A 57671-nucleotide genomic window follows, 5' to 3' on the forward strand; every position below is an offset into this window, starting at 1 on the left:
GCCGAAGCGATACTGCCCGCACCCGCAACATACGCGCCCCCCGTCGGCAGCGCCTGCGCCGATGCCACCGACGTCATCCACGAGGTCAACGCCGTGAACCCGAGCAGGAATGCGCGCTTATGCAGCCTGGTCGGGGTCGTCTTCATGACAGGGTAAGCCTTCTTATAACGAGACAGAAAAGAAAAGAAAATTTCAGCCGCAAAACGCTCTAGCGGTTCTTCGGCAATCACTCCCAAAAACCGCGTTTTGAACACAGAAAAACAACAGTCACCAAGAAAGCCATCTCATTATTTTATTGCAAAAAAAATAATAAAAGATGGAGGATATTTACACTTCAAGATTTCTAAAAAAATAATAAACCATTAACAGTAAATTATACTATTTATTTCTCTTAAAAGTAATTTCATACTGACATGAAATTATTCAAATAGAATTGAATATTATCGCATTACTATACTTTCTCAAGTAAACATTCCTGGGTCCAGCATTCTGCATACTCTCCCGCCGATATCAAGGCAGGTGCCGCAACGTCACCAAAAATGCTACAAAATGCCCTCACAGAAGTTGAGACCAGTACAGTGACGATTATGGCTGAATGCTCACGAACACATGCCGCCGAGGATGACATTCGCACTGCCGCCCCCCTGTGCGACGCCCCGACCTACCGCGCCGATATCCTTGCCACGATGCCGAAATTCATGGATTGCCTGACTTTCAGCAACCAGGCCCTCCTGACCATTCACAAACAGATGCAACGCGAAGTCCGCTACGTCGCCGACATGCGGCGATGGGTCCTGACACATGGCGCGCTCATATTGCATTTCTCATACCAACTCGATCCGACGACCCCACCACTGACAGCAACCAATCTCTACCGCGAAGTAGAGGCAACAGGGATGGCTAGCCCAAATACAGTAACGAACTTCCTGAAAGAGATTGAAAATCTCGGATATATAGAACCACTACCTGACAGAAACCGCCGAAATCGTGCCTATCGCATGACAGAATTTTCCGAGCGAATGTTCTACATTTACCTCGACATCAATCTCGGCGGACTGGATCTGGTCGACGGCGCCAGAAGGGCCGACGCCACGCGGGCCGATCCGAAAATCCTGACCCACATGCATCCGATTTTCGCACGGTTGATGATGATCGACCACGCCGCCCCGCCTCCCCCCTCGCTCGCCCCTCTCATCAACACCACGATCGGCATCTCCATCCTCAATGAGATGACCAGTGGAGTCGGGTCGCTCAGTAACGCGCACGATGACCGGATTTACATATCCATGGACAGCGGTAGTGCCATGGCGCAACGCTACGGCACCTCGCGGGCCAACGTGGCCCGACTGCTCCTGAAGGTCCAGTCCGCGGGAAATTTCGGGAAAGACGAGAAAGGACAATGGATCTCAAGAACTCTACTGCATGATTACCATTGCTGGCAGGCCATCAAGTTCGCCCATACCTCCACCGCCTTCGCGCAGGCACAGAAAGAGCGCAGCCAGGCACGTCATCCATAACGGGCCGGAACAGGCCGGGTGGCCTCCATGACGCCCAGCCTGCCCCGCGCAGAAAACACACATGGATCACCACCGGCGCACCGGGGCAGGCCGCCCCTCAACCGCCCGCGCGATTCCGGCGCAGCACATCGATCGAAACATTCGCCGCGTCCAGGATATGCTGGCGGGTCAAAGGCCCGATCGCCGTCTCGTCACGGTGCCGACACGCTTCCAGCAACGCCAGATGCTCGGCATCCGTCACCGCCTTCCGTCCCGCGATTTCCAGATGCGCCCGGATATAGCGGTCCACCCGTCGATGCACGCCCTCGATCATTTCCAGCAGCCGGGGCCGCCCCGCTGCCTGATAGATCGCGCCATGAAACGCCCAGTTCAGCGCGCCTGACCGCGCCATCCCCTCCGGCTGCTCGCTAGTCCCGGCCACGAAGGCCTCATACGCATCCTCGATCCGCGCCAGGTCCATGCGGGTCATGCGCCGCACCGCCTGCACAGCCGCCATCTCCTCCAGCGCGGCGCGGATCTCGGAAAAATCGCTGATGTCCGCTTCCGACAGACCGGTCACCGTGGCACCCCGATTCTGCTGAAACAGCACCAGCCCCTCGACCTCCAACTGCTTCAGCGCCTCGCGCACCGGAATGGTGCTGACCCCGAATCCGCTGGCCAATTCCGATTGCGGCAGCGACTGCCCATCGGCAAGCACACCGTCCAGGATCGCCTCGCGCAACGCATTACCCACGCGCTCCGAGGCCAGGCCGCGCGTTTCCTGCGGCGCGCTCATGAAGATGCTCTCTGGCAGCATGGCTGTCCTCCCTGCTTCGCGACCCGATAGATCATATATTATCTTGCGAATCATATATGATATGATACGGGAACGGTATTCCTGACTTTCCTCCTCGTCCCGGAGGCTGACTTTGCAAGCAGCCTCTTATCATCGGCAAGCAGTCTCATGATATCCCAGCCCCCCCTTCTTTCCGTGTCCATACCTCCAACCGCCGCCCTGGGCGCCGCCCTGCCGCCCCGCGACGCGGCCCGCAAGCGCATCGCCGCCCATCTGCGCCGGCCCGAGGTCGAATGCGTGGGCGCCCTGATCGACAACGCGACCCTGTCGCCCGATCTGGCGGCCGAGGCTGGCACCACCGCGCGACGACTGGCCCGCGCACTGCGCGACGGCCGCCGCCCTGGCGGGGTCGAGGCACTGGTGCAGGAATTCTCGCTGTCCTCGCGGGAAGGCGTAGCCCTGATGTGCCTGGCCGAGGCCCTTCTGCGCATCCCCGACACCGCAACCCGCGACGCGCTGATCCGCGACCGCATCGGCACTGGCGACTGGCTGGCGCATGTCGGCCGGGGTCGCTCGCTGTTCGTCAACGCCGCCGCCTGGGGACTGGTCGTCACCGGCCACCTGGTCACACCCGAACGCCAGCACGGCTTGGCGGGCACGCTCACCCGCCTGGTCGCACGCGGCGGCGAACCGCTGATCCGCCGTGCAGTCGATGTCGCCATGCGCATGATGGGCGAACAGTTCGTCTGCGGCGAGACGATCGAATCCGCCCTGCGCACCAGCCAGGCCCGTCACGATCGCGGCTTCCGCTATTCCTTCGACATGCTGGGCGAAGCCGCGCTGACCGAGGCCGACGCCGCCCGCTACTGCCGCGACTACGAAACCGCCATCCACGCCATCGGCCGCGCGGCGCAGACCCAGGGCGGCCGCGACATCTACGATCGCAACGGCCTGTCGATCAAACTCTCGGCCATCCATCCCCGTTACGCGCGCGCCCAGCGCGAGCGCGTGATGGCCGAATTGCTCCCGGTGCTGGTCCGTCTCGCCCGCCTGGCGCGCGGCTACGATATCGGCCTGAACATCGACGCCGAAGAGAGCGAACGACTGGACCTGTCGCTGGACCTGCTCGAAGGCCTATGCCGCCACCCCGACCTCGCGGGTTGGAACGGCATCGGCTTCGTGGTGCAGGCCTACGGCAAGCGCGCACCCGCAGTGCTGGACTGGATCATCACCCTAGCGCGCGCCACCGGCCGCCGCATCATGGTCCGTCTGGTCAAGGGCGCTTACTGGGACAGCGAAATCAAGAAAGCCCAGCTCGACGGCCAGACCGATTTTCCCGTCTACACCCGCAAATCCCATACCGACATCAGCTATATTGCCTGCGCGCGCCTGCTGCTGGACGCGCCCGATGCGATCTTCCCTCAGTTCGCCACCCACAACGCCCGCACGGTCGCCACCATCCACACCCTGGCCGGCCCCGATTTCCAGCACGGGAAATATGAATTCCAGTGCCTGCACGGCATGGGCGAAGGGCTCTACGACCACGTCGTGGGTGCACAGCATCTCGACCGCCCCTGCCGCATCTACGCCCCCGTCGGCTCGCACGAGACGCTGCTGGCCTATCTGGTGCGCCGCCTGCTGGAAAACGGCGCCAATTCCTCCTTCGTCAACCAGATCGGCGACAGCACCATCCCGCTGGACACCCTGATCGCCGACCCGGTGCAGACAGCGCGCGACCTGGCCGCGCAGGGCGGCCTGCCGGTCGGAGCCCCTCACCCCGCCATCGCTCGTCCCCCGGCCCTGTTCGGCACCGGCCGACACAATTCCGCCGGCCTCGACCTTGCCGATGAACCGTCCCTGATCACCCTGGCCGACGAAATGGCCTCCGCCCCCCAACACTGGAAGGCCGCCCCCCTCCTGGCCGACGGCACCGGCACCGGCACCCCGCCACAACCGGTTCCCAACCCGGCCCGCCCTGACGACACCCCCGGCACAGTGCAGTTCGCCGACGCCGCCCAGGCAACCCACGCCGTCACCCTCGCGGCGGCGGCCCAGCCCGACTGGTCCGCCCGCCCCCCCCCCGCCACCCGGGCCGCGTGCCTGGAGGCCGCCGCCGACCTGCTGGAAGCCCACCATGCCGAACTGATCGCCCTGGTGGTGCGCGAAGCCGGCAAATCCTACCCCAACGCGGTCGGCGAAATCCGCGAGGCCGTGGACTTCCTCCGCTACTACGCGGCCACGATCCGGCAGCATTTCAACAACGCCACGCACACGCCCCTGGGCCCGGTCGTCTGCATCAGCCCCTGGAACTTCCCGCTGGCCATCTTCCTCGGCCAGATCTCGGCCGCGCTGGCGGCCGGCAACGTGGTGCTGGCCAAACCGGCGGAAGAAACCCCGCTGGTCGCCGCCCGCGCCGTCGCCCTGCTGCATCAGGCCGGCATTCCGGCCGGCGCGCTGCAACTCCTGCCCGGCGGCGGCGATGTCGGCGCGGCGCTGGTCGCGGACCCACGGATCACTGCCGTCCTGTTCACCGGCTCCACCGAGGTCGCGCGCCTGATCGCCCGCCAACTCGCCGGCCGCACCGGCGCCAACGGCCAGCCGGTGCCCCTGATCGCGGAAACCGGTGGCCAGAACGCAATGATCGTCGATTCCTCGGCCCTGGCCGAACAAGTCGTCACCGACGTCATCGCCTCCGCCTTCGACAGCGCCGGCCAGCGCTGCTCCGCCCTGCGCATCCTGTGCGTGCAGGACGATTGCGCCGAACCCATGCTGGCGATGCTGCGCGGAGCGATGCAGGAACTGCGCGTGGGCGACCCCGCCCTCCTGGCCACCGATATCGGCCCCGTCATCACCGAGGACGCCCGCGCCGGCATCGCCGCCCATATCGCGCGCATGCGCGCCGCCGGCTGCCGCGTCTGGTCTCCCGCCACGCCGCACGCAGTGCCCGGCGGCCATTTCCTGCCGCCCACACTGATCGAGATCGACGACATCGCCACCATCGGCCGCGAGGTCTTCGGCCCCGTCCTGCACGTCCTGCGCTGGCGGCGCGACAATCTCGACCGCCTGATCGACGCGATCAACGCCACCGGCTACGGCCTGACCTTCGGCCTGCACACCCGCATCGCCGAAACCGTGGCTCACGTCACCAGCCGCATCGCGGCCGGCAATCTCTACGTCAACCGCAACACGATCGGCGCCGTAGTCGGCGTTCAGCCCTTCGGCGGGCGTGGCCTGTCGGGTACAGGCCCCAAGGCCGGCGGTCCGCTGATCCTGCGGCGTCTGCTGGCATCATGCCCCGCCTTCACGCCTCCCGCGCCAGCCACCGCCGACCCGCAGGACAGCCGCCCCGGCCATCTCCCCCAGGCCGCCCGCGACTGGCAGGCCTTCTCAGCCGGCTCCGGCCATCCGGACGGCGTCACCGGCAAGCCCCTGCACGGACTGCGTATACCGATGCCCGGCCCGGTGGGTGAGACCAATCTCTGGTCGCTGGAGCCACGCGGCAGCTTACTATGCCTGACAGGTTCGGAAGCCGCCGCCCGCCGCGCCACCGGCATGGCGCTGGCTAGCGGCAATAGTGTGGTGCTGCTGGCCGGCCCCGCCACCGCCTGGACCGCCGACCTGCCCGCCGCCCTGCGCCCGCACATCCGCACGGTGCCCGACGTCACTTCCCTGATCGCACTGGCACATCCGGCATCGGCCATCATCCTCGCCGAACCCGGCGTTCCCGGCCTGGCAACGGTCCTGCAGGCTCTCGAAAACGGCCCGGTGGTGACGCTCCATACCCTCACGCCACAAGGCCCGCTGCCCGAATGGCTGCTGGAGGAGCGGCTGGTCAGCACCAACACAACTGCCGCCGGCGGCAACGCGTCGCTGATGACGCTGGATGCATCCTGAAGGGATGAATGCCCGCCCCGGGTCTCCGGGGCGGGCGGCATGACCCGCGCGGGATCAGAATTCCGCGCGCACGGTTCCGAAAAACTGGCGCGGAGCACCGATCAGCATCGACTGGTAATCGCCGCTGATGGGGTTGCCCTGCTCACCCACAGTCGCGATGTAGCTCTTGTTCAGCAGGTTGTAGACATTGAACTCCAGCGTGATGTGCTGAAGGATGCCATAGCCGCCGAACCGATAGCGCGCACCGAGATTCATGATGAAATTCGACGGTGCCCAGGCATCGTTCATGTAGCTGAGGTAACGGCGCGACATATAGGTCGCATCCAGATTGGCACTGGCATTGCCGTAGCGATAGACGAGTGACGATTTCCACATGAAGGACGGATAGTTCGGAACCTGCTTGCCCTTGATCCGCTCCAGCCCGTTCGAATCCGTGAAATTGTTGTCGAAGGTCGAGCGGTTCCAGCTGACGCTGTTATACCACGACACCCCCTGCAGAAACCGATTATTGACGAACGGATGCAGTGTCAGGCTGGCCTCGACACCATCAGTGGTCACACCACCAACATTGTTGAGGGCGCCGACCAGCTGGATGATCGGTCCGGAACTGACAACCTGCTGCCGGTTCTGGAAATTGACGCGATAGCCGGTCAACAATGCCGACAGATACCGGTCGTCATGACGATAGCCGATTTCATAAACATTTGACTCTTCGGGCTTCAGCTTCATCGATTGCTGAAAGACTGCCGGATCGCCGACCGACCAGGCCGATGCCGAAGCCCCCCCGCTCAATCCGAACTGATTGAATGCACGCATGTTGCGCGCAAAATCGAAGAACAGCTCGTCGTTATGGGTAAAGCGCCAGTTCGCGCTCACCTGGGGCAGGAACGGGCTATATGCCGTCTTGGTTCCCGAAGGCAGCGTGTCGTATCCGGTATAGGACGGATCGTTGCCCGTGATCCCGTCATGGGTGGTGACAAGCATCGACTTGAACCCCGCATTCACATGCAGGTTCGACGTGATGTCGTAGGTATCCTGGAAATAGGTCTGGAACGTATTGGTGTTGAACACATACCCATAGGCATGGTCAAAGGAATCACGCGGGTTGAGCCATGTGGTCGGGTCGGGCGGCAATCCCTGGCCCAGCAGGGGGTCCTGATACAGATGCAGGTCGTTTCGGAACTGATTGTTCTCATACCAGATGCCCGCACTCAGGTGATTATGGGCAATGTGGTATTTCGCCGAGGTCAGAAAACCGACACGCTGCACATCCAGCGAATATCCCTGAAGCTGAAGCGGCGCACCGTTCGGTGATGAACGGTAGGGCGACGTAAACGTACTCAGCCCCGGATCGTAATCGCCATAGACCGAAGCCTGAACGCTCAACCGGCTGGTAATATCCGACTTGAAGGTCAGATAACCGAAATAATCCTTTCGCATCCCCGATGATTCGTAATAGCTGACATCCATCGGATCATTGGTCAGATTTTCGCCATGGGTATATGTCCCCTGCGCCGCGAGATAGGCCGCCTTGTAATTCGGATAGTAATTATCGACCCGCGTGCCCAGCGTATGGATATAGTTCAGCGACAGGTCCTGATTATCCACTTCCTGACGATTGGCCCAGTTGAAATAAGCCGTCAGCGAACTCCGCGTCCCGATCGGCTGGACGAGCTTGAAATTGACCTGCTGATATTTGTTCGCCCCGTAGCCTTTCCATTTGTCGATCGTGGAATCGGCAAACGAGGCGGAAAATTTGGTACCGGTCGCATTGAGAATACCGCTGTCCACGCGGGCGAAGGTTCGAAAAGCCGAATTGCTGCCGAATGTCTGCTCGACAAGCCCACCCGCCTTGTCCGATGGATCGAGCGTATGAAAGCTGATCGCAGCCCCCAGTCCGCTGGTCGACGCCACGTCGACCGACCCGGCACCCTGCGAGATCGAGGCGTCGTGCAGGTTTTCGGTCAGAACGGCGCGGGTCGAACTCAACCCGTTATAGGTATTATAGCCCTGTTCGCCGAGCGGTATGCCGTCGAGCGTGAAACCCAGCTGGTTTTCACTGAACCCGCGGGAATAGATCCTGGCCGACCATTCATAAGCCCCCATCGGATCGGCGGAGGTAAAGACGACACCCGGCAATTGGCCGAGGATCTTAAGCGGACTGGTGCCCGGCACATAATTCGCGATCATCGTGCGCGTCGCCGCCTGAAGCTGGCGGGTGGAGCCACGTCCATTGGCGACGACGTTGAGCGTCTCGGGCACCACCGCAGCCTTTGCGACACGGCCCGCCGGCGTCGCGCTGCTCTTCGCAGCAGAAACAACCGACGGACGTGCAGCCTTGTGCGGGAGGGCTGGCTGGGCCGCATGGGGCGCCATCTGCGTCTGGGCCCGGGCCTGGGCAGACGCCATCAAGGCGATGCCCGATGCCGAAAGCATGAGAAACCGGGTTAGACGTGAGGCCTGCGAATGCAAAGAGGTCATGGGGCACCAACCTTCAACGGACAACGCTATCTTCTGTATATTGTCATACCTATAATACTTTAGCGCCGGATATCCTTGCGTCAACGCACCAATCCGATTCCGGAATATAAATTTTTGATCCTGGATCGGAAAAAAATGAAATTACGATTCGTTTTCCGCTCCATACCGTTCTTCAAGGGCATCCGTCGTCAGCAGCGAACGTTCCAGCGCCTGCATCGCAGGAAACCCCATCAGCGACCAGATCTCGTCTATTCCGACCAGCAGATCCGGCCGTTCGACCGTCTCGCCCGTCTCGATAGACGCTTTCATGGCGGCAAGCGCCGAGCGCATACCCATGATCGCCGCCGCGGGCAACATGCGCGGCAGGCTGATCCGGCGCACCCCCAGTTCCTTCAGTCGTCGCGGCGAAATCAGCGGCGTCGTGGGCCGCGCACGGATACCGAAACCCATGTTGATCGATACCGGCACCCCGGCCGCCTCGACAATGCGCGCAATCACCTCCTCAGAGCCTACGGCATCGGGAAAGATCATGTCCGCACCAGCCGCGACATAGGCCCGCACCCGCTCAAGCGTGGCTTCCAGCCCTTCGACGGCCAACGCATCGGTACGGGCGATAACGACGAAATCGTCATCGCGACGGGCCATGCACGCAGCCTCGATCTTCTTGACCATCTCCGCCCGGCCGACCAGCGCCTTGCCCGGCATGTGGCCGCACCGCTTCGGGCTCGCCTGGTCCTCGATATTCATGCCCGCCAGGCCGGCCTCCTCGAACATGCGAGTCGTGTGCCAGACATTCATCGGATTGCCATAGCCATTATCCGCGTCGGCCGTCACGGGAATCGACACGGCACGAGCGATGGTGCGGCATTGCGCAACGTTTTCTGCCAGCCCCATCAGGCCGACGTCCTCGATGCCCAGCACAGCATTCGCGATCGCCGCGCCACTGGTCGCAGCGCAGGAAAACCCCGCCGCCTCAGCCAGCCGCACGCTGTAGCCATCATAGACCCCGGGCGCGACAAGAAACGCACCGGATGAGATCAACTCCCGCAGGCGCGCGGCGGCAGAGGGAAGAGCCGTGGAACGGGTCATCGGAGTCCTTCATGTCAAATGTCCGTAGCCGGAATAAGTCAGCACCCCGCCAAACTGTCAACACTTATGCCAAATGGATGACTTGATTCAGGATGATATCTTAAAATAGTGTCGACACATGCAGCGCTCATATTGGACCGACACCACACCCAGCCAGGTCGACCTGGCGGCCATCACCGCCCGGCTCGGCACGACGCCCGATGCGCTTCCATTCTGTGCCCGCATCCTGCTGGAAAATATCGCCCGCCAGGCCCTGCGGGCCGAAGGCGACCACCTGTCGGATGCGACCCTGGCCGATCTCCAGGCGATCGTCCGCCGCACCCCCGCCGATCGCGGCCGCGGCGTGGCGCTCGCCGTCTCCCGCGTGATCCTTCCCGATTCCAGCGGCGTGCCGGTCCTGCAGAATCTGGCCGGCATGCGCGACATCGCGGCTGCGCGTGGCGGCGACGCACGGGCGGTCTCGCCATGCGTCCCGCTCGATCTCATCGTCGATCATTCCCTGCAGGTCGATGTCAGCGGTACACCCGATGCGCTGATCCGTAACCTTGCCCGCGAATACGAGCGCAATACCGAACGCTACGCCTTTCTCAAATGGGCGCAGCAGGCCATGCCGGGGCTGACGCTTCACCCGCCGGGCAGCGGCATCATTCATCAGATCAATCTGGAACGCCTTGCCCGGATCATGGTGGCCTCCCCCACGCCCCGCGGTACGATCGTCCATCCGGAGTTCGTCCTGGGCGGCGATTCCCATACCCCGATGGTCAACGCACTGGGTGTACTGGGCTGGGGCGTAGGCGGACTGGATATCGAAGCCGCCCTGCTCGGCCAGCCCTATGTCGTGCCGGTCCCCGAAATCGTGGGCGCGTTGCTCGACGGCATCCCGCCCCCCGGCGTGATGACGACCGACCTCGCATTCCTGGTGACCGAGACGCTGCGCCGCGCCAACGTCACCGGCGCCTTCGTCGAGTTCTTCGGCCCCGCCATACGCCACCTGCGGCTGGAAGAACGCGCCACCCTCGCCAACATGGCACCCGAATACGGCGCAACCTGCGGGTTCTTCGCCGTCGACGAGGAAACCTGCCGCTACATGGCCGCAACACGCGGCGCAGCAGCGGATCTGGAAACATGGACCCGGCGCGGCGGCCTCTTCCGGCCTCTGGCTCTCCCCCCTCCCGATCCCATCTATGATCGGGTCATCCGGATCGACCTGTCGACACTGGGCCTGTCCGTCGCAGGTCCACGCCGGCCGGAACAGCGCCTGCCCCTCGCAGAGGCCGCACGCTCCTTCCGCACGCTGCAGAACGAGGAAGACGGCACCCTTCGCCAGGCGGACGGCATCGCCGACGGCGCAGTCGCCATCGCGGCCATCGCCTCCTGCACCAATACCGCCAATCCCTCTGTCATGCTGGCCGCCGGTCTGGTCGCCGCCAAAGCCGTGGCACGCGGCATGCGCGTACCCCCGTGGGTCAAGACGTCCATGACCCCCGGTTCGCCCTCGGTGAAAACACTGCTGGAACGCACCGGCCTGCTCGCTTCGCTGGAGGCAGTGGGCTTCGCGATTGCCGGCTACGGCTGCACCACCTGCGGTGGCAAATCGGGGCCATTGCTGCCGGTGATGGAACAGGCGATCGAACGGCATGGCGTGCGGGCCGTCGCCGTGCTGTCGGGCAACCGGAATTTCGAGGGCCGCATCCACCGCCTGCTGCCGGCAAACTACCTCGCCTCGCCTCCCCTGGTGGTCCTCTTCGCTCTGGCGGGACGCGTGGATCTCGATCTGGAATCGGACCCTGTCGGCCACGATTCCACCGGCGCACCTGTCCATCTGCGCGACCTCTGGCCCACGTCAGAGGAATTGTCCGCGGCCCTCGGCGACAATGCCGGCCGAGGCGGCCCTGGTGAAGCGCCCGAGGAAAGCCGACACCTCTGGCGCACCCTCGCGGCACCGGGCGGCGATACCTATCCCTGGCGGCCGGACTCCGCCTATCTCTGCCGCCCCCGCCTCGGTGCCCAGAATGGCGCAGACTGGTCGCTGGACGATATCGACGGCGCAAGGGTGCTGGCGGCATTCGGCGATTCCCTGACAACCGACCACATCTCGCCCAGTGGCGAAATTCCGCCAGACAGTCCGGCCGGACGCTACCTCTCCGGCCTTGGCATCGCACGTCCGGCGTTCAACACTTACGTCGCCCGCCGCGGCAACCCGGAGGTAATGACACGCGCGACCTTCGCCAATATCCGTATCCGCAATGCGCTGGCCGGCGACGGCAGGGGGTGGGAAACACCCGGCCCCGACGGCACGCGCCAGACCATCCATGACGCTGCCATGGCATGGCGCGCCCGCGACGTGCCCCTGATCGTGCTGGGCGGCCATCGCTACGGCACCGGCAGCAGCCGCGACTGGGCGGCCCGCGGCACGGCCATGCTGGGCGTAAGAATCGTGATCGCCCGCGATTTCGAGCGGATCCACCGCGCCAACCTGGTCGGGATGGGCGTCCTTCCCCTGCTGTTCGCGGAGGGCGAAAGCTGGCCGGAACTCGGGCTGACCGGCCTCGAGACCTTCTCCTTTCACGGGTTGCGGGCCGGCATCGCCGATGGCGCCCCAATCACCGTCGAAGCCGCGGGAGACACCGGCATCCGCCGTTTCGTCACCCATGCGGCATTGCTGACGAACAGCGAACGCGCCCTCCTGCGGCAGGGCGGCATACACGAGGCCCTGCTGGCGGCGGTTGCCCCGGACCTGCGGCCGCAACACGGAGCAGATGACCATGAAGGCTGACCTCTTGCTCAAGGACGGGCTGATCGTCTGGCCCGGCCTCGGAACGGGCCGGGGCTCCGTCGCCGTCCGCGACGGAAAGATCGCCGCCATCCTCGCCCAGGGCGAAGACCTCCCGGCCCATCGGGTGATTCCCTGCCACGGCGCCTGGATCATGCCGGGGCTGATCGACCCGCACACCCATTTCGGCTTTGGAGCAGGCGACGACGATTTCCGCACGGAATCCCGCTCGGCGGCGCTGGGTGGCGTCACGTCCTATCTCAGTTTCCACCGCTCCGCCGACCTCGCGGAGTCCACCCCCCGCTGGATCGCTGCCGGCGAACGGCTTTCCTGTCTCGATTTCGGCTGCCATTTCGGCCTGACCAGCCTGCGCCACGTCGCCCAGTTGCCCGAGGTCATGGAGCGTTTCGGCGTCAATTCAGCGAAACTCTACCTGATGTACAAAGGCGCTTCCGGCGCCGCGAAAGGCTTTACCGAAATCGACGACGGGCTGCTGTTTGCGGCAATGCGCCAACTGGCATCCCTGTCCGGCTCGGTGCTGGGTGTGCATTGCGAGAATGTCGAGGTCATTCCCGGCCTGCGCACCCCGCTGCGCGAAGCCGGCCGCGACGATCTGGCGGCCTGGGACGAACAGAGCCCCGATTTCCTCGAAGCCGAGAACGTGTTCCGCGTCGGCTATTTCAGCGAAAAGACACGCTGCCGGGTCAACATCGTACACCTGTCGGCCGGCGAGGGGCTCGATATCGTCCAGATGCTGCGCGGTCGCAGCCATCCCGCCCCGATCGAGGTCGAGACCTGCGCCCACTACCTGTCCCTGTCGACCGACAGCGCCGCCGGCCTGCTGGGCAAGGTCAATCCCCCGCTGCGCGGCCGACGCGATGTCGACGCCTTGTGGAACGGCATTGCAAAAGGGCAGATTCTCACCGTCGGTTCCGATCACGTCCCACGCAAGCGCGCGACCAAGGGCCCCGACATATGGCAGGCATCGGCGGGCTTTCCCGGCATCGCGACCCTGCTGCCGGTGCTGATCACCGAAGGATGGCACCGGCGCGGCATCCCGCCCGAACGCCTGGCGGCCGTCACATCGGCAAACGTCGCGGCCCTGTATCGCATTCCCGGCAAAGGCTCCATGCGGGTCGGCGACGACGCCGACCTGGTGGTCGTCGATCCCGATTGCGAAAGGGTGGTGCAGGCGGCGACGCTGGAATCGCACTCCGACTATTCGCCTTACGAGGGGATGACATTGCGTGGCTGGCCGTCCCTGACAGTTGCCGGAGGCCGCGTCATGATGGAAAACGGCACCCTGACGGACGAAGCGGAGACACGTCGCGGCCGCTATCTCCACCGTACGTCCGGCGCGGGGTGACAACAGGATCAAGGAGCATGTCATGGACGGTCAGGAGGAAGACGACAGCGCCCGCTCGCTGGGCGAAGCGCTGTTTCGTGACATCCTGGCCCTGATCCATTCGGGCGGGATCGCCCCCGGCGCCACGCTGGGCGAAGCGACCCTGGCCCGTCAGTTCGGCGTCAGCCGCGGCCCGGTGCGCGAGGCGATACGCCGCCTGCAGGGCATCGGCCTGGTCACCCGCGAGCCTTTCGCCCGCGCACGCGTGGCATTGCTGGACAGGGCAGCGGTAGACGACCTGTTCGACATGCGCGTCGCACTGGAAGGCCGCGCCTGCGCCCTGGCCGCCACCCGCATGGACGAGTCCGCAATCACCAGCCTGCTGGCCGCGCTCGAACAGGCGCGTCGCCGCGACCTGGGCGATCCCGACATCCCCCCCGACGATTTCGACTTTCACCTCCAGTTGATCGAGCATGCGCGCAGCCCGCGCATCTCGGCGGTCCTGGGCGGCGATCTCTATCCGCTGCTCCGGCTCTATCGCCGCTGGTCCGGCGCCCGGCCGGAACGCAAGAGCGTCGCATACCAGGAGCATTGGCAGATCCTGCGCGCCATCCGCTCGCGCGACGCCGACCTGGCCCGCTCGCTGATGGAGCAGCATATCGAAAAGGCGCGCGCCAACCTCATGACCGCGCTGGACGCATCGCCCACCATCCGACCAGCGCCAGCAGCACACTCACCAGCGGCACCAGCCGCTCCGATCCTTCCAGCAGACCAAGCGTAACCCCGATTACCGCCAGGGTCGCGACCGTGCCGATCGCCGCGCAGAACCGCATCTCGCCGCTTCCCCCCGGTCGCCGCCCCATCACGAATCCACCGATGCAGGTCGCACACCAGGCGATCAGCAGGTTCAGGCTGGCGAATGTGCCGATCCAGATGAACCACCCCATATAGGATTCCTGTCCCGGTATCGGCCCCATCGCAATGCGGATCACGGCCACCAGCGCCGCCGTTCCACCCAGCAGGACCAGATTGGGCAGCACCGGCACCCCGCGCCCGTTGCTGGTGCGGGCAAAGGCGGCAGGCAGCACCCCGTCGCGCGCCAGGCACAGCAACCCGCGCGCGATGGCGATGCTACCGGCCGTAATCATCGCCAGTACGTCGGCAAGGGTCATCGTCATCAGAATGCCCTCGATCGCCGGCCCGCCGTAGCGTGGGTCCGCCGCCAGGGCCAGCAGCGGCATCTCCTGTCCGCCCAGGCGCCCCGCGTCGGCACCGAACTCGGCCAGGGCCGCAAAGGCCGTCAGCAGGTAGAAGGCCGCATTGACCCAGATCGTCAGGATCATGGCGCGCGGAATGGCCCGCGTCGGGTTGCGGCATTCCTCGGCCAGACTCGCCGCCCCCTCGAAACCGCCATACATGAAAAAGGCGAAGCTCAGCCCCATCATGACACCGGCCAGCCCGTGCCCCTGCGCCGACGGCAGCAGCCCCGCCTGCGCCACCGCCGGAAGATGCGGCGACTGCACCAGAACCCAGGCGGAGAACAGCCCGACGGCACCGATCGACACGACGCTGATGGCAAGCTGCAGATGCACCGCCATCGTGATGCCGCGGGAAACCGACAGCGCCACCAGTGCCAGCCCACCCAGCGCCCCCAGCCACCATGGCAGCACATGGCCGGTCAGATGGTCGGCCATCGTGGCCGCCAGCCCGCCGAAAGTCAGCGTACCGTTGACGAAGGCCGCAATCGCACAGGCATAGAACAGCAGCCCGAACACGGTGCCCGCCCGACGCCCGAGAGAAAGCTTGAGGTAATCGTACAACGATCCCGGCGTGCGGACCTGCCGCGCGAAACCCGCAAAGACACGGGCAACGGCCATCAGCAGAAACGCGGCGATCAGAATGCACAGCGGCACCGCCCCGCCCGCGCCGAAGCCCGAAGCCCCCACAGTCACCAGCGGCACGAAGACGATCGCCGAATAGATCGGCCCGACGCCCGAGGCAGCCTGGGCCACCACGTCGGCCAGGCCGAGTTCGCCGCGCAGGCGGCCGGAAGGCGCGGCGCTCATTCCGTTCCCGCCGCGGGCGGGGCCAGATCGCGCACGCTCAGATGCAGCGCATGCTCGCCCTGCCGCAGGCTTTCCGCCGAATAGGAAAGGAAATATTCGTACCGGTCCGGGCGGTACACCACCATCAGCCGCTCCACGACACGCCCGGCGGCATCCCGCGCGATTCGCAGCATGGACAGCAGCGGCGTGCCGATATCCACCCCCAGCGCCTCGGCCGCCGTCGCATCGGCCGCACAGGCGTTGAGGTGCTCGTCGAAATCGTGCAGTTCCACGCCCGCGGCTTCCAGCGCGGCGGAAACCGGCAGCGTCCCCAATTGCCGGCGCGGCAGGAAACGGGCGAACTCCGCAGGCAGCAGACAGACGGAATGCGATATCGCGGAACGCGTGTCCGAGCGCACGCGCTCGATCCGCAGCAACGGCGCATCGACCGGCACGCCAAGCTGTTCAGCCATGACCGGCGACGCATCGACGGTTTCATAACCGACGATCCGCACCTGGGTCTTGAAGGCCAGCGAGACCTGATTGCGCCGTACCGCAGTCGACTGCATGGCCGCCCGGATCGGGGCCGCGAGCGGAAAGGTCCCGCGCCCACGCAGGCGGCGGATCAGCCCCTCGCTTTCCAGCCGCTTCATCGCCGTGCGCAGCGTAATGCGCGACACGCCGAAGACCTCGGACAGTTCCGCCTCCGTCGGCATGGGCTCATCCGGCTGGAAACTGCCCTCCATGAGCTTGCGATACAGCACGACGTAGACACGATGATGCAGGGGAATCAGCGATTGTTGCGACAGGGGCTCGATATCGCGCAGGGCGGTCTGGACGGTCGGTTTCTTGGCAGCCATGAAAATTCTGGGAACTCGCGTCGGTTTGCCCCGCAATGAAGCACGGAACGACACGCGTGATCCATCCATCCTCCACGCCCACCGCCCCTCCGGGGGCAGGATGGCGGCCGCGGTCACGCCACCTCCGGCAGAACGGCCTCCAGCACCGGCGCGGACACGCGCACGCCGGCCGCCCGGCGCAGCCACCACGCGCAGGCGATGTTCGACGACAGGACCGGCACGCTCCCCGCCTGCCGCGCCGCCAGAATCGCCGGCAACGTCAGCAGGCCGGTCCCGCTGATGACGACCGCCTGCGCCTCGCCCGAAATGCCATCCAGCCCACGCTGGACGTCCGCCGTACCCATCTCGTAGGCACGGAACGTTTCCGACAGGCTCACCACCTGCACCACGTCATGGCCGGCCGCCTCCCAATAGGCCACGGCCTGCGCCGTCAACGCCTTCTGGTAAGGCGAGACCAGGGCCAGCCGCCGCACGCCCAGCGCCTCCAGCAGACAACCGATGGCGTGACTGGCCGTCGCCACCTTCATCGCCTCCGTCCCCAGACGCTCCGACAATGCCCGGTCCCCGTCCGGCAGCAGGCGATAGCTCGGCCCGGTCAGTCCCACCACCGCCGCGTTCAGCGACAGTCCCGCCATCTGTCCCAGGGTCGGACCATACAGATCGATATAGCGCGCGTTACGCTCGTCCAGCGTGGTATCCGGCATCACCGGAAAGCGCGCTGCGTACAGCTTGCCGGCCGGCAGCAGCAGGCGCGCCAGTTCGGGCTCGACCGTCGGATTGGCCGGCGGCACGAGAACACCCAGCCGCGGCATCCCCTCCAGATCGGTCAACCCCGCGCGCTGCGCGGCAGCCAGAGTCTCAGATCGCATCGATATCCTCCCGGTCGATCATGTCGAGCATCGAGGTCTCGACGAGGAATGCCCGCGCCTCCCGCGGGTCGGCCGCGATCGCGCGCACGCGCTCGGCCCAGTGCGACAGGTCACCCACGCTGCGGTCGGTCCGTTCCGCCAGCAGCGTGCTGCCTACCCTGTGCCGCCGTTCGGCTGCCGCCAGAACCGGCGCCACGTCGCCGCTCTCCAGTGCACGCAGGACCGCATTGGCAATCACGCACCCGTCATGCATGCCGCAATTCATGTTCATCCCGCCGCGCGTATTCGTCACATGGGCCGCATCCCCGATCAGGACGGCACGACCCACCGCATAGCGCGAGGCAATGCGCCGCGATGCGCGATACAGGTCCCAGCCATCGACCGGCGGCGCCGCGATGGCCGCCGGCAGCACATCGCGCAGCACGGCTTCGACCCAGGCCCGATCACGCCGCGTCTCATCCAGCGCCGCATCGGACGGACGCAGGATGACGCGCCAGCAATCATGCATTTCAAGCAGGCTGATCGAACGATTGCCGTCGAACAGATAGGTCACGCCGTCCAGACCAGGAATGAAATCGGCCATCGGCGCACGGGTGATCACACGCAGCACTTCGCCGGGATAGACCTTGCCATCGAACCCGATGCCCATCTGCTCGCGCAGGGCGCTGCCCGCCCCGTTGGCCACCAGCACGAAATCCGCCTCCAGCGCCTGCTCGCGGCCATCATGCCAATACCGCACGCAAGCGGCGCCATCCGCGCTCTCGACCGACAGCACGTCGGCACCGAACAGCAGGCGCACATGGGGCAGCCTCTCCAGTGCGTCCAGCGCCGCCCGCGCGATTTCGGCCTGTTCGACATGCACGCGATACGGATGCTCGGTCAGGTCGGCAAGCATCTCGAACGGAAAGCGCGCGAACGGTCCCGCGACCGTACGGTACTGGGCGGCCCGCACCACGCGCGTCCGCCCGCGCACCGGTTCGAGCAACCCCAGCCGGTCAAGGATATCAAGGGTCGGCGGATGGAATGTCGACGCCTTGGACGCGACATTGATCGTCTCCCGCTTTTCGAGAACGCAGACCGAAACGCCTGCGCGGGCCAGACGCAGCGCCGTGACGAGACCCACCGGTCCCGCGCCGCAGATGATGACCTTACCGTTCATCGAGCGGTGTTTCCTGTCATGGCGTCTCTTTTCATGCTCCATGGGTGCCGCAACCGAAACGATGTCGCTTGCGGTTCATGACTTAATGTCATACACATAATACATATGAAGTCAAACACCCTGAACGGAGCAGGAAAAACCAGCATGAGCGCGCTGCTTGTCGATGTCACTCCGACCGATTCCCGTCTGGCGCCCACCCCTCGCGCCGAGGATGGGTGCTTCGTCTACCGCCAGTATATCGACGGCGCGTTCGTCGATTCCGATGGCGAGGGCTGGATCGATTCCGACAACCCGGTCACGGGCACCGTCTGGGCACGCGTGCCCGACGGCACCGCATCGGATGTCGACCGCGCGGTCCGCGCGGCCACGGCCGCCTTCACCACCGGCCCCTGGGCCACCATGCGGCCGACCGCGCGCGGCGCCCTGCTGCGCCGTCTGGGCGACCTGATCGAACAGAACGCCGACTGGCTGGCCAGGGTCGAACTCCAGGACAACGGCAAGCTGATCGCCGAACTCTCCATGCAGATGCGCTACATGGCGCAATACTACTATTATTACGGCGGACTGGCGGACAAGGTCGGCGGCTCCGTGATTCCATCAGACAAGCCCGGTATCTTCAATTTCACGACATACGCACCCTGCGGCGTGGTCGCCTGCATCATGCCATGGAACTCGCCCCTGCCACTGACCAGCCTCAAGCTGGCGCCGGCCCTGGCGGCGGGCGCGACGGTGGTCCTCAAGCCGTCCGAATTCACGTCGGCCTCGCTGCTGGAATTCGTTAAGCTTGTGGAACTGGCAGGCTTTCCGCCGGGCGTGGTCAATGTGGTCACCGGTCGCGGCGCCGTGACGGGCGACGCCCTGGTCTGCCATCCCGGCATCCAGCGCATCGCCGTCACCGGTGGCCCGGAAGCCGGCCGCATCATCGCCGAGAAGGCGGCACGGCACATGAAGCGCGTGACGCTCGAACTGGGCGGCAAATCTCCCAATATCGTCTTCGCCGACGCGGATATGGACCAGGCGGTCAAGGGGGCGGTTGCTGGCATTTTCGCCGCCTCCGGCCAGACCTGCGTGGCAGGCTCGCGCCTGCTGCTGCAGGACAGCATCCACGATGCGTTCCTCGAGCGCCTGGTCGATTTCATTCGCGATGTCCGTTTCGGCTCCCCCGCCGACCCGGCGACCCAGATCGCGCCCATTTCCACCCGGCCGCAGTTCGAGAAAGTCCGTTCCTATGTCGACATCGCGCAGCAGGACGGCGCGCGCCTGGTCGCCGGCGGCAAACCCCGCGCGGTTCCCGGCTTCCCCAACGGACTGTTCTTCGAACCCACGATCTTTGCCGACGTGACCAACGACATGCGCATCGCGCGCGAGGAAGTCTTCGGCCCCGTCCTCAGCGTTCTGCGCTTCCGTGACGAGGAAGATGCAATCCGAATCGCGAACGATACCGAATTCGGCCTGGCGGCAGGTGTGTGGACCGAATCCCTGCGACGCGGAATTCTGATGTCCGAACGACTGCGGGCGGGAACGGTGTGGGTGAACAATTACCGTTCCACCAGCACCACCTCGCCCTTCGGCGGCTTCGGCATGAGCGGCGTCGGACGCGAGGGCGGCATCGCAGGCATGATGGAATATCTCGAAACCAAGAGCGTGTGGATCTCCACCACCGCCGAAATCCCCAATCCTTTCGTGCGGCGCTGACGCGGCACGCATCGCAACGATCACGGAGTACCCACCATGGATGAAAGACCACGCCTATGGGACCGGTTCCTGACGGAACGGGACCGCCAGGTCTATGCCGCCTCGGGCTACGGAAAACGCGGGGGCTTCGGCTCCCGTCCGGCCCTGTTCATCATCGACGTGCAGTATAATTTCTGCGGCGACGGGCCGGAGGACATCCTGGACGGACTCAGGACCTATCGCACCCATTGCGGGCCGGAAGCGTGGGCGGCGGTGGCGCACATCGAACGCCTCCTGCTGCTGGCGCGCGAGAAGAACCTGCCGATCTTCTATACCGAAAGCGCACGCCGTGCCGACCTGCGCGATTCCGGCGTTCAGGTCGGCAAGAATCATCGCGGGCACGAAAAAACGGTCATCGAGGGCACCCATGCCACGCGCGTCGTCGCCCCGCTGGCTCCCCGCCCCCAGGATTATCTGATCGGCAAGCGCAAGCCGTCCTGCTTCTTCGGCACGCTGTTCATGAGCCAGCTCAATTTCCTCGACGTCGATACGCTGATCCTGACCGGCTGCACGACGTCGGGATGCCTGCGCGCCACGGCTGTCGATGCCTATTCCTACAATTTCAAGACCATCATCCCCGAAGAAACCGCCTTCGACCGGTTCGAGGCCAGCCACGCGATCAACCTGTTCGACCTCAACTGTAAATATGCCGACGTCATTCCCACCGACGACGTCGCCGCTTACCTCAGCGCCTGCCCCGTGCGGGCGGAGACTCCCTGATGCCCGCCCCCGACTACACCCGTTCGCGCGCCTATCGCGCGGCCGCGTGCACCCACCTGCCTTTCGGCGTCTCTTCCACTCCACGCGGACGGCAGAGCCCGGTGCCGGTGGTGATCGAGGAAGCACAGGGTGTTCACCTGACCGATCTGGACGGCAACCGCTATATCGACTTCACCCTCGGCTACGGTCCGCTCCTGCTGGGTCATACACCCGATTGCGTGCAGGCGGCGGTCACGCGGGAAATGGCCCGCGGCCTGCGCACGGCAACGGTCCACCGGGGCGAGGCCGCGCTGGCGGACCTGCTGGCGGACTGCGTGCCCACAGCCGAACAGACGGCCTTCGTCACGACCGGCACCGAGGCCGTGCAACTCGCGCTGCGCATCGCCCGCGCCGCCACCGGGCGGCTCAGGATCGCAAAGTTCCGCGCCAACTATCACGGCTGGATCGACAATGTGCACGTCGCAGGCGCACCGGACAATGACGGCCCCTGCACCATCGGCCAGGACCCGGCCGCATCGGCGAACGTCGTGCTGTTCGACTGGGGCGACGCCGCGCAACTGGCCGCGCTCGACAGCAGCTTCGCTGCCGTCATCCTCGAGCCCGCAGCGATCAATCCCGGCTGCTTCGCTCCGCCGCCGGGCTTCCTGGACGCCGTGAGGACAATGACACGCCAACACGGCATCGTCCTGATATTCGACGAGGTCATCACCGGTTTCCGCCTCGGGCTCGGGGGCGCCCAGCAACGCTACGGCGTCCTGCCGGACCTGACGGTACTGGGAAAGGTGCTGGGCGGCGGCCTGCCGATCGGCGCGGTGACGGGGCGCCGCGACATCATGCACGACGTCGCGACCGGGCGCCTGCTGCATCGCGGCACCTTCAACGGCAATCCGCTGTCCCTCGCCGCCGGATTCGCAGCCATCTCCCATCTGCGTACGCACGCGACAACGCTCTACCCGAGGCTGGATGCCATGGCCGCCGAACTATGCGCCCATGTCAACACGCAGGCCATGCGGGCAGGCGTCGCGGCCTGCGCCCAGGCTGTCGGCTCGGCCGTGCAACTCTTTGTCGGAACGAAGGGGCTGACCTGCATCAGCGACCTGACGCAGGTGGACCGGGCAGAAACCGCCCGCCTGACGGACGCCCTGCTCCAACGCGGCATCTACGCCCTGCCACGGGGGCTGATGTATCTGGGCACGCCGCATGACGACACCGACATGGCCACGACCCGCCACGCCCTGTCGGAAGCCCTGGAAACCTTGCGGACCCCACCCACACGGCAAGGTCCGTAATTTTTCGTCAGTAAGTCGCCGAAAGATTGAACAGGAAAGCGCGTCCCGTCGAAGGCGTCATCCGATCGCTGAACAGGTTGGAGTAATTCAGGCGATTGGCAAGGTTGTATCCATTCATCTGCACACGCCAGTGCTTGAGGAAGCTGTGCGAGATCATGGCATCCCACTCCACGGTCGACGGAGCCCGCGCAGTGTTGGCGGCATCCAGCCACACGCCCTGCCGCCAGGTCAGTCCGCCACCGAACGTCACGTTCCACGGCGTATTCGCCCCGGCGGTATAGGTGGTCCAGAAGGTCGCCGAATTCTTCGGCGCATACTGGATGCGCTTGCCCACATTCGCTGCCGTCTGCGATGCAAGGGTCGTCGCATCGTAATAGGCATAGGTCGCGATCACGTTCCAGTTCTTCAGGATCTCGCCCGACGCGCTGAGTTCGAACCCCTGGTTCCGCTGCCGGTCGCTCGACGAACTCACATCGCCTGTTGAAGGGTCCGTCAGCAGCGAATTGCCCTTTTCCAGACGAAACGCCGAAACGGTAAAGCCCATCCGCCCGCGGAAAGCGTTATATTTCGCCCCGACTTCATAAAGGCTGCTGGTTTCGGGCTTGAAGCCCTCGGTCGAGGCCTTCAGCGGCTCGGAACTGTTCGTCACGTAAAGCCCAAGCGGCGTCGTCGATTTCGCCCAGTTGAAATAGAGCATCGTATTGTCGTCGGGCGTATACATCAGGTTGACGGTCGGATTGTACGTATCCTGGTTCTGCCCATAGGCAACCCCGTCGCCGACCATCCCCTCATTGGCAGCGTAATGGCTGTCCCAATGGTCCCAGCGGAACCCGGCGCGCGCCGAGAATTTCGGCGTAAACCAGATCTGGTCCGAGAAGAACGCCCCCACATCGGTCGCAGAGCCCGTCTTGTACAGAGCCCGCCCGACCCCGCCGATATTCACCAGATCGTAGCTATACTGGCCTTTCCCGCCCAGCAGCAGGCCCGGCACATTGTTCGTCGGGCTGATCAGGCTGGTCAGGTCCTTCTGCGTGCCGTTCTGCCCGTTGTAATTGAAGGCATAGTTGATGCGCCGGTCATAGATATGCGCCACGTCCCACCCGGCGATGATCTGGTGCCGCAACGCGCCGGTATTGAATTTCGCAATGGTGGAGAAGACATTCTGCACCGACCAGTCATTCTGCTGATAGGGCTCCGGTCCACCCAGATGACCGCGCCGGTTCACCATCGCCGCCGACGGATCGGTGAAATAATTCGTATTGCACGTCGCATCGCACCCAGGCTGCGATGCCGAATAATAGCGTTCGTACATCCCGCCGCGCAGATCGTCATAAAACGAGATATGGCTGTTCATCTCGTGCTTCAGATGCGCCGACAGCATGTCCACATTCGTGGCATCCTGATCGTACTGCGTGCCATACCAGTTGCTGCGATTCAGGCCGAACGCCGTCGCAGGGCGCGAAACGCTCGTCCCCGGTTTCTTCAGCAGCGGCACGCCGTAATCGGGAATCCGGTTGTCGGTCTGGTGAAAATACTCGATCGTCAGCGTCGTCGGCTTGCCCAGTCCGAACGCGATGGACGGCGCAATGCCCCACCGATGCGAATACACGGCATCGCGGCCCACTTCGTCATTCTCATTGCCCATGGCGGCAATCCGCACGGCGGTGGATTCGCCGATCTGCTGGTTCACATCCAGCGTGCCACGGTAATAGGAGGCCGAACCGCCCCCGAACTGTCCGCCATAGCTGTTCCCCAGATGCGGCATCTTGGTCACCATGTTGATGGCGCCGCCCGTGGTACCGTTGCCGAACACTTCCGACGACGGCCCCTTGATGACCGAAACATGGTCGTAATCGAAACTGTCGCGGCTATAGACGCCGAAATCCCTCAGCCCGTCTTCATAGATATCGTTCTGCGCCTGAAAGCCGCGAATCAGGAACTGATCGCCGCTCATCCCACCTTCCCCCTCGCCGACCGAGGCGGTAATGCCGGGCACGTTGCGCAGCGCCTCCTCCAGTGACTTCACGTTCTGCTGCTCCATCAGCAGCTTGGGCACGACATTGACGGTCTGGGCCGTATGCATCACATCCTGCGGCATGCGGCTCAGGCCGATATCCTCATGCAGGATGTTCATGCGGCTGCCGACGACCGTCACATGCTCTTCCGCCGTGGCGCTCCGCCCCACCTGATCGAGCGGTTGGCCGTTCAGCGGCCGTGCCGGCACCACCCCGTCGGCGCGCGGCGGCGCGGCCTCGGTCGCCTGATGGCCCTCCACCGACGTCTTTCCGGCGGCATGAGGGTTCCCGGCATGCGCCCTGCGGCCGGCATGGCGATGATGTTTCGCATTTGCCGCCGTCTCGCCATCGGTACCGGCTTCGGCCGAACCGACATGCAATCCGGAACAGAGAAGCGCAAATCCCGCCATCAGCGGCGCAGGATGAACACGGCGGCGGATCAGTGGACTGGACATTTCTCTCATTCTCGCAACCACGGTTAGGTGGTGCCTTAAAAACACAAATGAGAATCACTCACAATTGCATAAGCGCCATAAAAATCATAGACTTAGGTATAGGTTTCCAATTTCTTTCAGAAATGTTATGATACACCGTGACATTCTGTTTCACATAAAGCGCCGCATGGATACGCCCCCCGGCACCAGACGCCGGCTGACCGGAAAGGCGTTGGAAAACGAGAGCGGCCGAGCCGGAGGACTCTCCTGAGCCATGGGGCGCTGGTACTGGCTCATCGCAGCCATCATGTCGGTCTTCATCTTCGCGATTACCCTGTTTCCCTCCCATGATGCGTTCGGCGTCCTGTATGTGCTGGTCGTCGTACTGGTCGCCGACCGCTGCACGCCGCGCAGGCTGCACATCGTGGGTGGCGTGTGCGTCATGCTGGAATGCACATCCTTCACGATCCTCCATTTCGGCGAGCCCTTCGACGGCCAGTATGCCCGCCTGGCATTGAGCCTCATCGCCACCGTCGTCGTCACGATTCTGGCCGCCCGCAACCGGCAGGCCACGGACGCGCTGGCCGAACAGGCCCGCCTGCTGGCACATGCCGACCGCATCGCCACGCTGGGGCACCTCACGGTCTCGATCGCACACGAGGTCAACCAGCCCCTGTCGGCCATCGGCACCTTCGCGCAATCGGGCGGCCGCTGGCTCCGCCGCGACCGGCCCGATCTCCAAGAGGCCATCGCCTGCTTCGAACAGATCCGGGCCAGTAGCAGCCGCGCCGCCGCCATCATCAGCCGCGTCCGCGATCTCACGCGCAAGGCCCCGCTCGCCCATGCCCGGCTGGACCTCCCCTCCCTGATCGAAGACACACTCCTGCTGCTGCGCTCCGAACTGGCCACACGTGGCATCGACGTGCGCCGCCATGCCGCACCGAATCTTCCGGCCATCATCGGCGACCGGATCGCCATCCAGCAGATCGTCATGAACGTAATGCTGAATGCCATCCAGGCGCTTGAGACGATGACCGATCACCGGAGGCTCATCACCTTGACCCTGGCCGAAGACGACACGAAGCACCGGACGATCCGCCTGCAAATCCAGGATTCAGGGCCGGGATTCCAGCATCTCGATCCCGATCACCTCTTCGCGCCCTTCATCACCACCAGGGCATCGGGCATGGGCATGGGGCTGGCGATCTGCCGCAACATCGCCCTTTCCCATGGCGGCACGATCGAGGCCCGAAACGCAACCCCACGCGGTGCCGTCGTCACGGTACGGCTGCCGGTGCTGGAGATCACCTCATGACGCACGACACACCACCGCAGCCGGCCGGCCATGTCATCGTGATCGACGATGACGCCGGCATACGCGCCTCGCTGGACAGCCTGCTGCGCTCGGCCGGCCACACCGTCACCGCCCATGCCGACCCGCAAGAGTTTCTCCGCGCGGCCCGTCCGGCCGGCCCCTGCTGCCTGATCCTCGATGTCAGGCTCGGCACGGTCGACGGCCTGGCATTCCAGGCCACACTCACCGAAGCCGGCCTCGGCATTCCCGTCATCATCATGACGGGCCACGGCGATATTCCCATGGCCGTCAGGGGCATGCGCGCGGGCGCGATCGACTTCCTCGCCAAGCCCCTGGACGACGAAGCCCTCCTCGCCGCCGTCTCCCGCGCGTTCGCTCACTGGTCGGGCACACAGGGCGACAATCCCTGCCCGGCGGACATCCGCCAACGCTACGACACCCTGTCCGATCGCGAGCGCCAGGTCATGGCGCTGGTCGTGGCCGGACTGATGAACAAGCAGATCGCCGGCCACCTGTCCCTCAGCCTGCCGGCGATCAAGCTCCACCGCGCCCATGTCATGCAAAAAATGGGCGCCCGCTCCCTAGCCGACCTGGTGCGCCTGGGCGAGGTACTCTCAGTCCGCGATCAGTCGGTCAGCCGTTACCCCACGTCCGCATAGCGCGCGCCGGCCTGCGCGAGCCGGACAGGTGCCGGCGCCGCACCGGTCTGCCGGCCAAGCCGGAACCCCGAAAGCTGCACCTTCAGGCCGGCCGCCTGCTCCGCCATCGCCGAACTCGCGGCCGAGGTCTGTTCCGCCATCGCCGCGTTCTGGCGGGTGCCCTGGTCGATCGTCGCGACGGCGCCGTTGATGTCCTGCAAGGCCGCGGCCTGTTCCCGCGCCGCAACGGCGATATCCTTCAGATGGCTGCCGATCTCGTTGACCCCGGCGATGATGCTGCCGATCGCAGCAGTCGCCTCACCCATCGCGGTCACGCCGGTCGCAACCTGGACCCGCGAGGTCTTCACCAGCCCCCTGACTTCCTTCGAAGCCTCGGCGGCCCGCGTCGCTAGATCCCGAATCTCCTTCGCCAGAATCTTGAAGCTGTTCCCCGCCTCGCCGGCGCGCGCGGCCTCGATGGCGGTGTTCAGGGCCAGCAGGTTGGTGCGGGTGGCAATGCCGTCCATCACGTCGGTAATCAGGGCGATGGCGTCCGAAGAGGCCGCGATATCGCCCATCGTGCTCTGCACCCGCTCGATCATCCCGCCGAAACGCCCGGTCACGTCCCCGCACTGCACGACGAAATCCTCCGCCTCAGCAACCCGCGTCGCCGTCTCGGACACAGTGGCGCTGACCTGCTCGACCGTCGCGGCGGTCCGCTCCACCGACGCAGCCTGGCGCTCGGTGCGCCCGGCCATGTCGTGGGCGGCGCGGCTGATCTCGGCGGCGGCGCGGTCGATGGCCTGGGTGGTGTCAAGCACCGCGCCCAGCGTGCCGCTCAGGGCCCCCATGGCGCTATTGAGGTTCTCGCGCAACGTCAGATAGGCAGGCGGCAGGTCGTCACGCACCCGCCCTGACAGGTCACGCTCGGCGATCCGGCCAATAACGGCGCCGAAACTGCCCGCGACCAGTTCCTGCTCTTTCCTGATGGCCTCTTCCCGGGCCACCTCACGGGCCCGCTCCGCCTCTTCCAGATAGACGGAAATCGTCAGGTCCATTTCAAGGAACACCGCCTTGCACAGGCTGGCGATCGTATCCGCCATCTGCTCGGCCGCCTGTGCGGAATGCCCCGGAAATAGCGATCGCCCCGGCTGGAAATGGTTGACGATGGCATGGACGAGATGATCGACGATAATGGCATAGCCGCCGATATACCAGGCCGGTTCCAGGCCGATGCGGGCATGGACGGTGCCGATCGCATGCACGCGGGCGGCATATTCGGCGCCCAGTTCGGCAGCCGAAATGCTCTTCCAGTGGTTCCGCTGCGCCCGCTTTGCCCGTTCGATCTCATCTTCAGACGAGAAAAGATTGTAAATTTCTGGCACTTTGCGAATCCGGGCATAAAGCCGGTCAAGGGCTTCAGGCAGTTCGCGTTCGATCACGTCCCCGACCTCGCGGATCGCCTGGCAATTCGTCTCCGCCATCTCCATAAAGTTCAGGGTTCGCTTGAGCTTTTCGATATCCGCCCTGTTCTGGCGGGGGGTCTTCTTTGCTTCAGGATGAGCACTCATGTGAATTTCAATCCGAATTATTGACGGAAGGCACGCCCGCGCGCCCTTCCCTCCACCAAACGAGAAATGCTCCTGCTCTCCAGGAAACCCGCTAGCGCATGACGCCCCCATCCCGCATGTCGTCCCATCGCCCCGTCATCGGACGACAAGTTCCGGGTCGAGACGCGACACCCGTTCGATATCGTCCGCCGCCGGCATGGGGCGACCGTGAAGATAGCCCTGCACCTCGACGCATCCTTCCCGGCGCACCAGGGCAAGCTGGTCCTCGGTCTCCACCCCCTCCGCCACGGTCCGCACGCCCAGGCGCTGACCCAGGTCGGCAATGACCCTGACTACGGCAGCACATTCCGGGCGCGCCAGCGCATCCCGGACGAAGGACCCGTCGATCTTGATCTTGTCGAACGGAAAGGCCCGCAGATGGGCCAGCGACGAATAGCCGGTCCCGAAATCGTCCAGCGAAATGCCGACCCCCATCCTGCGCAGGGCCAGCAGGTCCTGGATACCGCCCTGCTCGTCGCCCAGCAGCGCCGTCTCGGTCACTTCGATGTCCAGCCGCTCCGCCGGCAGGCCGGACGCCGCGAGCGCCGCCGCAACGGCCGGCACCAGCGTTTCCCTGCCCAACTGAATGGCCGAGATGTTGACGGCGACATGCGCCCCATCCTCCCACTGCATGGCGCTGCGGCAGGCCCGGTCCAGGACGAATTCGCCCAACGGGTCGATCAGGCCGCACTGCTCGGCCACCGACACGAACTCGGCGGGCGAAATCCAGCCGCGTTCGGGATGGTGCCAACGCACCAGAGCCTCCCGCGCCGTGACGCATCCCGAATAGAGATCGACGATCGGCTGATAGAAAACGAACAGATGCTGCCGGGCCTGCAAAGCGGCGTACAGGCTTTCCTCCAGCCGCGTCCGTTCCTGGGCACGGAATTCCAGATGGCGTGAAAACTGCCTGGCGATTCCCTTGCCGTCGTCCTTTGCCGCATAAAGCGCCATGTCGGCCCGCGCCAGCAGGATCTCGGGCTCCACACCATGCTCCGGCACCAGTGCGATGCCAATCGAAGCCCCGATCTGGATTCTGTAGTCGTGCTCCAGGTCGAAAGGCCGGCCCAGCGCCGCCGCGATCCGTTCGGCATGCAGCCTGGCAGGCCGCTCCGCGTCATGGGGCGTCAGGATCGCGAACTCGTCGCCGCCCAGCCGCGTCAGCGTCACCGCCGGATCATCGCATAACGTCCTGAGCCGGTCGGCGACCTGCCGCAGCAGGGCATCGCCCACCTGGTGCCCCCGCGTGTCGTTGACCAGCTTGAAACCATCCAGATCGACATAGAGCAGCCCGAAGCACGCATCCGGCGTCGCCAGCCGTTCTTCCAACGTCCTGCGGAACATCAGCCTGTTGGGCAGTCCGGTCAGCGCGTCATGATGCGCCAGATAGCCGATGCGCTTTTCCGCCTCGACCTCTTTCGTCACCAGCGCCCAGGTCAGCATGGGCGCGATATAACGACCCTCCTGGTCGTTGATGGCCGAAACCTTGAGGTCCAGCACCTCGCTCCCCAGGCGGATGCGGGCGCTGTGCGGCAGATTGCTCGGGTCGGACAGAAGATGCCGCTGATAGCCCGGAGAGCGATGGAACACGTCGATCGAGGTGCCGATCAGCTCATCGGCGCGGATCGGCAGCAGATGCTCGATCCGCCGGATCAGCGCAATGGACATGTTGTTGACATAGTCGATCAGCAGCGATTCCGGTTCCACCGTCATGACCGCCACCGGCATGTCGTCAAGCATGCGCAGAAAAAATTCGCGCCCCTTCGTCTCGAACCCGTCGGCCAACGGCTCACGCCCCATCATTGAATAATTCAGATGATTTCTTTCAAGAACCGAGAGGAAAAGACCCGCTCCCGTTCCTTCGCCTGTCATCACGCATCACGCGCCCCCCCGGATCGCATGATGTCTCCATCGGCACAAAACGTCCGATCATTATCCGAAAACAAAGAGGGACACGCCCACCGGATCGGTTACCCCCAAGGGAACCAACCAGGACACATGCGCAACGACCCCCTCATGAAGCCGCCTGAATGCCTACTTTCACATTACAAAATGTGCAAGATGTTTTAAATAATAAAACAAAGCATTCATTTGATCTATATCATTGCCGGCCCGCTTCAGCCAAATATCCACACCGGCCTCATCCAGCATTCAGGACTGGCCGCCCCGCCCGCAATCCGCCGGAAACTACGCGCAATCCGCGAGTCTGGCCAGAGCCCTGGGCCGCACGGGCGGCGAATGCCGCGCATCGCCATAACACTCCTGTATTGCGCAAATCGCGCCAAGGGAATCTTCCAGCCGCCCGATCGTCCCAGATGCCCATTCCAGGCCGCCGCACGGGCATAAGGACCGTCGAGCGTCATGCGGACATTCTCGAACACATTACCGCCGACGGCCCCTTCCGGCGGCAGGTCCATGCGTTGCGCTATCATGCAGTGGGAGGCGTCATCCGGCCGTTGCGTGAACCACTCCGGCCCGCCCCCCACCGACCGACGATCCCGGGAACTGCGATGCCGGGCGCGCCACGCCGCCATGCCCGGCACCGCCATGTCGGTTGTCACCCCGCTACCGTCGCTGACGCTGGCACACGATGCCTTGAGGGGCGCGACCGTCGGGTTACTGGTCGTGCCCGGCATCGCGCAGCACGACCAGCCTCATAGACGACAGGCAACATCCCCTCGGCTGCGCCCCCGCCGCGCGCAAGGCGGCCCTTACGGCCCCGCCACCCCCCTGACATTGTCATCAGGATTGCGATCGACCATTTCCACATAAGGATCGACACCCGCGAAGGACGGTGCGCGATCCACCGTGAAGTGCAGCGTGTTCTCGCCGGTCCTGATCGGCGTGCGCTGCATCAGCACGATGTTCTTCCGGTCGAAGGCCGCTTCACCCGGCATGGCGGTGAACAGGCCGATATCGACCGGCTCGTTCATCGGCGTTTCCGTCTCGTTGCCCTTGCCATCGGCATAAAGCTTCTTCGCCGAAACCTTCAGTTCCACGTCGAACCGGCCATCGGCCCGCTTCGTCGCGGTGCTGGAGACAGTGCGCAGATCGTAGAGCGTGATCTTCTCGAACAGGTCGGTAATCAGTTGCTGCCCGGCGGCATCGCCATCCCCCTTCTGTCCGGCCTGCGCACGGAAATCGCCGACCAGATCCAGCGAGCGCGGCCATGGCGCATCCTTGAAGCGATAATCGGCCAGAAGCTGGCGCAGCCCGGCATTCACCCGATCCACCCCGAGCCGATCCTGAAGCAGGTACATCACGACCGAACCCTTGCGGTAATGGATGTATTGCTGGTTCTCGACCCGCTCAAGCGGCTCCTCCTCCAGCCGCTCCGTGCCGCGCGCACGCAGATACCGGTCCAGCTCGTATTTCAGGAAGCGCCGGATCTTGTCCGGCCCATAGAGTTCCCGCATCGCCATCAGCGCCGAATATTGCGCCAGCGTCTCCGAGAGCATGGTCGAACCCTGCATGTCCGCGCCCACGACCTGATGCGCCCACCATTGGTGGCCCAGTTCGTGTGCCGTCACATAGGTCACATAGTCGATATTGTCGGGGTTCGAGAGGTTGGCGATAAACCCGATCCCTTCCGAATACGGAATCGTCCCGGCAAAAGCCTGCGCGAAGGCGGAATAGGCCGGAAATTCCAGGATACGCGCATAATGAAACTGATACGGGCCGAAATTCGGCTCGTCATATTTCAGCCCGGCCTTGAAGCCGCCCAGCATCCGATCGACGTTCCACGGATGATGCGGGTCGTAATAGACCGTCAGATCCACCTTGCCGTTCGGCCCGTCATAGAGCGCATGCCGCTCGGCATAGCGCGCCGACTGCACAGCGAAGAAGTCGAGCACCGGAGCGGAAGTAACGAAATGCGCCGTACGCCGCCCGTCATGCGTCACGTCGGAAACGCGGTCCCCGGGCGCGATCGGCGTCTGGTCGGCATCGGTCGTCACCGTAATGTCCGCCGTCGTCCAGCCCGCATGGATATAGTTCTGCGCCTGCGCCGCCCGGTCCTCCAGCTTCGCCATGCGCAGTTCCGGCACCAGCCCGTATTTGCGGCGCTTGACGCGGTCCTGAAGCAGCCCGTCACGGGTCATGCCGATGGACGGCGCGAAATCGTCCTTGTTGACGAACGTGCCGTTCGGAAAGATGCCAAGACCGGTATCGGCCGAATTGGCAAATCCGCGCTGCCCGCGCTCGGTGCGGAAATCCAGTCCAATGGTCTCGCCCGGCGCAAGCGGCCGGGCCAGTCGGTAAATGCGGTAATGGAATTTCGGATAGTCGCGCTCCAGCGTCGCCCCGTCGATCTTCAGGTCGATCAGCTTTGTCTGGCGCGTTTCCATCCGCACATGCACATGATCGAGCGGCACCGCCTGATGGTTGGTCAGCACATAATGTCCGCTCACCGTCATCGCCGGACCGTCGGGATGGATATCGATAGCGAAGCGCAGCGCCGTCACGTCGGGCTGCGGCACATGCTCGTACGCCAGCAGCGCCTTCTCGTAATCCGCCATGTAGCGGTCACGCTGGTTGGGTGTCCGATATTCGTTCCAGATATGGGTATTGACGAAGATGAAGGCCCCCAGCCCCGCGAAACATACCAGCGCCGCACCGCCGATCGCCGCCGGTACCCCCCGGATGCGCGACGGCAGCGCCGCCAGCCGCGCCCGCAGCGTCATGGTCGCGCCGCGCCGCCACAGCACATGGCACAGCACGACAAGGATGACCGCGCAGCACGCCCAGTAAAGGTCGCTGACCACCAGCCCCTTCCAGAACGTGCCCACCCCGTTCATGTCGGAAAGCGGCATGCCCGGCGTGCGCCCGTAATTGTAGAGGATGTCGTCCAGACCCAGCGTGCCGCCGATCAGCCGCAGCACCATGTAGAGGAACATCAGCCCCCAGCCGACGAATTTCTGCGGCGCGAGAACCTGAAAGAACACGGCCAGGATCGCGGTCAGCAGCACCGAAACGGTGCCGGGCAGCACGAACCAGAGCAGATAGTGCCCAAGCTCCAGATGCGTGTAGCCATGCGCAAGCTGGTAGACCACACCGACCGCCACGCCCACCAGCAGCGTCGTGAACAGCACGATGGCGATGGCCGGCACCTTGCTCAGGACAAAGATCCATCCAGGCAGCGGCGCGGCACCGATCAGTTCATGCATCTTGCGGTCCTGCTCGCGCCAGACCACCTCGCCCGCATAGAACGCCGCCATGATGAACGGAATCATCGTGAACGCGCCGATCAGATGCTGGATCATGACGCGCGTCACCGGCCAGACGGGCGTGCCATACATCTCGTCGAGATCGACCAGCCCACCCACCGTGTTCACGATGCCCAGCAGCAGCAGCACGATATAGGCCGGGCTGCGCAACACCTGCCGCACCTCGAAGCGCAGGCGCATGACATACTGCACGCGCCGCGTGTGCGCGTCGAAACGCGGGCGCGGCAGGGCACGGGGGTCGAACACGGGCGGCACCTCGGCAGGCCCCTCCGCCCGCCGGCGCGCGAACCGTCCCTGCCGGCGCGTGAAGCTGAACAGGCTGCCCGCAAGGGCCAGAAGCCCGACCGCGATGCCGCACCAGAGCACACGATTCCATAGCAGCATCGGCGTCAGGGGCGGCGCGAGCGTGTTGCGCTCCACCGCCGTCCAGTACCGCGTCGCCAGGTCGACCGCCCCGAAGCCGAACGGTTCGAGATAACCGAATGTTTCCTCAAGGCGCGGCAGCTTGCCGATCATGGTGCCGGCAATGGTCCAGACGACCATCAGCGACACCGCGACGATATACGACCCCATCATGGAGCGCGTCAGCGTCGCGGCCGCGAACATCATGGCGCTGATCAGGAACAGGTTCGGAATCGCGAGCAGCCCATAGGCCTTGAGATTGGCCAGCCCATGGACCGGGCCAAGCGTGTCCGGGTCCACCCACGGCATGAACGACCCCAGGAACACACCCAGCGGCACCGCGAGAAACACGAGGCAGCAGGTCACGAAGACGCCAAGGAAACGACCGAAAATATAAGGCAGGCGCCGCAGCCGCGTGGCGTAGAGAATCTGGCCGAAGCCCGTCTCCTCGTCGCGGATCACGGCATTGGCCGCAATCGCCGCGCAGACGAACAGCGAGAAGACCGAGAACACCTGCTCCATCTGCGCAACGGCATAGGGCGCATTCTTGTGCACATTGCCGCCGCTGCCGATCTGGATGGCCGAAACGGTGGTGCAGAGAAAGGTCAGCGTCAGGAAGATCAGCGCGCAGACCCAGAAAGCCGGGCCGCGCGTCTGGTAGCGGATCTCGAACCGCGCAATACGTCCGAGCATGGATCAGGCCGCCCGGCGCGCATTGTCGAGCGTCCGGAAATAGACATCCTCAAGACTCCCCTCCATCGGCTCGAAACCGGCCCCCGGATCGCTCTCCGCCTCGATATGGATGATGGTCCGGCCGGCAAACAGACGCACGGCGATCACACGGTAGTCCCGCTGGTACTGCTCCAGCGCCTCGCGCGGGATCACCTTGCGCCACAGGCGCCCCCGGCTCTTCTCGATCAGGTCCAGCGGCGCGCCTTCCAGCAGAATGCGCCCGCCCGCCAGCACCGCCATGCGGGGGCACAGATCGGCGACATCCTCGACGATATGCGTCGAGAGAATGATCACCACCTGCTCGCCCACTTCCACCAGCAGGTTGAGGAAGCGATTGCGCTCCTCCGGGTCGAGCCCCGCCGTCGGCTCGTCGACGATGATGAGCGAAGGCTGCCCGATCAGCGCCTGCGCGATGCCGAACCGCTGACGCATCCCGCCCGAAAAACCGGCAACCGCCTTCTTACGGACGGCCCAAAGATTGACCTGATGCAGCAGCGTCTCGACCGTCTCGCGCCGTTCTCCCCTGTCGGTAATCCCTTTCAGCACCGCCAGATGGTCCAGCAGGTCATAGGCCGAAACGCGGGGATAGACGCCGAAATCCTGAGGAAGATAGCCAAGCGTCTCCCGCAGGCGCTCCGGCTCGCGCAGCACGTCGATCCCGTCGAACGTCACGCTGCCCGATGTCGGAGCCTGCAAGGTCGCGATGGTGCGCATCAGGGTGGATTTGCCCGCACCGTTCGGGCCGAGCAGTCCGAACATCCCCCGGGGGATATCAAGCGAAACATGGTCCAGGGCACGCGTGCCGCTGGAATAGACCTGCACAAGATCCGAGATACGCAGCATAGTCGACGGCCCTTCCGATATCGTATCGGAATGTTACGCCAGGATCGGTGCTCTCGACCAGCCACCCGCGACAGGCCGGCCGCGCGACCGGTCAGGCTCTCAGAAACTGCGCCAGATCATGTAGGTCGCCACGCAGAAGATGACGCCGGAGAAGAAGAGTGTCAGCGCGCCGGTGGTACCGGCCAGGGCCCGCGCCGCACGCATCCCGCCGAAGCTGCCGACGATGCCGCCGACGATGAACAGCACGGCCAGGTTCCAGTCGATCAGGCCGGATGCCATGTAGCTAAGGGCGGTACTGGCACCGAACGCGGCCACGGCGACGAGCGAGGTGCCGATGGCATTGAGGATCGGCATCCCGGTGGAGGCGATCAGCGCCGGCACGATCAGAAACCCGCCGCCGATCCCGAAAAAGCCCGACAGCGCCCCGGTCCCCAGGCCATAGGTCATGACGCGGCCCACATTCTCACGATTGCAGGCGGCCCCCGCGCACCCCTGGTTGCGCCGTCCGCGCACCATCAGAACGCCGACCACGATCATCAGCAGCGCAAAGCACAGCAGCAGGCGACGACCGTCCATCGCCTTGCCCAGCGTCGCCCCGCCGAACGCCCCCACGACGCCACAGGTGGCGAAAATAGCGGCGCAGCGCCATTTGACGGTACCCGCGCGCGCGTGCTGCGCCAGCCCCGCCAGCGCATTCACCGCAACGGCAAGGGCGCTGGTGCCGATGGCGACATGCGGGTTGGCAACACCGACGACATAGACCATCAGCGGCACGGCCAGGATCGATCCCCCGCCGCCGATCAGCCCCAGCGTGAAGCCGACCACCGCGCCGGAGAGAAGCTCCAGCACCAGATGCGTAAGCTCGGGCGACATGTCACGCTCCCGATGTCTTCCGGGGCGCCACCATCAGTTCATGTCCGCGCAGCATGCCGCGCCAGTAGAGCGGCGGCATGACCTTCTCCTTGAGGAACCATGCCAGGCGCGTCGGCTGCGTGCCGCGCAGCAGCCACAGCGGCAGGGTCGGCGCCAGCCGCCCGCCGTAACCGAACTCGGCCAGCACGATCCGCCCGCGCTCCACCGTCAGCGGACAGGCGCCATACCCGTCATAGGTCGCGACGGGCGCCTTGCCGTCCAGCGCCGCCAGCACATTCACCGCCACAACGGGGGCCTGTTTGCGCACGGCGGCGGCCGTCTTGGCGTTCGACGTGCCGGCAACGTCCCCCAGGGCGAAGACATCGGCAAAGGTCGCATGCCGCAGCGTCGCGGGATCGACGGCCACAAACCCGTCAGCCCCGGCCAGCGGGCTGGACCTGACCACCGCCGGCGCCACCTGGGGCGGCACCGCATGCAGCATGTCGAATGTCTGCTCGACCCGCTCCGACCCGCCTTCCGTCGCCCGCTCGAAGGTCGCCACGCGCCGCGCGCCATCCACCGCCACCAGCTTCGAACGCAGATGCAGGTCGATCCCGTAGCGTTCGATATAGGCCATCAGCGCGGGCACGAAGGCCGCCACGCCGAACAGGGCCGGCGTCGCGGTGTCGAAACCCACCGAGATATCCTTCAGCACCCCGCGCCGCCGCCAGGCATCGCAGGACAGGTACATCGCCTTCTGCGGCGCCCCGGCACATTTGATCGGCATGGGCGGCTGGGTGAACAGGGCCCTGCCGCGCGACAGGCCCTGCACCAGTTGCCAGGTATAGGGCGCAAGATCGTAGCGGTAGTTGGAGGTGACGCCGTTCCTGCCCAGCGTTTCCTCCAGGCCCGGAATCGCCGCCCAGTCCAGCGTCAGGCCGGTGGCCACCACCAGAACGTCGTAGGACAGCACCGTACCGTCCTCCAGCGCGATTTCACGCGCCTCCGGCAGAAAGCCCGCCACGGGCTGGCGGATCCAGGTCGCCCCCGCCGGAATCAGCCCCTCTTCCGGGCGGCGCGTCTGTTCGGGCGTAAAGATGCCGCCCCCCACCATGGTCCATCCCGGTTGATAGTAATGGGTTGCCGACGGGTCCACGATGGCCAGCGCAATACCCGGCCTGCGGCGCAGAATGCTCGCGGCCGTGGCCAGTCCCGCCGCGCCGCCACCCGCGATGACGACGTTGAAGCGTCGCGCACCCGGCCGCCCGGTCGCCGGCTGCGGCACATGCGGCGCGGCATTCAGGCGGTCGCCCAGCGCGGACAGATCGGCCCCCGCCGTCCGGCCGGCCGCCAGGATGGCATCCGCCGACATGTTCCCCGCCTGCGCCAGGGCCCAGAGCCGCGCCGCCCTGTTCCCGCCCTGGCAATAGGCCAGAACCGGGCCCGGCATCCGCTCCAGCGCCGCACGCATAGCCTCCACCGCCTCGTCGCTCGGCAGACTGCCCGAACGAACGGGAATGGCGAGGAAATCCAGCCCCCGGCAGCGCGCCGCCTGTTCGATCTCGGCGGAGGGCGTCTGGCTGGCCCCCTCACCATCCGGGCGGGCACAGATAATGGTCCTGAAACCGTCCGACGCCGCCGCGTTCACGTCGGCAACGGAAAGCTGGGGCGAAACGGCAAACTGGGGTGTCAGGGAACGAAAGGACATGGATCGGAATTCCCGGTCGGCGGAGATATGGAGAAAAGGCGTGCGGAGAACGGCGGTCAGAGCGTGTCGATCGGAATCTTGATGTAACGGGTGCCGTTCGATTCCGGTTCGGGCATGCGCCCGCCGCGCATGTTGACCTGCACCGAAGGCATGATCAGATTCGGCAGCGACAGCGTGGCGTCGCGCGCGGTCCGCATCGCGGCGAAGGCATCCTCGCCCACGCCGTCATGCACATGGATATTGTCCCGCCGCTCGGCGCCGATCGTGGTTTCCCACGCGAAATGGTCGCGGCCGGGCGCCTTGTAGTCGTGGCACAAGAACACGCGCGTCGCGTCCGGCAGCGCCATCAGGCGACGGATCGAGCGGAAGAGCTGGCGCGCCTCCCCGCCGGGAAAATCGGCCCGCGCGGTCCCGTAATCGGGCATGAACAGCGTATCCCCGATAAAGGCGGCATCGCCGATGACGAACGCCATGTCCGCGGGCGTATGGCCGGGCACATGCAGGACGGTCGCCTCGATCCCGCCGATCGCGAAGCGGTCGCCGTCATGGAACAGCCGGTCGAACTGCGAGCCGTCACGCGCGAACGCGGTGCCGGCATTGAATATCTTGCCGAAGACCGACTGCACCCGCACGATCTCGGCCCCGATGGCCAGCTTGCCGCCCAGTTGCGCCTGCAACCAGGGGGCCGCCGACAGATGGTCGGCATGGGCATGGGTTTCGAGCTGCCATTGCACCTCCAACCCCTCGGCCCGCACATAATCGACGACCTTCTGCGCCGTGGCATGGCTGGTCCGGCCCGATGCCGCCTCGTAATCCAGCACGCTGTCGATGACGGCAGCCTGGCGGGTGGCGGGGTCATGCACCACATGCGTAGCCGTAAAGGTCGCCTCATCGAAAAACGAGCGGACCACGGGGGCAGGAGCCTGTCCCCGCTCGACCTTCTCAACCTGGGCGATGGCGGTTTCCAGTGCGGAATCGGACATGACGACCTCCCATTTGTTAAGTAATTTTCTTAACTAATGTATATCAATTTATTTAACAATGAAACATCCTTGCGTCAAGGCTGACGGTCGATTTATGAAAGGAAGCATGACCGACTCCGATTCGACGATCTGCGCCGCCGCGCCTGCATCCCTGCCGAAAATCGGCGACGAGGCCCCGGATTTCATCGCGCGGACCACGCACGGACGCCTGCGCCTGAGCGACCTGCGGGGGCACTGGGTGCTGCTGTTTTCCCACCCGGCGGATTTCACACCGGTCTGCACCAGCGAATTTCTGGCCTTCGCGACGGCCTTCGACCAGTTCCAGGCCCTGGACTGCGCCCTGGTCGGCCTGTCGGTGGACAGCCTGCCCGCCCACCTGGCGTGGATCGAGGCCATCCGTGCCCAGTTCGGGGTCACGATCCCCTTTCCCATCATCGAAGACCCGTCGATGGCGATCGCACGCGCCTACGGCATGCTCGACCTGACGGCGGAAAGCAGCGCCACGGTCCGGACCGTGCATGTCATCGACCCCGACGGCATCATCCGCGCCATCACATGGTATCCGATGTCCGTCGGCCGCTCGGTGGCGGAAATGCTGCGCCTGGTCGCAGCATTGCAGAAAGTCTCGACGGAAGACGTGCTGACGCCCGAAGGCTGGCAACCGGGCCACGATACGGTCCTGCCGGCCGTCCAGACCCAGCAGGACGCAGCGGAAGCAGGGCCGGCATGGTTCATGCGCACCCGGCCGGACGCGCGCGCATGACCATTCTGACGGCAGATGGCGCCCGAGAACTGGCCGAACGACTGAAACTGTTCGCCCAGCCGCAACGGCTGCTGATCCTGGCCCAACTGCTCGACGGCCCCCCGCGCCGTCAGCGCGCTGGAAAGCGGCACGGGGATCGGCCAGCCGGTCCTCAGCCAGCAGCTCGGCATCCTGCGCCGCGCCGGCATCCTGCGCACCGAACGCGAATCCCGCGCCATATTCTACAGCTTCGCCGACACCGAAGAAGAGAGATGGGTGCGCCTCCTGCTAGGCATGCGGCCAACGCAATCCAGCACGGACACCCATAGCCACCCCAGCATCACCCACGCGCCCCGCATCGCGCGCGAGGAAGCCGGGGCCGTCTTTGCCCGCGTCGGCGCGGCAACCAGCCGGGAATAACCCCAGGCATCCCAACGGGGCCACATAACGGCCCCAGGGACGACCCCGAAAAATACTGACGACAGAACGCACGTTCACGCCGCCCCACCAGGTGCGACACGAACGCCAGCGCCCGTCCGCGCGCCCACTCCACCCAATTCCATCCGACACCACGCAGGCCGCAGCCCCGCACAGCGCGCGATCACGGTCCCTTGACCGCATATAATTTCATAATTACATTAAATGACACTTTCATAATACATGAAAGTATTATCAGTCCTGCCGTGCGGCAGGTGAAAGTGCGCAACCCATGCGGACGGCGGACAGAGGGCTGAGCGGTCTGGCATCGCGCGCCGGCCTTTGGCTGGGCGTAGCGGTGGTCCTGAATGGCGCGGCGGCTGCCATGCTGGTGCTGCAACTGGTCGTCCTGGCACGCATCGTCGACAACCTGACCTTCCACGCCCACCCGTTCGGTCAGGAAGCCGGCCGCGCGGGCTGGCTGGCGGCCCTGCTGGCCGGCCGCGCGATCCTGGGCTGGCTGGCGGACATGGCCGCCGCCACGGCGGGCATGAAAGTCACGGCCGCCATGCGCGCCGACGTGCTGGCCCACCTGCTGCGGGTCGGCTCCCCGCGCATGGCCGGCCTGGGCACCGGCGAGACCGTCACCACCCTGACCGACGGGATCGACGCCCTGGAGCCCTACGTCGCCCACTACCTGCCGCGCGCCGCGATGATGGTCGTCATGCCGTTGATGATCCTGGGCTGCGTGGCCGGCCTGGACGGCTGGAGCTTCGCAATCCTGGCCTGCACCGGGCCGCTGATCCCGCTGTTCATGGCGCTGGTCGGCTATCGCGCGCAGGCGATCATGGACCGGCAATGGACCCAGCTTCTGCTGCTGGGGAACGGGTTTCTCGACTTCCTTCAGGGCATGACCACCCTGCGGCTGTTCGGCCACGCGCATCAGGCCGCAAGCACCGTCGGGCGCATGGCCGACGATTATCGCCGGACCACCCTGTCGGTCATGCGGGTGGCGTTCCTGACCTCGGCGGCGCTGGAATTTTTCGCCAGCCTGTCGATCGCCCTGGTCGCGGTGGTGTTCGGCGCACGCCTGCTGGCCGGCCATGCCGATTTTCGCACCGCCTTTCTGGTCCTGCTGCTGGCCCCCGAATATTTCATGCCGCTCCGCGCCTTTTCCGCCAGCTATCACGCGCGCCAGAACGCAACCGTCGCAATGCGGCGCATCGCCGCCCTGCTGGCCCTGCCCCAGGCGCCGATGGCAGCCACGATCGCACCCGCTCCGCCATCCGGGCCGGTCGCCGGCATCACCTGCACCAATCTCTCGGCCACCTACGGCACCGACGCCGCGCCGGTCCTGGCGCATGCCTCCTGCCAGTTCCCCCGCAACGCGCTGACGGTGGTAGTCGGCGAAAGCGGCGCCGGCAAGACAACCCTGCTGCGCCTCCTGCTGGGCCTTCTGGCCCCGTCGGCAGGCAACATCGTCGCGCTGGATGAAGCGGGGCAGCCACTCGCAGGCCCCTGGCGCGACCAGATCGGCTGGGTGCCGCAACGCCCCTGCCTGCCATCCGGCACCATTGCCGACATCCTGCGCCTGGGCGCTCCGGACGCCGATCTGGCCCAATTGCGCGCGGCGGCGGCACAGGCCGACGCACTGGCATTCATCGAGGCGCTGCCCCAGGGGTTCGATACACCCATCGGCGAACGCGGCGCCCGCCTGTCGGGCGGGCAGGCGCGCCGCCTGGCCCTGACGCGGGCCCTGATCTGCAATCCGGCCATCCTGATCCTGGACGAACCGACATCCGACCTGGACCCGGACAGCGAAAGACGGGTCGCGGACGCCATCCGGCGCGCCGTACCGGGGCGGATCGTCATCGTCACGACGCACCGGCAAACGATCATCGGGCAAGCCGATCACCTGCTCGCGGTCGCAGACGGCACGATCCGCCCCCTGTCCGCCGACGAAAGGGCAGCAGCATGAGCCCGATCTCCCTCCTGTTCGCGCCGACACGGCCAATCCGCCGGCGGATGGCGGCCGGGCTGGCCCTGGCTTGCCTGGCAGCCCTGGCGAATATCGGCCTGCTGGCCCTGTCCGGCTGGCTGCTGGCGGCGGCGGCCACCGCCGGGCTGGCGGGGTTGGTGGCCGCCCACGCCTTCAACATGGCCCTGCCGGCGGCGGGCGTCCGGTTCCTGGCCACGCTCCGCATCCTGGCCCGTTACGGCGAACGGGTCGTGACCCATGACGCAACGCTGGGCCTGGTCGGCCAGATCCGCGCCCAAAGCTTCGACCGGCTGGTCCGGCAACCGCCCGCGCACCTGTCGCGCCAGCGCAGCGGCGAACAGCTTTTCCGCTTCGTCTCGGACACCGAGCGCGCGGGCCATGCCTATCTGGATGCCGGCGTCCCCTTCGTCACGGCGGCGGTCTGCGGGCTGGCCTCCGTCGGTCTCGTCGGCGCCTTCGCCCCCTCGGCCGGCCTCGTGCTGGCAACCGGCATGCTGACCTGCGGCGTGCTCCTGCCGCTGGCGGCCGGATGGCTGTCGGACCGCGCGACCGCCCGCATCGCCACCCAGCAGGACGCGATGCACGGCGACCTGGTGGACATCCTGCAAGGCGCGGACGAAATCGCCTTCCTGGGCGCGGAGGATGCGATGCGTCGCCGCCTCGACACCCGACAGGCGGCGATCCGCCACGCCCGCCTGCATCTGGCGGCGATCGAGGGCGGCGCGCGGGCCCTGACCGGCGCAATGGCCATGCTGACCGCGCTGGGCGTGCTGACCTGCGCATCCACGGCCCTGCATGCCGGCCTCCTGTCCGCCGCCTGCCTGCCGATGCTCGGTCTGGGGGCATTGGCGGCGTTCGAAAGCGTGGCCCCCCTGCCGGCGGCGCAGCAGATGGCCCGCCATGCCCTGCTGGCCGCCCGGCGCACGCGCACGGCCTGCACCCTGTCGCCTCCGGCAGGCGGCGGGTCGCTGCTCCCGGCCGCCCCGCTGGACCTCGACATGCGCGCGGTCGGCATGCGCTACGCCCCGGACGAGGACTGGGTCCTGCGCCACGCCGACCTCACCATCCGCCAGGGCGAGCGCGTGGCCCTGGTCGGGCCGTCCGGCGCGGGCAAGAGCACGCTCGCCCGCCTGCTGTTCGGCTTCCACGCCTATCAGGAAGGCACGATCCGCTTCGGCGGCGTGGAGGCACGCACGCTGGACCCGGACGCGCTGCCCGGCTTGGTCGGCGTCATGGCGCAGGACGCCCACCTGTTCCAGGGCAGCATCCGCCGTAACCTGGCCATGGCCTGCCCCACGGCGGATGAAGCCGCGATGTGGTCGGCGCTCGAAACCGCCCAACTGGCGGCCTTCGTACGCCGGGCGCCGGCCGGCCTGGACACGCTGATCGGCGAGGCCGGGCTGCGCCTGTCCGGCGGCCAGGGCCGGCGGCTGGCGCTGGCCTGCGTCCTGCTGCGCCGTCCCCGCTGGCTGATCCTCGACGAGCCGACCGAAGGGCTGGACGCGGCGACCGAGCGAGCGGTGATGGCCGCCCTCATGGCGTCCCTGCCGCCGGATGCGACGCTCCTGTGCATCACGCACCGCACGGCCATCCTGCCCTTTCTGGACCGGGCGGTCGCCATGACCGATCGCGGCTTCCATGACGTCGCGACACATCGCAGGAGGCCGCAATGACATGACGGCGGCCGCGTGTCCCAGGACACGACAATGACCCCCGCGCCGAAAACGCGCGGACCAGATTGCAGAAATCAGGAGAATTGAGCGTGGAGCTTATCAATCCGGATGTCGTCGACCTGTCGCGATTCCAGTTCGCGCTGACGGCACTTTACCATTTCATGTTCGTGCCGCTCACATTGGGGCTGACCTTCATGCTGGCGGCGATGGAGACGGTGTACGTCGTCACCGGCCGACAGATCTACAAGGACATGGCCCAGTTCTGGGGCAAGCTGTTCGGCATCAACTTCGCCATCGGCGTCGCGACCGGCATCACGATGGAATTCGAATTCGGCACCAACTGGTCGATGTATTCCCGCTTTTTCGGCGACATGTTCGGCACGCCGCTGGCCATCGAGGGCCTGATGGCGTTCTTCATGGAATCCACCTTCGTCGGGCTGATGTTCTTCGGCTGGGACCGCCTCAGCCGCCCCGCCCACCTGGCCATCACCTATCTGGTCGCGCTGGGCTCCAACCTGTCGGCGCTGTGGATTCTGGTGGCCAACGCCAGCATGAACATGCCGGAAGGCGCGCATTTCGACCCGGACACCATGCGGATGCAGTTCGACAGCGTGGTGAAGGTCATCTTCAACCCCGACGCACAGGCCAAGTTCGTCCACACGTCGGTCGCGGGCTACGTCTCGGCGGCGATGTTCGTCATGGGCATCAGCGCGTTCTATATCCTGCGTGGCCAGCACAAGGCTTTCGCCGCGCGCTCCTTCCGCATGGCGGCCCTGTTCGGCATCATCTCCACCGTCGCCGTCATCACGCTGGGCGACGTGCTGGGCCGGCTGGACTACGAACACCAGCCCACCAAGATCGCCGCGATCGAGGGGCTGTGGCACACCAGCAAGCCGCCGTTCGAACCGTGGCTGGCCTTCGCCCTGCCCGATGACGCCAGACAGGAAAACCATCTGGAAATCGGTGTCCCCTTCGTGCTGACGCCGCTGGTCGCCCACAGTTTCGACACGCCGATCACCGGCATGACCGAACTGGAAGAGCAGGCCGGCCCCCACATCGCATCGGGCATCCAGGCCCTGTCGGCGCTGCGCCGCTACGGCCAGGGGCACGACCCGGCGGACCTGGCGCAGTTCAGGGCGCATGAGGCCGACATGGGCTTCGGCTTCCTGGCCATGCGGCATGCCCCCGGACAGGACGTCACCGCCATTTCCGCCGCCGAGATGGACAGCGTGGTGCGACAGACCGAGCCTGACATCCTGCCGAACGTGTTCGTCACCTTCTGGTCGTTCCGGATCATGGTGTTCCTGTCGCTGTGGTTCTTCGCCGTCTTCGCCCTTTCCGCTTATGTCAGCCTCACGAACCGGCTGGAACGCAACCGCCTGCTGCTGAAGCTGTGCATGTGGTCCATCCCGCTGCCCATCCTGGCCACCGAGTTCGGCTGGATCACCGCCGAAGCCGGCCGCCAGCCCTGGACGGTGTTCAACCGCCTGCCCACCTTCCTGTCCGCCTCCAGCCACGGCGTCGGCTACATGATCTTCTCGCTGGCCGGCTTCGCGCTGCTCTACTCCACCTTCATCGCCGCCGAACTGTTCCTGATGTTCAAATATGCCCGCCTCGGCCCCGATCACGGCGCGCATGGCGCGCAGGGGCCGCACCTGACGGTCGCACACGATCGGAAGGATGCGTTTTCCATCGCCTCCTCCCTGTCCTCGTAAGGGAATTTCGTAAAATGGACTCATACGCAATCCTGAAACTGGTCTGGGCCGCCATCCTCGGCATCCTGTTCATCGGACTGGGCACGATGGTCGGCATGGACATGGGCGTGGGCACGCTGCTGCGCTTCGTCGGCCGCAACGACGGCGAACGCCGCACGGCGCTGAACATCGTCGGCCCGCACTGGGACGGCAACCAGGTGTGGTTCATCCTGGGCGGCGGCGCGATCTTCGCCGCCTTCCCCACGCTCTATGCCACCTCGTTCTCGGTCTTCTACGTCGTCATGATCCTGCTGCTGTTCAGCATGATCCTGCGGCCGGTGGCGTTCGAATACCGCTCCAAGGCCGACAGCCGGCACTGGCGCGCCAGTTGGGACGTCGCGTTCCTGGTCTCGGGCACGCTGCCGATGTTCATCTACGGCGCCGCCTTCGGCAATGTGCTGGAGGGCGTGGGCTATCATTTCGGCTGGACCGGCCAGTATTACCAGGACGAATCGTTCCTGTCCTACCTGGTCAATCCGTTCGCGATCCTGTGCGGCCTGATGTCGGTCGCACTCAGCGTCTACCAGGGCGGCGTCATGCTGATGCTGCGCTCCGAGGAGCCGATCCACGGCCGCGCGCGGCGCTATGCGATGCGCGGCGGCGTCGCCGCGGCAGCCCTGTTCGCGATCGGCGGCGTGTGGATCAGCCGCCTGAACGGCTTCCGCCTGACCGACGCCAACCCCGGCATGCCCGCCAACCCGATCCAGGGGCAACACGTCACCGTCAGCATGGGCGGATGGCTGGAAAACTTCCACGCCCATCCGGCCTTGTGGCTGATTCCGCTGCTGGGCATCGCCTGCATGCTGCTCGGCACCCTGATGGTACGCGCCGACCGCCCGGTTCTCGCATGGTGGATCGGCGCGGGCTCATGGGCCTGCACGATCGGCACCGTCGGCACCGCGATGTTTCCCTTCCTCATGCCCTCCGCCACGATGCCGGACCAGAGCCTGACGATCTGGAACAGCACCGCCAGCGCCTACGGTCTGGCCTGCATGCTGGTGGTGGCCGCGATCTTCGTGCCGATCATCCTGTCCTACACATCGTGGTGCTACTACGTCATGCGCGGCAAGGTCCGCACAGCCGACGTCATCCACGATACCCACAGCTACTAAGGACCCTGTCATGAACATCATGCGCCTGGCCGGGCTGGCCGTCGCCCTGGTCGTCTCGCTTCTGTTCGCCGTCTTCGTCGGCGATCAGGGGCCATGGTATTTCGCGTGGGTCGTGGGCACGGTGATGATCATCCTCATCGCCGGCGCCGGCGCCATCCTGCTCGATGCGCAGGACGAACAGACTCCGGAAAAGGAAATCTGACCATGATGGGCGATCTGGAACGCATCATCTTCTTCATTCCCGCGCTCTATCTGGCCCTCTACCTGGTGGCGGTCGCCATCGCCCGCCGCGCCGGGCAGCGCCCTCCCTCCGGTCCCTAGAAGATCGGCTCCTGTTTGAATGCACGCATTCAAACAGGAGCTGCCCTAGCCGTTGGCGGGAATGGTGACGATGGTATTCGGCCCCTTGCTGGTCTTGGAAAGCTCAAGCAGGATCTGCAACATCGTAAAAGCCAGCTTGCTGTCGAAATCGTCGTCCGCGATCCAGTAGAATTTGTGATTGTAGCTGGTCCAGGAAAACACCGCCCCCGGCCGCTCCTTCGTCACATGCACCACCACGATCGGCCGCGTTACGCGCCCGACCATCTTGATGGTGGGGCGCGTGCGGCCCGAGGCGATATCCTCTTCCGGAACGTCGATCTGGTAGGCAATCTGCCCCAGCACCCCCAGCACGGTGCGCGTCAGCAACTGGATCTGCCCCCGGCGCGGCCGCCCGCCGCCATAGACGACCTCCACCCGCTCGTCGTCCTGCGCCATGCCCAGCAGGCGGCGCGTATCATGCACCACCTTCGTCAGGTCCGGATTGTCGGTCGAGGCGATCGACAGGAAAACCCGGTCGGCCAACGCGTCCTTGTCCGTGGCCGCCGGGTTGCGTTCAAGCTGGATACCCAGCAACCCCGCAAGCTGAAGAAGCCGCAGGTCGTAGATCAGGTCAAAGAACGCCGGCGAGGCCCGCCCCACATCCCCGCCCAGCGACCCGGTATTGTTGATCAGGTTGATCGACTGCACGGCCAGACGAAACAGCACGTCGATCGGCAGCCCGCCCATGGCCAGCGGCAGCAGGTTCCCCGGCGGCAGCGGCCGCAGGAAACTCTGCGCATAGGCATCCCCCGTCACGGGCTGGAAGGTGAAGGTCGGGCTTTCCTGCACCTGCATCCCCGCCCCGCCATAGGGCCGGGTCGCCGAATAGTTGCCGATCCCCACGGAGATATTGCGCTGAAGCTGATACCCCGAAATCAGCTGCGTCGTATCCAGGAATCCCGGCGTGTCGGCATAGCGCAGCCGCACCACGTTCAGCAGCGTCTGCTGCTTGGCCGAACTGGTCAGCGCACGAGAATAGTCGCTCTGGTCCCGGTCCAGCCGCGTCGGCCCGATCTCGTAGCACCCTTGCAGAACAGACAGGCCCGGCAGCAGAAGAAGAAAGCGAATGGTCCTGTTCATGGTCCCCGGATGTCGTTCATGGCGCCCGAAAGGCATTAAGAGGCTCTAGATCACCGGTCCCGGATTTCCAATGCGTTTGCGGACCATTTTTCCTGACAAGTTGGCAATGTCCAGCCACCACAGGCACAGTGCGCACCGTTTCCACCCGCCTCTGTTTCATGAAATTGTCACAATGGAAACCGGCAACCATGCCGTATGTCACGCCACATCCACACGATTTCCGTCCGTCGCGGACGACCACGCACAGGCCGAGCAGACTCATGACGACACGTCGGGACTTCCTCAGATACGCCCTCCTGTCCGGCGCGGCGGGCGCCACCACCACGCTTCCCGCCGCCATCCAGCGCGCCTTCGCCATCGCCCCCAACCCCGGCACGACATGGCAGGATGCCGAGCATGTGGTGATCCTGATGCAGGAGAACCGGTCGTTCGACCATGTGTTCGGCACGCTGCAAGGCGTACGCGGCTTCAACGACCCCAGGGCGATCCGGCAGGCCAACGGCAACCCGGTCTTCGCCCAGACGGGCGCGGACGGCCAGACCTACGCGCCGTGGCGCCTGAACATCCGCGACACGCGCGTCACCTGGATGGGGTCGATCCCCCATTCCCGCGACAGCCAGGTCGATGCATGGAACGACGGCGGACACGACCGCTGGATCGACGCCAAGAAATCCCACCACAAGGGCTATGACCGCTACCCGCTGACGATGGGCTACTACACGCGCGAGGACCTGCCATTCTACTACGCGCTGGCCGACGCCTTCACCGTCTGCGACCAGCATTACTGCGGCGCCATGACCAGCACCACGCCCAACCGCCTGCTGTTCTGGACCGGCACGGTCCGCGACACGCAGACGACCGATTCCAGGGTCTACATGCGCAATGGCGAGATCCTCGAAGGCGGCATGACCTGGACCACCTTCCCCGAACGGCTCCAGAGCGCCGGCATCTCGTGGAAATTCTACCAGAACGAACTCTCCCAGACCGGCGGCATGAACGCGCGGGAGCGCGCATGGCTCTCCAATTTCGGCTGCAACGTCCTGGAATGTTTCGACCAGTACTGCGTCTCGGCCAATCCCGGATTCAGCGACTGGCTCGAAGCCCGCATCGACGACTGCACAGGCCATATCGAGCGGCTGACGAAGCAGGAAATGCTCGTCTCCGAAACGCACGAGGAACAACTGGCCGAAGCACGGGCATTGCTCGACGTGCTGACCCGCCGCCGCCCGTCGGCCAGCCACACGATGCAGAAGCTCTCGCCCGCCGAACGCGCCCTGTTCGAGAGGGCCTTCGTCATCAACAGCGGCGACCCGCAATACCGCACGCTGGAAACCCTGTCCTTCTCCGACGGCGACAGAACGCGGCACATGGACGCCCCCAGGGGCGACATCCTCTACCAGTTCCGCCAGGACGTACGCGCGGGCACCCTGCCCACCGTCTCGTGGCTGGCCGCACCGGAACATTTCTCCGACCACCCGACCTCACCGTGGTACGGCGCCTGGTACGTGTCGGAGATCATGGACATCCTGACCGAAAATCCGGAGGTGTGGAAAAAGACCATCTTCATCATCACCTACGATGAAAATGACGGCTATTTCGACCATGGCTGTTCCTACACGGCGCCGGACCCTTACCGCCCGGAAACCGGCCGCTCCTCGGCCACGATCGGCCCCGACGGGCTGGAACACACCACGGCGCGTGACGAGGTGGAACGCGGCGTGCCGCCCCGCCTGGCCCGCACCGGCCCCATCGGGCTGGGCTTCCGCGTGCCCATGATCGTCGCCTCGCCGTGGAGCCGGGGCGGCTGGGTCAATTCCCAGCTTTTCGAGCACACTTCCACCCTGCGGTTCCTGGAAGCCTTCATCCAGACGAAATTCGGCAAGACAGTCACCGAAACCAACATCTCGCCCTGGCGCCGCGCGATCAGCGGCGACCTGACCTCCTGCTTCCGCCCCTATGACGGCACGGTGCCCACCCTGCCGTTCCTCAACCGCAACGCCTTCCTCAAGACCATCGAGGACGCGAAGGACCGCCCCATGCCCGGCGGCTTCCGCGCCCTGAGCGCGGCCGACCTCGCCACCCTGCGCGCCGAACCGGCAAGCCTGCGCAGCCTGGCGCGGCAGGAGCCCGGCACCCGCCCCTCCTGCGCCCTGCCCTACGAAGCCCATTGCGACGGCGGCCTGACGCCGGACGGCGAACAGATCGCCCTGCGCCTGCACGCCGGGCAGAAACTGCACGGCGCACACGCGGCGGGCCTGCCCTTCAACGTCTATTGCCACGGCCTGGCACCGGGCAGGACCGGGGCCAGGAACACCATGCAGGCCGGCACCTACGCCGTCGCGGCCGGCGACACGCTGGATGCGGCCTTCGACATGACGAGCTTCGCCGACAGGCTCTACGATGTCGCGGTCCACGCCCCCAACGGCTTCTATCGCCATTTCCGGGGCCGGCAGGGCGGCCTGCGTCTGCAGGTGGAATGCGGCTATCTCCACGGCCGGGGCAAGGACCTCACCCTGCGCGTCACCAATAACGGCCCGCAGACGGTCACGGTCGCCTGCACCCTGGCCGACCGGAACGTGAAGCGCACCCTGCGCATCGCCCCCGGCCACGCCGCCGAGGCGCCGTTCGACCTGTCAGGCAGCGCGATGTGGTACGACGTCACGCTCACCAGCCCGGCCGAGCCCGAACTGGCCTACCAGTTCGCCGGCCGCGTCGAAACGGGCCGCCCCGGACAAACCGACCCCGCCATGGCCTGACAGCCTGACCGAACATGCACGCTGGCGGCGTGTCCCCCGCGCGTTTCCTGCGCTTCGGTGCTCATGGCCATCAAGGCCACGCCGCTCCGATGCTCGGAAACACATGTCGGGCGCGGCCCGAAACGGGCCGCTCTCGCTCGCCAGCCCACATGTTCGGTCAGGCTCTGAGGCTGTTCGCACAGTCACCCTGCCAGCGATCCCGCCCGGCAGGCCGACTGTTCAAACAGCCTCTGTAACAATCACACAATCACAGAGGGCCACGCCCCCAATCAGGCGAGTTTCTTCGCCAGCCCGGCCACATGCTGGCCGAGGAAGCGCGCGCCATCCAGTTCGTTGGCGCTAACGGCGCGCGACCCGTCCCCGGCGGCGATCGTGGTCGCACCATAAGGCGCCCCGCCCGAAACCTGGTCCAGTGTCAACTGGCCCTGGAAGCTGTAAGGCAGGCCGCTGATGACCATGCCATGATGGATCAGGTTCGACAGCAGCGAATACAGCGTCGTCTCCTGCCCGCCATGCTGGCTGGCGGTCGAGGTAAAGGCGGCACCCACCTTGCCGATCAGCGCCCCCTTCAGCCACAGCCCCCCGGTCTGGTCCCAGAACGCCGCCATCTGCGCCGGCAGCCGCCCGAAACGGGTCGGCGCACCGATGATGATGGCGTCATAATGCGCCAGATCGTCCGGGGTCGCCACCGGCGCCGCCTGATCGAGCTTGAAGTGATGCGCCTTCGCGATCTCCTCAGGCACCGTCTCCGGCACGCGCTTGATATCGGCCTCGATCCCCGCCGCACGGGCACCCTCGGCAACGGCCTGGGCCATCGTCTCGACATGCCCGTAGGTGGAATAATAGAGAACCAGCAACTTCGTCATCATGACCTCTTTTCCGGCCTCGGGGCCGTGTGCTCGGGGCAAACGTTACATCAGGGACCATACGGTCCACCCCACCCCCTCACATCCCTCAAAACCGGAAACCCACGGTTTCCATCCTTTGCCCCCAGGCGGCCCTTCCGCCACCAGGCTTCACAGCATGGCGCCGAACATCGCCAGCACCACACCGCCCATCAGGACGGTCGCAACCCACCCCAGCCATTTCAGCGGGCCACGAATGGCGAATTGCCCCATCACGTCGCGCCGCGCCGCCACCCGCATCATCACGACCATCACAGGCACCGCCGCCACCCCGTTCAGCACGGCACTCCAGAACAAGGCCCGGATCGGATCAACCGGCGCGAAATTGATGATCATCCCGATCAGCGTAGCGATCACCAGCGTCGCATAAAACGCCTGCGCCTCCTTGGGTCGGCGCTCCAGCCCCGTCGGCCATTGCCGCGCCTCTCCCACCGCATAGGCGGCCGACCCGGCCAGCACGGGCACCGCCAGCAGCCCCGTGCCCACGATGCCCACCGTAAACACCAGCGACGCGAACGCCCCCGCGATCGGCCGCAGCGCCTCGGCCGCCTGCGCCGAGGTCTGGATATGCGTCACACCATGCACATTCAGCGTCGCCGCCGCCGTCACCAGAATGGCCAGCGCAACCAGATTCGAAAATCCCATGCCCACCAAAGTATCGATCTCGATACGCCGCAACGCCCGCCGCCCCTGCGACGGCGCATCCACCAGATCGACGCGCCGGGGATACACCCGCAGATCCTCCACCTCTTCCGACGCCTGCCAGAAGAACAGATAGGGGCTGATCGTGGTCCCCAGGATCGCCACAAGCGCCGTCAGGTAATCCGATGTCAGCGCCTGCCGGGGCCAGACCAGATGCAACGCCAGCGCGCCCCAGTCGACATCCACGCACGCCAGCGCCGCAAAATAGGCAAACAGCGCCAGCGTCAGCCATTTCAGCGCCGCCACATAGCGCGTGTATTGCAGGAAGAGCTGCATGGAGATCGAAATCGCCGAAAACAGCAGCACATACAGCGCATGCGGCGCCGGCAGCAGCAGCCCCAGCGCATCGGCCATCGCCCCCAGATCGGCACCGAGATTGATGATGTTCGCCACCAGCAACAGCAGTACGACACTGCTCAGCAACCAGGACGGACAATGCAGACGGATCACGCCCGCCAGTCCATGGCCGGTCGTCCGCCCGATCCGCGCACTGATCATCTGCACCGCCACCATCAGCGGATAGGTCACCAGCAGCGTCCATGACAGCCCATAGGCAAACTGCGCGCCCACCTGGGAATAGGTCGCGATCCCGCTCGGATCGTCATCCGATGCCCCGGTAATCAGCCCCGGCCCCAGCACCCTGAACAGGCGCGGCCGGCTCGGTCCCACCACGGGGCTGGGCATTTCCGGGTCGTCATGACCATGCGGCCCGGCCCCGGCCTTCGCACCCTCACCCCGGTTCCGGGGACCCTGCCGCGCTGTCATCGTACCGCTCGCTTCGCCGAATGGAATCCCGACCCTATCCCAAACCAGCGGTCACGCCCATCTCTCTCCACCTGCTACCAGCTATAGGCCAGGTTTCCGTAAACCCTGCGCCCCTGTCCCATATAGCAGTCGTTCGTACCGCACGAGGTAACATAATATCTGTTGGTAAGGTTCGAAACGGCAACCTGCGCACGCAATCCTTTCAGACGCCTGAACATCGAACCGAAATCGTAATGCGCTCCCATATCGAACAATACATAGGGGGGGCACCTTGAAAGAATTCGCAGCATCCGCATAAGTGAAACCGACATAACGGATACCCCAGTTGAAACCGAACCCTTTCACCCTCTCGAACGGAAGCGTGTAGTCGAAGAACAGCGACATCATGTTGCGTGGCGTACCCTGAACATACCGCCCCTGCTCCGACACGGTACGGCCCTCGTCACCGGTCGCCGCATCGACCACCGTAGCCGTCAGGTTACTCCTTGCATAACGCATGTCTGTATAGGTGTATGATGCCACCACATGCAGGTCCTTCGTAACATTCGCGCTCGCCGAAAGCTCCACCCCTTTCGACGTCACCCTGCCGGCATCGGCATTGTAATTCGTATGGTCGGGATCTCCGATCAGATAATGATTTTCATTGATATGGAATGCTGATGCCGTCAGCAGAACATCCGTTTTCGGAACCTGGTATTTCAGGCCGGCCTCAAACTGCTTGCCGACCAGCGGCGCAAACGGCCGCCCCATCCAGTCGCTGCTGGTCTGGGGCACGAACGATGTCGCGTAGCTGAAATACGGTGCAAGACCGAAATCGAACTTGTAAACCAGTCCGGCACGCCACGTGAAGGCCGCCTGATTCTGATCGGACGGCTTTCCTCTTTTCGTCGCCGCACTGCCATCGGCATAATAATTCCTTGTGCCGCCGATATATTCCCGGCTCACCCAATCCTGCCTGCCGCCAAGCAAGACCGAAAGGCCTTTCCACTTAATCTGATCCTGAAAATACAAGCCTTCCTGAAAATAATCATCCCAGTCGGGATAGCTGCTCATGCCACAGGCACCGGGGGTCTTCAGGCAGGTATGCAAATTATAGACCGGATGGTAGATATCGATCGGATCATCCTCTCCGAACATGATATCCGTAGTTGTCTTGATCTGCCTGAAATCCGACCCCACGATCCAGGTATGCGACAACGGGCCGGTATTCACATGGCCCGTCATCCTGCTATCCAGCCCGACCGTCCTGTTCTTCCCTGCCGAATACCATGCGGTACGATCGAACTCCGAAGGCGAGAGCCGGCCAGAGAAATACAGATATCGCATATCATTCCTGGATGTCTCCCAACGAAACGATTGGCTGAATTCGATATATTTATTGAAGATATGCCGAAATTGATATTCGAACATGGCATCGCGTGCCGAATCGGCATTCCAACTCGGGTCGCCAAAAAAGCGATGCCTGGGCACCCGCCCCTCCGGCCCCGGAATCAGGGTTCCCACAAGCGGATATTCCGTCCCCGCCGCCCCGGTCTGCGGCGTGTACATATAACTTCCCAGAACAGTAAGCGACGTTTTCGAATCGATATCCCATGTCAGGGAAGGCAAAACGCCGACCCGCTGATAATTCACATAATCCATCTGGGTGCCCTGCGTAACGCCGATCGCGGCCACGCGGTAGCGCAGGTTTCCCGACCTGGTGATCCTGTCGCTGGAATCGAACGTCGCCTCATACCGCCCCCAGTTGCCAAACCCCACCGTGGCTTCATGCATGGGCGTCTCGGTCGGCTTCTTCAGGCTCATGCCCACCATGCCGCCAGGCGTGGTCTGCCCATACATGACGGAAGCCGGCCCGTTGACGACTTCGATCCGGTCCAGAAACGCCGTCTCTCCCGCAGCGAATGAGTCGGAAAGAATCCCGTCGACATACTGGCTGGAATTGAATCCACGCTGCTTGATGCCGTCAAACCCACTATAGGCACTGCCGGTCAGGTTCGTCCCCTGCGGTTCGGCATAGACACCCGCGCTATACCGCAACGCCTGCGCGACACTCTGCGCCTGCTGGTCCACCATCTGCTGTTTCGTGACCACATAGATCGAATTCGGAATATCGATCAGCGCGGTGTCGGTCTTCGTACCCGCCATCGTATTCCCCGCATAATACCCCACACCCGGCCCGGTCGGGTCCTGATGCGCCACCACACCGCCAACCCGGACCGGACCAAGCATGATGCTGGTCGACGCCCCCCTGACGAGCGAAACCGAACGGCTGCCCGTCTTCCGATAGGTCACGCCCGTACTGGCCAATATCCGCGAAAGCGCCTGCTGGTCCGTCATCTGCCCGGAAACGGCACCCGATTTCGCCCCCGAAACCGTCGCGCTGTCGAACGCGATCTGGATGCCCGTCTGCGCCCCATAGGCCGCCAGAGCACGCGCCAGCGGCTGGGGCGGAATCTCGAACCGCCGCACATCCGCGAAAGCCGCCGCTCCGGTTGCGGTGGCCGCCAGGGCACGCGGTACGCCGGGCAGACCAAAAACCACCATCAGCACCGAGGAACCGGCAAGCAACCCGCCCCGAAAGCACGCAGCAGATTGACGACGAAAGGAACAACAAACAGACATGGCAACGGGCCCCGCAGGCGGTCGAACGGATCATGTATGCGAACGATATGCATTCGCGTATTCCCATGACCGCCGGGGCACGCCCGTTTTCAACGGGACGCGGAAAAGTTTTTCCAAAAACCCGGCACGGCGCCGTCAGCCGGCCCCCGGCCCCGACAGCACCAGCAGGAGCCCGGCGGGCAGAGACACCACCCGTCCCCCATGCAGCGCACTGATCGCTTCCAGCGCCTCTTTCGGACGATGAAGATCGTAAACCCCGCCCATCGGCACCCTGTCGCGCTCCAGCCCATGCGTCAGCACGGTCCCCGCATAATAGCGGCCGAGCGTCCGCACGGCATCCGCCAGGGTCATGCCATCCAGCACCAGATGGCCCGAAGCCCACGCGCCAACCCCTGCCGGATCGACCTCCCCGCGCTGTTCGCGCCCGCTCGCGCCATCGACCGCCCATTGCTGCCCGGATGCCAGCCGCACGAGAGCCCCCCGCCCCGGCCAGGAGATGCCGACCATCCCCTCCTTCACCGCCACGGCCACACCGTCCCCCGCCAGCCGCACGTCAAAGGCGGTGCCGATATCCCGAACCACCGCCCGCGCGGCCGTCACCGAAAACCCGTGCGCCGCGTCATGCACCACCGTGAAGAAGGCTTCCCCTTCCAGCAGCGCAACCGCCCGCTCCCGGCCGGCATAATGCAGCGCGATCGCCGAACGCGGCCCCAGGATCACCGTCGATCCATCCGGCAGCGCGAGCGTGCGCGTCTCCCCCGCCCCGGTCACATAATCCGCGCGCAGACGCAGCACGAGGTCTGGCGTCCGCAGCCCGAAGGCCCCCACCAGCACCGAGGCCGCCACCCCCAGCGCGATGCGCCGCAACCACCGCCCGCCACGCCCCGGCCGATGCCGCCCCACGGAAGGCACGGCCTCCCCGGCCGGCATGTTTTCCCCAGCCAACCCGCCGGCGACCCCCCATGCCTTCTCCACCCGCCGCCATGCCGCCTCATGCAGAACGCTGCGCGCACGCCACGCCACACACGCCGCGGCGAGGGCCTCATCATCCGGCGCCTCGTTCAGCCGGATCTTCCATGACGCGGCCTCCAGCATGGCCTCGTCACGCCCCGGAAGCGGCGTCGCCGTCATATGACCATGCTCCCTGCTGCCCCGCGACCAAGGTTCCGGATGACCACCCTGAAACAGGGACGAAACAGGCCGCCTTTTTTCAACGCCACGCGCGGACTCTTCACGATTCCGCGTCAGGAAGCGCCGTGGCACACGCAACCAGCGCAATCTGGATCATCTTGTGTACCCGCGTGGTCGAAACCTCCAGCACGGCCGCGATCTCGCGCAGCGTATAACCGCCGATCCGATACATCTCGAACGCACGCCGGGTGCGCGGCGGCAGGGCAGACAGCGCCTGGTCGACAGCCCCTAGTTCCTCGCTGAACCGGAACTGCACGTCGGGCGTCAGACACGCCGCCCCGGCCTC

Annotated in this window: 40 protein-coding genes (1 of these 40 running past the window's edge); 18 read left to right on the forward strand and 22 right to left on the reverse strand. The window is 65.1% G+C overall.

Annotated features, from left to right (window positions below):
* Positions 1 to 578: 578 nt before the first annotated feature.
* Positions 579 to 1517: a hypothetical protein gene (locus C7453_RS18725; protein WP_141289216.1), complete on the forward strand. Its 939-nt coding sequence runs from the start codon at positions 579 to 581 to the stop codon at positions 1515 to 1517.
* A 97-nt stretch (positions 1518 to 1614) separates the two neighbouring features.
* Here the strand turns inward: C7453_RS18725 and C7453_RS13470 are convergent, their stop codons facing one another.
* A complete protein-coding gene (locus C7453_RS13470) occupies positions 1615 to 2313 on the reverse strand; it encodes a GntR family transcriptional regulator (RefSeq protein WP_114728075.1) in 699 nt (232 codons plus the stop codon).
* Between the two features lie 147 nt (positions 2314 to 2460).
* Here C7453_RS13470 and putA point away from each other — a divergent pair, with 147 nt between their 5' ends.
* Complete coding sequence (putA, locus tag C7453_RS13475) at positions 2461 to 6186, forward strand: bifunctional proline dehydrogenase/L-glutamate gamma-semialdehyde dehydrogenase PutA (protein WP_114728076.1); 3726 nt, start codon at positions 2461 to 2463, stop codon at positions 6184 to 6186.
* 54 nt (positions 6187 to 6240) lie between these two features.
* On the opposite strand, the gene C7453_RS13480 is transcribed toward putA, so the two are convergent.
* Entirely contained in the window at positions 6241 to 8595 is a 2355-nt protein-coding gene (locus tag C7453_RS13480) for a TonB-dependent receptor (protein WP_245949035.1), read from the reverse strand.
* Between the two features lie 213 nt (positions 8596 to 8808).
* Positions 8809 to 9756 (reverse strand): isocitrate lyase/PEP mutase family protein, encoded by a 948-nt coding sequence (locus C7453_RS13485; protein WP_114728077.1) that lies wholly within the window; start codon positions 9754 to 9756, stop codon positions 8809 to 8811.
* A gap of 118 nt (positions 9757 to 9874) precedes the next feature.
* On the opposite strand from C7453_RS13485, the gene acnA reads away from it, so the two are divergent.
* The 3 genes from acnA to C7453_RS13500 are packed head-to-tail and all read left to right on the forward strand — an operon-like array spanning position 9875 to position 14655.
* Positions 9875 to 12532, forward strand: coding sequence for an aconitate hydratase (gene acnA / locus C7453_RS13490; protein ID WP_114728078.1), 2658 nt, complete (start codon positions 9875 to 9877; stop codon positions 12530 to 12532).
* A complete protein-coding gene (locus tag C7453_RS13495; RefSeq protein ID WP_114728079.1) occupies positions 12522 to 13895 on the forward strand; it encodes a dihydroorotase in 1374 nt (457 codons plus the stop codon). Before acnA ends, C7453_RS13495 begins: the two co-directional genes overlap by 11 nt.
* Before the next feature lie 22 nt (positions 13896 to 13917).
* Complete coding sequence (locus tag C7453_RS13500; RefSeq protein WP_114728080.1) at positions 13918 to 14655, forward strand: GntR family transcriptional regulator; 738 nt, start codon at positions 13918 to 13920, stop codon at positions 14653 to 14655.
* Here the strand turns inward: C7453_RS13500 and C7453_RS13505 are convergent.
* The 4 genes from C7453_RS13505 to C7453_RS13520 all read right to left on the reverse strand — a co-directional run bounded on the left by C7453_RS13505 (position 14555) and on the right by C7453_RS13520 (position 18807).
* Positions 14555 to 15940, reverse strand: coding sequence for an APC family permease (locus C7453_RS13505; protein ID WP_114728081.1), 1386 nt, complete (start codon positions 15938 to 15940; stop codon positions 14555 to 14557). The genes C7453_RS13500 and C7453_RS13505 overlap by 101 nt on opposite strands.
* Positions 15937 to 16779 (reverse strand): GntR family transcriptional regulator, encoded by an 843-nt coding sequence (locus C7453_RS13510; RefSeq protein WP_170143221.1) that lies wholly within the window; start codon positions 16777 to 16779, stop codon positions 15937 to 15939. Before C7453_RS13510 ends, C7453_RS13505 begins: the two co-directional genes overlap by 4 nt.
* 113 nt (positions 16780 to 16892) lie before the next feature.
* The gene (locus C7453_RS13515; RefSeq protein ID WP_114728083.1) at positions 16893 to 17648 is read right to left on the reverse strand and encodes a maleate cis-trans isomerase family protein; all 756 of its coding nucleotides are present in this window, start codon (positions 17646 to 17648) and stop codon (positions 16893 to 16895) included.
* A complete protein-coding gene (locus C7453_RS13520; RefSeq protein WP_170143222.1) occupies positions 17638 to 18807 on the reverse strand; it encodes an FAD-dependent oxidoreductase in 1170 nt (389 codons plus the stop codon). The genes C7453_RS13515 and C7453_RS13520 overlap by 11 nt, the downstream gene beginning before the upstream one ends.
* 144 nt (positions 18808 to 18951) lie before the next feature.
* Here C7453_RS13520 and C7453_RS13525 point away from each other — a divergent pair, with 144 nt between their 5' ends.
* The 3 genes from C7453_RS13525 to C7453_RS13535 are packed head-to-tail and all read left to right on the forward strand — an operon-like array spanning position 18952 to position 22550.
* Positions 18952 to 20502 (forward strand): aldehyde dehydrogenase, encoded by a 1551-nt coding sequence (locus C7453_RS13525; protein WP_114728085.1) that lies wholly within the window; start codon positions 18952 to 18954, stop codon positions 20500 to 20502.
* 36 nt (positions 20503 to 20538) lie between these two features.
* On the forward strand, positions 20539 to 21261 hold the full coding sequence (locus C7453_RS13530; protein ID WP_114728086.1) for an isochorismatase family protein: 723 nt from the start codon (positions 20539 to 20541) through the stop codon (positions 21259 to 21261).
* Positions 21261 to 22550 carry an aspartate aminotransferase family protein gene (locus tag C7453_RS13535; RefSeq protein ID WP_114728087.1) on the forward strand — a complete coding sequence of 430 codons (1290 nt, stop codon included), beginning with the start codon at positions 21261 to 21263 and terminating at the stop codon, positions 22548 to 22550. Before C7453_RS13530 ends, C7453_RS13535 begins: the two co-directional genes overlap by 1 nt.
* 7 nt (positions 22551 to 22557) lie before the next feature.
* Here C7453_RS13535 and C7453_RS13540 read toward each other — a convergent pair whose 3' ends face one another.
* A complete protein-coding gene (locus C7453_RS13540; protein ID WP_114728088.1) occupies positions 22558 to 25020 on the reverse strand; it encodes a TonB-dependent receptor in 2463 nt (820 codons plus the stop codon).
* A gap of 253 nt (positions 25021 to 25273) precedes the next feature.
* Here C7453_RS13540 and C7453_RS13545 point away from each other — a divergent pair, with 253 nt between their 5' ends.
* Together C7453_RS13545 and C7453_RS13550 are read left to right on the forward strand one after the other, a co-directional pair.
* Positions 25274 to 26314 (forward strand): sensor histidine kinase, encoded by a 1041-nt coding sequence (locus tag C7453_RS13545; RefSeq protein ID WP_114728089.1) that lies wholly within the window; start codon positions 25274 to 25276, stop codon positions 26312 to 26314.
* Positions 26311 to 26973, forward strand: a complete 663-nt coding sequence (locus tag C7453_RS13550; protein WP_114728090.1) for a response regulator transcription factor — start codon at positions 26311 to 26313, stop codon at positions 26971 to 26973. The genes C7453_RS13545 and C7453_RS13550 overlap by 4 nt, the downstream gene beginning before the upstream one ends.
* On the opposite strand, the gene C7453_RS13555 is transcribed toward C7453_RS13550, so the two are convergent.
* The 8 genes from C7453_RS13555 to C7453_RS13590 form a co-directional block, all read right to left on the reverse strand.
* Positions 26955 to 28523 carry a globin-coupled sensor protein gene (locus C7453_RS13555; protein WP_170143223.1) on the reverse strand — a complete coding sequence of 523 codons (1569 nt, stop codon included), beginning with the start codon at positions 28521 to 28523 and terminating at the stop codon, positions 26955 to 26957. The two genes, C7453_RS13550 and C7453_RS13555, sit on opposite strands and share 19 nt — an antisense overlap.
* Before the next feature lie 135 nt (positions 28524 to 28658).
* Positions 28659 to 30365: a putative bifunctional diguanylate cyclase/phosphodiesterase gene (locus tag C7453_RS13560; protein ID WP_245949036.1), complete on the reverse strand. Its 1707-nt coding sequence runs from the start codon at positions 30363 to 30365 to the stop codon at positions 28659 to 28661.
* Positions 30366 to 30679: 314 nt separating this feature from the next.
* The gene (locus C7453_RS18730; RefSeq protein ID WP_141288981.1) at positions 30680 to 31198 is read right to left on the reverse strand and encodes a hypothetical protein; all 519 of its coding nucleotides are present in this window, start codon (positions 31196 to 31198) and stop codon (positions 30680 to 30682) included.
* Positions 31199 to 31273: 75 nt separating this feature from the next.
* Entirely contained in the window at positions 31274 to 34882 is a 3609-nt protein-coding gene (locus C7453_RS13570; RefSeq protein WP_114728094.1) for an ABC transporter permease/M1 family aminopeptidase, read from the reverse strand.
* Between the two features lie 3 nt (positions 34883 to 34885).
* On the reverse strand, positions 34886 to 35764 hold the full coding sequence (locus C7453_RS13575) for an ABC transporter ATP-binding protein (protein WP_114728095.1): 879 nt from the start codon (positions 35762 to 35764) through the stop codon (positions 34886 to 34888).
* Between the two features lie 99 nt (positions 35765 to 35863).
* Positions 35864 to 36637, reverse strand: a complete 774-nt coding sequence (locus C7453_RS13580; RefSeq protein WP_114728096.1) for a sulfite exporter TauE/SafE family protein — start codon at positions 36635 to 36637, stop codon at positions 35864 to 35866.
* Between the two features lies 1 nt (position 36638).
* Entirely contained in the window at positions 36639 to 38324 is a 1686-nt protein-coding gene (locus tag C7453_RS13585; protein ID WP_114728097.1) for a bifunctional protein tyrosine phosphatase family protein/NAD(P)/FAD-dependent oxidoreductase, read from the reverse strand.
* A 56-nt stretch (positions 38325 to 38380) separates the two neighbouring features.
* The gene (locus C7453_RS13590) at positions 38381 to 39307 is read right to left on the reverse strand and encodes an MBL fold metallo-hydrolase (RefSeq protein ID WP_114728098.1); all 927 of its coding nucleotides are present in this window, start codon (positions 39305 to 39307) and stop codon (positions 38381 to 38383) included.
* 106 nt (positions 39308 to 39413) lie between these two features.
* Here C7453_RS13590 and C7453_RS13595 point away from each other — a divergent pair, with 106 nt between their 5' ends.
* The 7 genes from C7453_RS13595 (at position 39414) to C7453_RS13625 (ending at position 47206) form a co-directional block, all read left to right on the forward strand.
* A complete protein-coding gene (locus tag C7453_RS13595) occupies positions 39414 to 40070 on the forward strand; it encodes a peroxiredoxin (RefSeq protein ID WP_114728099.1) in 657 nt (218 codons plus the stop codon).
* A 255-nt stretch (positions 40071 to 40325) separates the two neighbouring features.
* Positions 40326 to 40469: a hypothetical protein gene (locus tag C7453_RS19420; protein ID WP_245949037.1), complete on the forward strand. Its 144-nt coding sequence runs from the start codon at positions 40326 to 40328 to the stop codon at positions 40467 to 40469.
* Between the two features lie 289 nt (positions 40470 to 40758).
* Positions 40759 to 42444, forward strand: coding sequence for a thiol reductant ABC exporter subunit CydD (cydD, locus tag C7453_RS13605; RefSeq protein ID WP_114728100.1), 1686 nt, complete (start codon positions 40759 to 40761; stop codon positions 42442 to 42444).
* Positions 42441 to 44138, forward strand: coding sequence for a thiol reductant ABC exporter subunit CydC (cydC, locus tag C7453_RS13610; RefSeq protein ID WP_114728101.1), 1698 nt, complete (start codon positions 42441 to 42443; stop codon positions 44136 to 44138). The genes cydD and cydC overlap by 4 nt, the downstream gene beginning before the upstream one ends.
* Positions 44139 to 44227: 89 nt before the next feature.
* Entirely contained in the window at positions 44228 to 45853 is a 1626-nt protein-coding gene (locus C7453_RS13615; RefSeq protein ID WP_114728102.1) for a cytochrome ubiquinol oxidase subunit I, read from the forward strand.
* 14 nt (positions 45854 to 45867) lie between these two features.
* Complete coding sequence (gene cydB, locus C7453_RS13620) at positions 45868 to 47004, forward strand: cytochrome d ubiquinol oxidase subunit II (protein WP_114728103.1); 1137 nt, start codon at positions 45868 to 45870, stop codon at positions 47002 to 47004.
* Positions 47005 to 47014: 10 nt separating this feature from the next.
* Complete coding sequence (locus C7453_RS13625; RefSeq protein ID WP_114728104.1) at positions 47015 to 47206, forward strand: hypothetical protein; 192 nt, start codon at positions 47015 to 47017, stop codon at positions 47204 to 47206.
* Between the two features lie 164 nt (positions 47207 to 47370).
* Here the strand turns inward: C7453_RS13625 and C7453_RS13630 are convergent, their stop codons facing one another.
* Positions 47371 to 48444, reverse strand: coding sequence for a hypothetical protein (locus tag C7453_RS13630; protein WP_220791235.1), 1074 nt, complete (start codon positions 48442 to 48444; stop codon positions 47371 to 47373).
* 260 nt (positions 48445 to 48704) lie between these two features.
* Here C7453_RS13630 and C7453_RS13635 point away from each other — a divergent pair, with 260 nt between their 5' ends.
* A complete protein-coding gene (locus C7453_RS13635; protein WP_114728105.1) occupies positions 48705 to 51200 on the forward strand; it encodes a phosphocholine-specific phospholipase C in 2496 nt (831 codons plus the stop codon).
* Positions 51201 to 51469: 269 nt separating this feature from the next.
* On the opposite strand, the gene wrbA is transcribed toward C7453_RS13635, so the two are convergent.
* From wrbA to C7453_RS13660, 5 genes are all read right to left on the reverse strand, one after another.
* Positions 51470 to 52066, reverse strand: a complete 597-nt coding sequence (gene wrbA, locus C7453_RS13640) for an NAD(P)H:quinone oxidoreductase (RefSeq protein WP_114728216.1) — start codon at positions 52064 to 52066, stop codon at positions 51470 to 51472.
* A 150-nt stretch (positions 52067 to 52216) separates the two neighbouring features.
* Positions 52217 to 53479 (reverse strand): NRAMP family divalent metal transporter, encoded by a 1263-nt coding sequence (locus C7453_RS13645; RefSeq protein WP_245949038.1) that lies wholly within the window; start codon positions 53477 to 53479, stop codon positions 52217 to 52219.
* 174 nt (positions 53480 to 53653) lie between these two features.
* On the reverse strand, positions 53654 to 56116 hold the full coding sequence (locus tag C7453_RS13650) for a TonB-dependent siderophore receptor (RefSeq protein ID WP_342767968.1): 2463 nt from the start codon (positions 56114 to 56116) through the stop codon (positions 53654 to 53656).
* Between the two features lie 213 nt (positions 56117 to 56329).
* Positions 56330 to 57325 carry a FecR family protein gene (locus C7453_RS13655; protein WP_114728108.1) on the reverse strand — a complete coding sequence of 332 codons (996 nt, stop codon included), beginning with the start codon at positions 57323 to 57325 and terminating at the stop codon, positions 56330 to 56332.
* Between the two features lie 100 nt (positions 57326 to 57425).
* Positions 57426 to 57671, reverse strand: partial view of a sigma-70 family RNA polymerase sigma factor gene (locus C7453_RS13660; protein WP_114728109.1) — the 3' end only. 264 nt of this gene lie beyond the right edge of the window; the window shows 246 of its 510 coding nt (coding positions 265-510); the start codon falls outside the window, past its right edge; it ends in the stop codon at positions 57426 to 57428.

Source organism: Gluconacetobacter liquefaciens (assembly GCF_003350405.1).
GTDB classification, from domain to species: domain Bacteria; phylum Pseudomonadota; class Alphaproteobacteria; order Acetobacterales; family Acetobacteraceae; genus Gluconacetobacter; species Gluconacetobacter liquefaciens.

What these genes read in the sequence shown, in the direction of transcription:
- C7453_RS13470 (WP_114728075.1), bottom strand. Translation starts at nt 2,313, where the DNA reads ATGCTGCCAGAGAGCATCTTCATGAGCGCGCCGCAGGAAACGCGCGGC.
- C7453_RS13560 (WP_245949036.1), bottom strand. Translation starts at nt 30,365, where the DNA reads ATGATGGGGCGTGAGCCGTTGGCCGACGGGTTCGAGACGAAGGGGCGC.
- C7453_RS13535 (WP_114728087.1), top strand. Translation starts at nt 21,261, where the DNA reads ATGCCCGCCCCCGACTACACCCGTTCGCGCGCCTATCGCGCGGCCGCG.
- wrbA (WP_114728216.1), bottom strand. Translation starts at nt 52,066, where the DNA reads ATGACGAAGTTGCTGGTTCTCTATTATTCCACCTACGGGCATGTCGAG.
- C7453_RS13530 (WP_114728086.1), top strand. Translation starts at nt 20,539, where the DNA reads ATGGATGAAAGACCACGCCTATGGGACCGGTTCCTGACGGAACGGGAC.
- C7453_RS13525 (WP_114728085.1), top strand. Translation starts at nt 18,952, where the DNA reads ATGAGCGCGCTGCTTGTCGATGTCACTCCGACCGATTCCCGTCTGGCG.
- C7453_RS13575 (WP_114728095.1), bottom strand. Translation starts at nt 35,764, where the DNA reads ATGCTGCGTATCTCGGATCTTGTGCAGGTCTATTCCAGCGGCACGCGT.
- C7453_RS13550 (WP_114728090.1), top strand. Translation starts at nt 26,311, where the DNA reads ATGACGCACGACACACCACCGCAGCCGGCCGGCCATGTCATCGTGATC.
- acnA (WP_114728078.1), top strand. Translation starts at nt 9,875, where the DNA reads ATGCAGCGCTCATATTGGACCGACACCACACCCAGCCAGGTCGACCTG.
- C7453_RS13480 (WP_245949035.1), bottom strand. Translation starts at nt 8,595, where the DNA reads ATGGCGTCTGCCCAGGCCCGGGCCCAGACGCAGATGGCGCCCCATGCG.
- cydC (WP_114728101.1), top strand. Translation starts at nt 42,441, where the DNA reads ATGAGCCCGATCTCCCTCCTGTTCGCGCCGACACGGCCAATCCGCCGG.
- C7453_RS13510 (WP_170143221.1), bottom strand. Translation starts at nt 16,779, where the DNA reads ATGGCTGCCAAGAAACCGACCGTCCAGACCGCCCTGCGCGATATCGAG.
- C7453_RS13540 (WP_114728088.1), bottom strand. Translation starts at nt 25,020, where the DNA reads ATGTCCAGTCCACTGATCCGCCGCCGTGTTCATCCTGCGCCGCTGATG.
- C7453_RS13580 (WP_114728096.1), bottom strand. Translation starts at nt 36,637, where the DNA reads ATGTCGCCCGAGCTTACGCATCTGGTGCTGGAGCTTCTCTCCGGCGCG.
- C7453_RS13520 (WP_170143222.1), bottom strand. Translation starts at nt 18,807, where the DNA reads ATGAACGGTAAGGTCATCATCTGCGGCGCGGGACCGGTGGGTCTCGTC.
- cydB (WP_114728103.1), top strand. Translation starts at nt 45,868, where the DNA reads ATGGACTCATACGCAATCCTGAAACTGGTCTGGGCCGCCATCCTCGGC.
- C7453_RS13570 (WP_114728094.1), bottom strand. Translation starts at nt 34,882, where the DNA reads ATGCTCGGACGTATTGCGCGGTTCGAGATCCGCTACCAGACGCGCGGC.
- C7453_RS13495 (WP_114728079.1), top strand. Translation starts at nt 12,522, where the DNA reads ATGAAGGCTGACCTCTTGCTCAAGGACGGGCTGATCGTCTGGCCCGGC.
- C7453_RS13505 (WP_114728081.1), bottom strand. Translation starts at nt 15,940, where the DNA reads ATGAGCGCCGCGCCTTCCGGCCGCCTGCGCGGCGAACTCGGCCTGGCC.
- cydD (WP_114728100.1), top strand. Translation starts at nt 40,759, where the DNA reads ATGCGGACGGCGGACAGAGGGCTGAGCGGTCTGGCATCGCGCGCCGGC.
- C7453_RS13515 (WP_114728083.1), bottom strand. Translation starts at nt 17,648, where the DNA reads ATGCGATCTGAGACTCTGGCTGCCGCGCAGCGCGCGGGGTTGACCGAT.
- C7453_RS13585 (WP_114728097.1), bottom strand. Translation starts at nt 38,324, where the DNA reads ATGTCCTTTCGTTCCCTGACACCCCAGTTTGCCGTTTCGCCCCAGCTT.
- C7453_RS13650 (WP_342767968.1), bottom strand. Translation starts at nt 56,116, where the DNA reads ATGGTGGTTTTTGGTCTGCCCGGCGTACCGCGTGCCCTGGCGGCCACC.
- C7453_RS18730 (WP_141288981.1), bottom strand. Translation starts at nt 31,198, where the DNA reads ATGCCGGGCACGACCAGTAACCCGACGGTCGCGCCCCTCAAGGCATCG.
- C7453_RS13545 (WP_114728089.1), top strand. Translation starts at nt 25,274, where the DNA reads ATGGGGCGCTGGTACTGGCTCATCGCAGCCATCATGTCGGTCTTCATC.
- C7453_RS13625 (WP_114728104.1), top strand. Translation starts at nt 47,015, where the DNA reads ATGAACATCATGCGCCTGGCCGGGCTGGCCGTCGCCCTGGTCGTCTCG.
- C7453_RS13590 (WP_114728098.1), bottom strand. Translation starts at nt 39,307, where the DNA reads ATGTCCGATTCCGCACTGGAAACCGCCATCGCCCAGGTTGAGAAGGTC.
- C7453_RS13655 (WP_114728108.1), bottom strand. Translation starts at nt 57,325, where the DNA reads ATGACGGCGACGCCGCTTCCGGGGCGTGACGAGGCCATGCTGGAGGCC.
- C7453_RS13555 (WP_170143223.1), bottom strand. Translation starts at nt 28,523, where the DNA reads ATGAGTGCTCATCCTGAAGCAAAGAAGACCCCCCGCCAGAACAGGGCG.
- C7453_RS13595 (WP_114728099.1), top strand. Translation starts at nt 39,414, where the DNA reads ATGACCGACTCCGATTCGACGATCTGCGCCGCCGCGCCTGCATCCCTG.
- C7453_RS13630 (WP_220791235.1), bottom strand. Translation starts at nt 48,444, where the DNA reads ATGAACAGGACCATTCGCTTTCTTCTTCTGCTGCCGGGCCTGTCTGTT.
- C7453_RS13635 (WP_114728105.1), top strand. Translation starts at nt 48,705, where the DNA reads ATGACGACACGTCGGGACTTCCTCAGATACGCCCTCCTGTCCGGCGCG.
- C7453_RS13500 (WP_114728080.1), top strand. Translation starts at nt 13,918, where the DNA reads ATGGACGGTCAGGAGGAAGACGACAGCGCCCGCTCGCTGGGCGAAGCG.
- putA (WP_114728076.1), top strand. Translation starts at nt 2,461, where the DNA reads ATGATATCCCAGCCCCCCCTTCTTTCCGTGTCCATACCTCCAACCGCC.
- C7453_RS13485 (WP_114728077.1), bottom strand. Translation starts at nt 9,756, where the DNA reads ATGACCCGTTCCACGGCTCTTCCCTCTGCCGCCGCGCGCCTGCGGGAG.